General features: G+C 59.3%; 50 protein-coding genes (2 of these 50 running past the window's edge). 35 read left to right on the plus strand and 15 right to left on the minus strand.

Features of this window, described 5'->3' with window-relative positions; translation table 11 throughout:
- The 5 genes from FIU93_RS09680 to FIU93_RS09700 all read left to right on the plus strand — a co-directional run.
- Nucleotides 1-162, plus strand: partial view of an MFS transporter gene (locus FIU93_RS09680; protein WP_152505470.1) — the 3' portion only. The gene continues 999 nt to the left of window position 1, outside the view; the window shows 162 of its 1,161 coding nt (coding positions 1,000-1,161); its start codon lies off the left edge, out of view; the stop codon is at nt 160-162.
- Between the two features lie 49 nt (nt 163-211).
- Complete coding sequence (locus FIU93_RS09685) at nt 212-1,000, plus strand: ABC transporter ATP-binding protein (protein ID WP_062486936.1); 789 nt, start codon at nt 212-214, stop codon at nt 998-1,000.
- Nucleotides 1,001-1,227: 227 nt separating this feature from the next.
- The gene (locus FIU93_RS09690) at nt 1,228-1,770 is read left to right on the plus strand and encodes a MarR family transcriptional regulator (RefSeq protein ID WP_031270568.1); all 543 of its coding nucleotides are present in this window, start codon (nt 1,228-1,230) and stop codon (nt 1,768-1,770) included.
- A 149-nt stretch (nt 1,771-1,919) separates the two neighbouring features.
- Nucleotides 1,920-2,159: a hypothetical protein gene (locus FIU93_RS09695; RefSeq protein WP_152505471.1), complete on the plus strand. Its 240-nt coding sequence runs from the start codon at nt 1,920-1,922 to the stop codon at nt 2,157-2,159.
- A gap of 256 nt (nt 2,160-2,415) precedes the next feature.
- Nucleotides 2,416-3,396 (plus strand): hypothetical protein, encoded by a 981-nt coding sequence (locus FIU93_RS09700; RefSeq protein WP_152505472.1) that lies wholly within the window; start codon nt 2,416-2,418, stop codon nt 3,394-3,396.
- Between the two features lie 25 nt (nt 3,397-3,421).
- Here FIU93_RS09700 and FIU93_RS09705 read toward each other — a convergent pair whose 3' ends face one another.
- The gene (locus FIU93_RS09705) at nt 3,422-4,300 is read right to left on the minus strand and encodes a LysR family transcriptional regulator (protein WP_209010326.1); all 879 of its coding nucleotides are present in this window, start codon (nt 4,298-4,300) and stop codon (nt 3,422-3,424) included.
- Nucleotides 4,301-4,417: 117 nt separating this feature from the next.
- Here FIU93_RS09705 and FIU93_RS09710 point away from each other — a divergent pair, with 117 nt between their 5' ends.
- The 7 genes from FIU93_RS09710 to FIU93_RS09740 all read left to right on the plus strand — a co-directional run bounded on the left by FIU93_RS09710 (nt 4,418) and on the right by FIU93_RS09740 (nt 14,184).
- A complete protein-coding gene (locus tag FIU93_RS09710; RefSeq protein WP_152505474.1) occupies nt 4,418-4,807 on the plus strand; it encodes a glyoxalase in 390 nt (129 codons plus the stop codon).
- Between the two features lies 1 nt (nt 4,808).
- The gene (locus FIU93_RS09715; protein WP_152505475.1) at nt 4,809-5,480 is read left to right on the plus strand and encodes an SDR family oxidoreductase; all 672 of its coding nucleotides are present in this window, start codon (nt 4,809-4,811) and stop codon (nt 5,478-5,480) included.
- A gap of 20 nt (nt 5,481-5,500) precedes the next feature.
- Nucleotides 5,501-6,592: an alkene reductase gene (locus FIU93_RS09720; RefSeq protein ID WP_055661147.1), complete on the plus strand. Its 1,092-nt coding sequence runs from the start codon at nt 5,501-5,503 to the stop codon at nt 6,590-6,592.
- Nucleotides 6,589-6,927, plus strand: a complete 339-nt coding sequence (locus tag FIU93_RS09725) for a hypothetical protein (protein WP_023003669.1) — start codon at nt 6,589-6,591, stop codon at nt 6,925-6,927. Before FIU93_RS09720 ends, FIU93_RS09725 begins: the two co-directional genes overlap by 4 nt.
- 298 nt (nt 6,928-7,225) lie before the next feature.
- On the plus strand, nt 7,226-8,959 hold the full coding sequence (locus FIU93_RS09730; protein ID WP_152505476.1) for a serine protease: 1,734 nt from the start codon (nt 7,226-7,228) through the stop codon (nt 8,957-8,959).
- Nucleotides 8,956-12,054: an AAA family ATPase gene (locus FIU93_RS09735; RefSeq protein ID WP_152505477.1), complete on the plus strand. Its 3,099-nt coding sequence runs from the start codon at nt 8,956-8,958 to the stop codon at nt 12,052-12,054. The genes FIU93_RS09730 and FIU93_RS09735 overlap by 4 nt, the downstream gene beginning before the upstream one ends.
- Nucleotides 12,055-12,210: 156 nt before the next feature.
- Nucleotides 12,211-14,184, plus strand: coding sequence for a DNA/RNA non-specific endonuclease (locus FIU93_RS09740; RefSeq protein WP_152505478.1), 1,974 nt, complete (start codon nt 12,211-12,213; stop codon nt 14,182-14,184).
- Nucleotides 14,185-14,325: 141 nt separating this feature from the next.
- Here the strand turns inward: FIU93_RS09740 and FIU93_RS09745 are convergent, their stop codons facing one another.
- Nucleotides 14,326-14,781, minus strand: coding sequence for a methylated-DNA--[protein]-cysteine S-methyltransferase (locus FIU93_RS09745; RefSeq protein WP_023003661.1), 456 nt, complete (start codon nt 14,779-14,781; stop codon nt 14,326-14,328).
- Between the two features lie 132 nt (nt 14,782-14,913).
- On the opposite strand from FIU93_RS09745, the gene FIU93_RS09750 reads away from it, so the two are divergent.
- From FIU93_RS09750 to FIU93_RS09765, 4 genes are all read left to right on the plus strand, one after another.
- Complete coding sequence (locus FIU93_RS09750; protein ID WP_152505479.1) at nt 14,914-15,819, plus strand: DMT family transporter; 906 nt, start codon at nt 14,914-14,916, stop codon at nt 15,817-15,819.
- 130 nt (nt 15,820-15,949) lie between these two features.
- Nucleotides 15,950-16,594 (plus strand): L,D-transpeptidase family protein, encoded by a 645-nt coding sequence (locus FIU93_RS09755; protein WP_062486959.1) that lies wholly within the window; start codon nt 15,950-15,952, stop codon nt 16,592-16,594.
- 105 nt (nt 16,595-16,699) lie between these two features.
- Entirely contained in the window at nt 16,700-17,236 is a 537-nt protein-coding gene (locus FIU93_RS09760) for an OmpA family protein (protein ID WP_023003655.1), read from the plus strand.
- A gap of 115 nt (nt 17,237-17,351) precedes the next feature.
- Nucleotides 17,352-18,443 (plus strand): LacI family DNA-binding transcriptional regulator, encoded by a 1,092-nt coding sequence (locus FIU93_RS09765; RefSeq protein WP_055661151.1) that lies wholly within the window; start codon nt 17,352-17,354, stop codon nt 18,441-18,443.
- 225 nt (nt 18,444-18,668) lie between these two features.
- Here FIU93_RS09765 and FIU93_RS09770 read toward each other — a convergent pair whose 3' ends face one another.
- The 4 genes from FIU93_RS09770 to FIU93_RS09785 form a co-directional block, all read right to left on the minus strand.
- Nucleotides 18,669-20,297, minus strand: coding sequence for a BCCT family transporter (locus tag FIU93_RS09770; RefSeq protein ID WP_152505480.1), 1,629 nt, complete (start codon nt 20,295-20,297; stop codon nt 18,669-18,671).
- A gap of 29 nt (nt 20,298-20,326) precedes the next feature.
- The gene (locus FIU93_RS09775) at nt 20,327-20,767 is read right to left on the minus strand and encodes a universal stress protein (protein WP_208984754.1); all 441 of its coding nucleotides are present in this window, start codon (nt 20,765-20,767) and stop codon (nt 20,327-20,329) included.
- Nucleotides 20,768-21,041: 274 nt separating this feature from the next.
- Nucleotides 21,042-23,213, minus strand: a complete 2,172-nt coding sequence (locus tag FIU93_RS09780; protein WP_152505481.1) for a diguanylate cyclase — start codon at nt 23,211-23,213, stop codon at nt 21,042-21,044.
- 151 nt (nt 23,214-23,364) lie between these two features.
- Entirely contained in the window at nt 23,365-24,546 is a 1,182-nt protein-coding gene (locus FIU93_RS09785; RefSeq protein WP_152505482.1) for a pyridoxal phosphate-dependent aminotransferase, read from the minus strand.
- 230 nt (nt 24,547-24,776) lie between these two features.
- Here FIU93_RS09785 and FIU93_RS09790 point away from each other — a divergent pair, with 230 nt between their 5' ends.
- The 5 genes from FIU93_RS09790 (at nt 24,777) to FIU93_RS09810 (ending at nt 29,126) form a co-directional block, all read left to right on the plus strand.
- The gene (locus FIU93_RS09790) at nt 24,777-25,865 is read left to right on the plus strand and encodes a GTP-binding protein (protein ID WP_152505483.1); all 1,089 of its coding nucleotides are present in this window, start codon (nt 24,777-24,779) and stop codon (nt 25,863-25,865) included.
- Nucleotides 25,866-25,877: 12 nt separating this feature from the next.
- On the plus strand, nt 25,878-26,855 hold the full coding sequence (locus FIU93_RS09795) for a WD40 repeat domain-containing protein (protein WP_152505484.1): 978 nt from the start codon (nt 25,878-25,880) through the stop codon (nt 26,853-26,855).
- Between the two features lie 36 nt (nt 26,856-26,891).
- Entirely contained in the window at nt 26,892-27,392 is a 501-nt protein-coding gene (locus FIU93_RS09800; protein ID WP_152505485.1) for a DUF2937 family protein, read from the plus strand.
- Between the two features lie 98 nt (nt 27,393-27,490).
- On the plus strand, nt 27,491-28,390 hold the full coding sequence (locus tag FIU93_RS09805; RefSeq protein ID WP_023003634.1) for a LysR family transcriptional regulator: 900 nt from the start codon (nt 27,491-27,493) through the stop codon (nt 28,388-28,390).
- 196 nt (nt 28,391-28,586) lie between these two features.
- Nucleotides 28,587-29,126, plus strand: a complete 540-nt coding sequence (locus tag FIU93_RS09810) for a TetR/AcrR family transcriptional regulator (protein WP_152505486.1) — start codon at nt 28,587-28,589, stop codon at nt 29,124-29,126.
- Between the two features lie 133 nt (nt 29,127-29,259).
- Here FIU93_RS09810 and FIU93_RS09815 read toward each other — a convergent pair whose 3' ends face one another.
- Entirely contained in the window at nt 29,260-30,333 is a 1,074-nt protein-coding gene (locus tag FIU93_RS09815) for a Glu/Leu/Phe/Val dehydrogenase dimerization domain-containing protein (protein WP_152505487.1), read from the minus strand.
- Between the two features lie 240 nt (nt 30,334-30,573).
- Here FIU93_RS09815 and FIU93_RS09820 point away from each other — a divergent pair, with 240 nt between their 5' ends.
- Entirely contained in the window at nt 30,574-32,511 is a 1,938-nt protein-coding gene (locus tag FIU93_RS09820; RefSeq protein WP_235814961.1) for a DUF1007 family protein, read from the plus strand.
- On the opposite strand, the gene FIU93_RS09825 is transcribed toward FIU93_RS09820, so the two are convergent.
- The 3 genes from FIU93_RS09825 to FIU93_RS09835 form a co-directional block, all read right to left on the minus strand.
- Nucleotides 32,512-33,270 (minus strand): gamma-glutamyl-gamma-aminobutyrate hydrolase family protein, encoded by a 759-nt coding sequence (locus tag FIU93_RS09825; RefSeq protein ID WP_023003626.1) that lies wholly within the window; start codon nt 33,268-33,270, stop codon nt 32,512-32,514.
- A gap of 82 nt (nt 33,271-33,352) precedes the next feature.
- On the minus strand, nt 33,353-34,021 hold the full coding sequence (locus FIU93_RS09830; RefSeq protein WP_055661261.1) for a response regulator transcription factor: 669 nt from the start codon (nt 34,019-34,021) through the stop codon (nt 33,353-33,355).
- A 7-nt stretch (nt 34,022-34,028) separates the two neighbouring features.
- Nucleotides 34,029-35,390, minus strand: coding sequence for a cache domain-containing protein (locus tag FIU93_RS09835; protein WP_023003622.1), 1,362 nt, complete (start codon nt 35,388-35,390; stop codon nt 34,029-34,031).
- 189 nt (nt 35,391-35,579) lie between these two features.
- Between FIU93_RS09835 and FIU93_RS09840 the strand changes: the two genes are divergently transcribed.
- From FIU93_RS09840 to FIU93_RS09850, 3 genes are all read left to right on the plus strand, one after another.
- Complete coding sequence (locus FIU93_RS09840; protein ID WP_023003619.1) at nt 35,580-36,680, plus strand: TRAP transporter substrate-binding protein; 1,101 nt, start codon at nt 35,580-35,582, stop codon at nt 36,678-36,680.
- Nucleotides 36,681-36,755: 75 nt separating this feature from the next.
- Nucleotides 36,756-37,790, plus strand: coding sequence for a TRAP transporter small permease subunit (locus FIU93_RS09845; RefSeq protein ID WP_023003617.1), 1,035 nt, complete (start codon nt 36,756-36,758; stop codon nt 37,788-37,790).
- 21 nt (nt 37,791-37,811) lie between these two features.
- A complete protein-coding gene (locus FIU93_RS09850; protein ID WP_152505488.1) occupies nt 37,812-40,478 on the plus strand; it encodes a TRAP transporter large permease subunit in 2,667 nt (888 codons plus the stop codon).
- Between the two features lie 80 nt (nt 40,479-40,558).
- Here the strand turns inward: FIU93_RS09850 and FIU93_RS09855 are convergent, their stop codons facing one another.
- From FIU93_RS09855 to FIU93_RS09865, 3 genes are all read right to left on the minus strand, one after another.
- Nucleotides 40,559-41,248 (minus strand): hypothetical protein, encoded by a 690-nt coding sequence (locus FIU93_RS09855; RefSeq protein ID WP_152505489.1) that lies wholly within the window; start codon nt 41,246-41,248, stop codon nt 40,559-40,561.
- The gene (locus FIU93_RS09860) at nt 41,245-41,967 is read right to left on the minus strand and encodes a response regulator transcription factor (RefSeq protein WP_023003610.1); all 723 of its coding nucleotides are present in this window, start codon (nt 41,965-41,967) and stop codon (nt 41,245-41,247) included. The genes FIU93_RS09855 and FIU93_RS09860 overlap by 4 nt, the downstream gene beginning before the upstream one ends.
- Nucleotides 41,968-42,119: 152 nt before the next feature.
- Nucleotides 42,120-44,090, minus strand: a complete 1,971-nt coding sequence (locus FIU93_RS09865; protein WP_152505490.1) for a PAS-domain containing protein — start codon at nt 44,088-44,090, stop codon at nt 42,120-42,122.
- A 168-nt stretch (nt 44,091-44,258) separates the two neighbouring features.
- Here FIU93_RS09865 and FIU93_RS09870 point away from each other — a divergent pair, with 168 nt between their 5' ends.
- Nucleotides 44,259-46,172 carry a S8 family peptidase gene (locus FIU93_RS09870; protein WP_209010327.1) on the plus strand — a complete coding sequence of 638 codons (1,914 nt, stop codon included), beginning with the start codon at nt 44,259-44,261 and terminating at the stop codon, nt 46,170-46,172.
- 33 nt (nt 46,173-46,205) lie between these two features.
- Here FIU93_RS09870 and FIU93_RS09875 read toward each other — a convergent pair whose 3' ends face one another.
- Both FIU93_RS09875 and FIU93_RS09880 read right to left on the minus strand, forming a co-directional pair.
- The gene (locus FIU93_RS09875; protein WP_152505492.1) at nt 46,206-46,466 is read right to left on the minus strand and encodes a hypothetical protein; all 261 of its coding nucleotides are present in this window, start codon (nt 46,464-46,466) and stop codon (nt 46,206-46,208) included.
- Between the two features lie 56 nt (nt 46,467-46,522).
- On the minus strand, nt 46,523-46,945 hold the full coding sequence (locus tag FIU93_RS09880; protein WP_023003602.1) for a MucR family transcriptional regulator: 423 nt from the start codon (nt 46,943-46,945) through the stop codon (nt 46,523-46,525).
- A gap of 728 nt (nt 46,946-47,673) precedes the next feature.
- Between FIU93_RS09880 and FIU93_RS09885 the strand changes: the two genes are divergently transcribed.
- The 9 genes from FIU93_RS09885 to FIU93_RS09925 all read left to right on the plus strand — a co-directional run.
- Nucleotides 47,674-48,804: a porin gene (locus tag FIU93_RS09885; protein WP_023003600.1), complete on the plus strand. Its 1,131-nt coding sequence runs from the start codon at nt 47,674-47,676 to the stop codon at nt 48,802-48,804.
- A 238-nt stretch (nt 48,805-49,042) separates the two neighbouring features.
- The gene (locus FIU93_RS09890; RefSeq protein ID WP_023003596.1) at nt 49,043-50,071 is read left to right on the plus strand and encodes a LacI family DNA-binding transcriptional regulator; all 1,029 of its coding nucleotides are present in this window, start codon (nt 49,043-49,045) and stop codon (nt 50,069-50,071) included.
- Nucleotides 50,072-50,293: 222 nt separating this feature from the next.
- Complete coding sequence (locus tag FIU93_RS09895; RefSeq protein WP_055661165.1) at nt 50,294-52,279, plus strand: AMP-binding protein; 1,986 nt, start codon at nt 50,294-50,296, stop codon at nt 52,277-52,279.
- Nucleotides 52,276-53,103: an ABC transporter ATP-binding protein gene (locus tag FIU93_RS09900; RefSeq protein ID WP_023003592.1), complete on the plus strand. Its 828-nt coding sequence runs from the start codon at nt 52,276-52,278 to the stop codon at nt 53,101-53,103. Before FIU93_RS09895 ends, FIU93_RS09900 begins: the two co-directional genes overlap by 4 nt.
- Before the next feature lie 12 nt (nt 53,104-53,115).
- A complete protein-coding gene (locus FIU93_RS09905; protein WP_023003590.1) occupies nt 53,116-54,069 on the plus strand; it encodes a branched-chain amino acid ABC transporter permease in 954 nt (317 codons plus the stop codon).
- A 13-nt stretch (nt 54,070-54,082) separates the two neighbouring features.
- Complete coding sequence (locus tag FIU93_RS09910) at nt 54,083-55,159, plus strand: branched-chain amino acid ABC transporter permease (protein ID WP_023003588.1); 1,077 nt, start codon at nt 54,083-54,085, stop codon at nt 55,157-55,159.
- Nucleotides 55,160-55,263: 104 nt separating this feature from the next.
- On the plus strand, nt 55,264-56,595 hold the full coding sequence (locus FIU93_RS09915; protein ID WP_031270547.1) for an ABC transporter substrate-binding protein: 1,332 nt from the start codon (nt 55,264-55,266) through the stop codon (nt 56,593-56,595).
- Between the two features lie 60 nt (nt 56,596-56,655).
- On the plus strand, nt 56,656-57,510 hold the full coding sequence (locus FIU93_RS09920; protein WP_023003584.1) for an ABC transporter ATP-binding protein: 855 nt from the start codon (nt 56,656-56,658) through the stop codon (nt 57,508-57,510).
- 40 nt (nt 57,511-57,550) lie between these two features.
- A protein-coding gene (locus FIU93_RS09925; RefSeq protein WP_152505493.1) for an AMP-binding protein crosses the window boundary here: on the plus strand, nt 57,551-57,671 show its 5' portion. The gene runs 1,118 nt beyond the window's last position; only the first 121 of its 1,239 coding nucleotides appear in the window; it begins with the start codon at nt 57,551-57,553; its stop codon lies beyond the right edge, outside the window.

Genomic DNA, 57,671 nt, shown 5'->3' on the forward strand with positions numbered 1-57,671 from the left:
CTTGCGGCCGTTGCGACACTTGGCTATGGAGCTTTTCTGTTCGGTCCGCCGCTGCTGGGCTTTGTTGGCGATTATCTCTCGCTGAGAGCGTCGTTCATCACCGTTGCGGTGCTGACGGTTGCCATTCCGCTGCTTGCGGGGGCGCTCAAGGTCAAGGACTGACGGATACTGTGGAGACGGTTCACCTAACGGGAACGCTGGAAGCGATCACATGACGTCACACAAAAAGGCCCCCGTCGTCGTATCCCTGAACGGTATCGGCAAGGTTTTCGAAAACGGCACGACCGCGCTCGACGATTTCTCCCTGGATGTGCGTGAAGGTGAATTCGTGTCCCTGCTTGGGCCATCCGGGTGCGGCAAGTCGAGTGCGCTCAGGATCATCGCCGGATTGTCAGATCCCAGCACGGGCACCGTTTCCTGGCCGGCGGAGCGAAGCGGGCAGGAGGAACATGAGCTCGGGTTCGTGTTCCAGGAGCCGACCCTGATGCCGTGGGCAACGGTTTTTGCCAATGTCTGGTTGCCACTGCGGTTAAAGGGCGTATCTCGCCAGGCTGCCCGGGACAGGGTGATGGAAGCACTTGCGACCGTCGGACTGGCCGACTTTGCCGAAGACTTTCCCCGTCAGTTATCCGGCGGCATGAAGATGCGGGTCTCGATTGCCCGGGCGCTTGTCACCCGGCCAAAAGTTCTTCTGATGGATGAACCCTTTGCCGCGCTTGATGAAATCACCCGGTTCAAGCTTAACAACGACCTGCTGCACCTGCAGAAGACCTTCGGCTGGACCGTGCTTTTCGTGACGCATTCGGTATTCGAATCCGTCTATCTCTCCAGTCGCATCGTGGTGATGGCCGCCCGGCCAGGCCGGGTGATACGCGAGATGGAAATCGACGCGCCTTACCCGCGAGAAGACAGTTTCCGGACTTCCGCCGAATACAGTCAATATTGCCGCGAGGTTTCCGATGCGCTGCATGGCGCACTGGAGCCGGCTGACGCGCTTTGAAAAGGCGTCGGATGTCCATGGTAATGGTCTGTATCACGGTTTGACAGAGGCACGTCAGCGGTCGGTACCTCAAAAGTTAGCTGGATAACAGGCGCCAAGTCTGCGCAGTCTCAGTAAAATCGACTTTTCCCGGGCGAGTGTCATTTGACGGTTAAATACTCCCGCTAGGGTTCCGCCGCATCATTGATGAACGTGATTCGAGTTGATTGGAAGACGGGGTTGCTGCGATGGCTTTTAATTACAAGAAAAGCATAACGTTTCGGCTGGTTCAGGCGGCGAAGGCGCAGCGGGCCCGGTCCGGGGCGCATCTAATGCGAATCGGGCTGCACCCCGGCCAGGAACTGGTGCTGAAGGTTCTGGCAGATACGGACGGGCGCACAATGAGCCAGCTGGCTCTCGCGCTTGGTGTGCAGCCGCCCACCGTCACCAAGATGGTGACCCGGCTTTCCAGTCAGGGATATGTTCGCCGCCAGGTTTCCGACACGGACGGCCGTCTTGCCCGCGTTTATCTGACCGATGTCGGCCGTGAACTGGTGCTGTCGGTGGACAAGGCCTGGAAGCGTCTGGAACGGGAAGCCATGTCCGGTCTGGAGGACAAGGACCGCAAGAAACTGCGGAAGCTGCTGCGGCAGGTCGAGAAGAACCTGTCGATTTCCGTCGACGACGACCCGGAACACGAGGCCGATTTCGACACAGACGGCGATGAAGTCGCGGAAGCCGAAGCCAAGGAAAAAGACAAGGCCAAGGCGAAGGAACTTTCAGTGGCCTGATCCGCGTCTGGCTCCCGAAATTCCCGCCAGCCGCCAGGTGGCACCATGTGCAGGGCGGCCGGGAAAGATTACAAATCCGTCATTTGAAAAGGGGCGTTGTGCTTCTTACCTCCGTCGCAGCCAGACTGGCACATACGGAGGATGCACACATGCAACTGAGGTATCGGACGATAAACGAGGACCGCGGTGCCCGCCGGGCAGCAGAGCTGCGAGACCGGTTCCGGCACGTGTCGGATGCTTCCATCAACCACCCGCAATTCGGTTTGAGACAGGGTGCGCAAGCCCGCACCTGGAGCGAGGTCAGATCCCGTCAGTCTCAATTTCAGGAGCTCATGGCCTGGAGTGTGCTGGCGGTGGTGATGGTCTTCATCGGATTGATGATACTCTAGACATCGCTGCCATCCTGGCTGAAACCGGCCGGTGACGCTTCGGACAAAGCGGCACCGGCACGAGATGAACACGCGGCGAACGGCTGGACCGTTCGTCGCTTTTTTGTGTCTACCGGCCATGGCCCATCTGGGGGATGCAGGGCTCTGCTCTCCGGCGCTAGAGCATTCGCGTTTCACAAACGGTTGATCCGGCTTATGAAGATTGTCGAGGACGTCGCAAGCAACCGCTGTCGTCAACAGCAACTGGGGGAATGCCATGAGTGCCACGATGACTGGCGGGAGAAAGAATTGGTTCGGGCAATCCACAGCCGTCAGGCGCGGCAAAGCTGCCCGGCCCTCTGCGACGCTGGATCACGGCAAAACCCTACGGCCTTTCCTGGCATTCATTGTTCTCCTTGCCGGAACAAGTTCAGCGGCAACCGCGCAGACGCCTGATCCCGAACCGAAATTGCCGGCGGGTCTTGAAGCCGAGATTGAGTCTTGCAAGGCGGATCCAGCGAACCGGATCGGCGGCGCCGCGATTGGCGAGTGCCTGGAGGACCGGGCAGCGGAACGGCGGGCGGAACTGGACCGCAGACGCGAAAAACTCGCTGAACGGCTCTGCAATCCCGCGCATACGAAACAGCTGTTTGAAGGTGGAAAAACCTGGGAGGCGCTGCGCCAGAGCGAATGCGGATTGCTTGGTAAGCTCCCGGGAAATACCGCGTCCTATATCAACATGGCGTCCTGCGAGATGACGCTGGCATTTCAGCAAAGCGAGGCGCTGGCTTTACTGGAGGATTTTGCCAATCCGTGGTGCCCTTCCTACGAACTGGTCGAAGACGCAAGCCGGAAGGGCGAGCCGGTGCCGGGCGAAGCAGTCGAGATTGTAGGCAGCTCCCTGTCGTGGACATTCGAGCCCACGCCAGACGCCCGGATCGTCGTGTCGGACAGTGTGTCCGGAGAGGTCGTTCCACTTGATATCTCTGGCTGCTCGTTTTGTTCGGGTGATGCGGACAATTGCGAGCAGGACGGTATCTACACCATGCGCGAAGACCCGGAACGTCCGCTTTTTGTCGCGGTTTGCCACAAGGGCGCACATTCCCAGCGTCTGACCCTGTTCGACCCGGTTGTCCGGGGCGCTGAACCCGTCGTCGAGAGTACGGGCGAATATTTCATCGAATGGCAGATTCAAAAGGGACGGCTGGAGTACCGGCCGGACGGGGCAGGGGACGCAGTCTGGCCCGAATACGACTGACCAATCGCTGTCGGCTGGACTGCCTTCATTTGAATGCAGGTTCCAGTTCCTCCAGCAAGGCCTTGATCCGCCGCACCCCCGACCGGCCTTTTGGATAAACAGCCTGTAGCCCGGCGGGGGGCAGCTCGAATTCCCGCAGCAATGGCACGAGTTTGCCCGCTGCCAGGTCTTCAGCAACATCCCACTGGGACTTGCGGGCAATCCCGAACCCGGCGAGACACCAGTCGCGCACCAGTCCGCCGTCATTTGCCGTGCGCCGTCCACTGACCGGACAGCGCACTATCTTGCCGTCGATCAGGAACTGCCAGGCATTGTCGGGCTCGGAGCCAAAACGCATCAGCAGGCAATCGTGCCGGGTAAGGTCCTGGGGATGGTGCGGACGGCCATGGCGTTCCACGTAAGACGGAGCCGCACAGACAATCCGGGCGCTGGCCGCAAGCTTGCGGACGATAAGTGTTGAATCCTTCAACTCACCATACCGGATCGCAAGGTCGTACCCCTGCGAGGCAACGTCCACGAAACCGTCGCTCAGGTGAAGATCGATCGTCACGTCCGGATGAGCTTCCAGAAACCGATCCAGCACTGCCCGAAGGCGTGTTCTGCCGAGGTCAAGCGGTGCTGACAGGCGAATGGGTCCGGCCAGTCTTTCCGCGCCTAACCGGATACGGGCATCCAGCTCTTCGGCCTCGGCGAGCAGGCGACGGGCGCCGTCCAGCAGCAAGCGCCCTTCCTCGGTCAGACTGAGGGCGCGCGTGCTCCGTGTCAGTAACCTGACGCCATAGTGAGCCTCAAGTGCTGCCAGCCGCTCGGACGTCGTAGCGGGGGAATAGCCCATCTCCCTGCCCGCGGAGGCAATGCCTCCCGTTTCTGCAATGCGCACGAACAGTGCGAGATTGTCCATCATTATTCGAAAATTCCGAATTTTGGTTTCGGAATTGTCTCAATTATCTGGCTCTGTCGCAAGCATTAGGTTCGTGGGCAACAACGGCAGTCAGATGATTGCTGCCGGAAAGGAAACGGGATGCTGCTCGATCATATCACCATTAGAACCCACGATCTGGTGACGACACGTGCCTTCTTCCTTCGGGTCTTCGACGGTCTGGAGGAGCGTCCGCGTCCTCGCCGCATCCGCCAAATTCCGGGGCACTGGCTCTACTACGGCAATGAACCTCTCATTCATCTGATCGGAATTCCTCCACACGCAGAAGAGGATCGGCAGGCCGACGGCTGGGACCACATCGGTTTCCGCCTCGAAGGTTACGAGGCCTTCCGGGCAAAGCTGGAACGGCTTGGCATTGCCTATTCCCCCATGGAGCTGCCGGAACTGGGCGAGCGTCGTCTGTTCTTTCGCACGCCCACCGGTCAGCTGATTGAAACCGTCTTCCGGGAAACCGACCAAAGGAGTGCGTGAGATGGCATTTACCCAGGAAACAAGAACCGTGGTCATTGGCGGTACATCCGGCATCGGAAGTGCCGTGGCCGACGTGCTGGAAAGCCGGCCGGGAGAGGTCTTGCGCGCAGGGCGCTCCAATGGACTGGACGTTGAAGACCCGAAAAAGGTTGCTGTCTATTTCGCCGCGATCGGTCCGGTTGACCATGTGGTTTTCACGGCCGGCAGCCAGGCGCCGGGTGGACTTGTGTCCGGTCTTGATCTCGAGGCAGCCAAAACCGCTTTCGACACGAAATTCTGGGGTGCGGTCGCGGTGGCGCAGGCTGCGGCCAAGCATGTTCGACCGGGCGGTACCGTAACATTCACCAGCGGTTTTTTGGCGCGGCGAACGGTTCCCGGAACCTTTGTGAAAACCGCAATGAATGCGGCGCTGGAGGCAGGTGCCAAGGTGCTGGCGAAGGAGCTTGCTCCCGTCCGGGTCAACGTCGTCAGCCCGGGCCTTACCGATACATCCGCTTACGCCGCAATGGATCCGGCCGCCCGGACAGCCATGCTGAACAAGGCTGCAGAGGCCCTTCCCGCCGGGCGTTTCGCAAAACCGGCGGATGTTGCAGCGGCTTATGTCCTCCTGATCGACAACCCTTCCATGACCGGTGCCGTGATCGATGTCGACGGCGGCGCTCTGATCAACTGACGTTTGTGAAAGGACTTTCCATGACCAGTCTGTTCGACCGATATGACCTCGGTTCCCTTGCCCTGCCGTCGCGCATCGTGATGGCTCCTATGACGCGCTCGCGCAGTACGCAGCCGGGCAATGTGCCCAATGACATGATGGCGGATTATTACGACCAACGGGCAAGCGCCGGGATGATTGTCAGCGAGGCCACGCAGATCTCATCGCAGGGCCAAGGTTACAGTTTCACACCCGGCATCCATTCGGCGGAACAGGTCGATGGCTGGCGCAAGGTGACGGACGCCGTTCACCAAAAAGGCGGACGCATGGTGTTGCAGCTCTGGCATGTCGGCCGCATGAGCCATGCCCAGTTCCAGGGTGGAGGTCAGCCGGTTGCTCCCTCGGCCATCGCCCCGGGTGCGTCCATCTGGGCGGTTGATCCGGAGACCGGGCAGGGTGGCATGATCGAATGTCCCGTTCCGCGAGCACTCACGGCCGAGGAAATTTCTGCCATCATCGAGGACTACCGGACAGCTGCAGCCAACGCCAGGGCAGCCGGGTTTGACGGTGTCGAGATCCATGCCGCCAATGGGTATTTGATCGACGAATTCCTGAGATCGACCTCCAATCGGCGGACGGATGCTTATGGCGGCAGTCAGGAAAACCGCATCCGGTTTGCGCGGGAAGTGGCCGAAGCCGTTTCAAAAGTCATCGGGGCGGAGCGGACCGGCATTCGCTTTTCACCCTTCATCACCCAGCGTGGCATGGACGATCCGGCAGCACCTGAGACGATCCTGAAGCTCGCCGGGGAACTGGACAAAATCGGTCTTGCCTATGTTCATCTTGCCGAGGCCGATTGGGACGACGCGCCTGAAACGCCCGAAAGCTTCCGGGCTGCCTTGCGAGAGGTCTACTCCGGTACCGTCATTGTTGCCGGAGGCTATACCAAGGTGAAGGCAGACCGGATCCTTGCAGATGGATATGCGGACCTCGTTGCCTTCGGTCGTCCTTTCATCGCGAACCCGGACTTTCCGCGCCGCCTGGCGGACGGATTGCCGCTTGCCGATTTCGATGGGTCGACGCTCTTCGGTGGAGATGCCGCAGGTTACACAAGCTATCCGGTGGCAGCATGACCAACCCAATGAGCAAGGCAGAGATCGCAATGGCGACCGACAGGGTCGGGACGCATCTGGTGTCGGAAGAAAACGGCGTGAAAGTCTGGCATCTTCGACTGGCGCCGGGAGAGACGCTGCCCGCCCACCGGCACGAGCGGCCTTATTTCTGGAGCGTCCTGACCGATGGCAAGGCGACTTCTCGTCAGGCGGATGGCCGCATTCTGGACGTGACCTACAGGGCGGGTGATACCCGGCATATGTCAGATCTGTCGCCGGATACGGCCTTCGTGCACGATCTCACCAACACGGGCGAAGCGGAACTTGTTTTCGTGACCGTCGAATTCGTTCGGTAAACGGGTTTCGGCGTCAGGACGAGTGTAAGGAGGACGATACCTGTTGCTTTGCTGCGAGCGCAGGATCGTCCTTTTCAGCGTCTGCAGCCGCATCAGGCGGCGTATACTTGTGCGTTTATTTTCAGCTTGAATGACGCTATAATTGTGCCCTTGGGTTCCGAAGCCTGGGAGAACGTGCGGTTGGCCGTATTTTGACCGACAAGACGCATATTCTCATCCGATCGTCGGCGGTTGACTGACGTGTCGGCTCGAAGAGACAGGCTCGATTGATTTAACGATTCTCGATACGGTGTTGGTCATGCCGGTAACCAGTGCAGAGCTGAAGCAGCATCTGGAGCAGAACGAAGCGGCTGTCGACAGGGTGTTGCGCCGGGTTCAGGGGTTCACGGATTCCCTGATGACGCTGGATGCCTTGCGCAGCACGGCGGGCATCACCGGGCAGCCTCTTGAAGAACTGCTGGCTGATTATCTGAACGAGGAAAATCTTGGCTGGGAGTTCATGTTCCACCTCACCCAACCAATCGAGCCGATCAACGCCGCCAATTTCGACCTCGAGGATCTCGGTGATTTCGCGCACAAGATGCTGGGCTTCAAGCTGTATGTTTTCGACGAAATAGGGTTTTGCGGTATCGCGACACTCGTGTCTCACCGGCTCGCGTTGACCGCCTGGCATGTGACAGTCAAGGACAAGCGGAAGGAGCGCCGGTCCGGCCTCACGGTTCGCACGCAAGAAGGGAGCAAGTCGCTGCGCGTGCTTGGTGTGCGTTTCGAGATGCCTTGCCATGACGATCAATGGGATGTCGGTCTGCAGGACGGGGATATCCTGCGTGCCAACCCGGATGTCGCCTTGCTCGCCATCGAGCAACCGATGACAACGTATTACGAATTGCCGGCGAAACCTCCGGCGTGGATCACCGGGCGGAGAAAGCTTTGCCTGAGCCACAGACAGGACGACAACGGCAGGGGCGTCACCTTCGTTACCGGTCGTGCGACGATCGATGATCCGCCTCGTATCCAACTGGAATGGGAGGACGGTGTCACCAGACCCGGGTCGTCAGGCGGGTCGGTTTTCGACACGGATCTTGCATTCGCCGGCTTCCATCAGGGGCAGCTGAACGGCGTTTCCGAGATCGTTCCTTACGCCACCTTCGCCGGCATAGACGAATTTACACAGGCAATTGCGGAGGACCGGGCCCCGCCTTACATCTATTCGCTGACAGGGCGTGTCGATGGTCATCTGATTATCGGACGGCAGCGCTATTGTCATGCCATCCATGACGTGGTGCGGGGAGCCGCCCGTCACTTGCGCGGGATCTGGATCAAGCGGATGGAGATCGACCAGACGACGGGACTGGAATTTTCCTACGATCTCTTGTGTCAGGTTCTGGCGCAGAACGGTCAAACGGCGCAGGTGTTCAGGGTTGAACTGTTTCTGGGAATGGAAGACCTGCTGGAAACGCTGAACGAGAGATTGCACGGCGGAACGCCGCTGCTGGCACGGCCGGGGGCTGCGGACGACGAAACCAGTGAAGGGGCAAGCGACAAGGACCGCGCCAGACAACTGGTGGACCTCCTGGCCAAGACGACCGGCGCAACCGCGGACAAGCCGAGCTGGATTTATTTCGACAATCCGCGCGGAGGCTTGCGCAAGGCGGCACAACAGCAACTGGAACTGCTTCTGGCAATGATCCTGAGCGATACGCGCCTTCGATTTGTCATGGCCGGTGGAGAGACATACAGCGTTCCGGGGCCAAAGGCGGAAAATGCCAGTGCGCTGACCGGGCCGGGAGTGATGGTGGATTACATCGGCCAGTTCGACCGCGAGGATGTCCGTCATACGCTTGAGGCGATCAACCGATCGCTGGGGCTTGGCCTGCCGACGCATGTGGTCGATTTCGTTCTGATGCAGGCCCTTCACGGCGTGCAAGCCCAGGGAACGGTCTATCGCAGTGCGGAAGTGAAAACCGTTTCGGAAAATTTGCAAAGGTCTCTCGCACCGTTGCTTCCGGCCGAAGGAGCATCATCGCCATGAGCAAGGACGGTGACCAGCTCGCGGAAGGCCTGAAGGCGGCCATGCGGTTTGCCGCAACGCGCAAAACCTTCACGCCGCGTGATGCGGTGGAGGCGGCGTCCAAGGTCTTGCAGGACAAGCTGACGCCATTGACGATTGCCCGGCTGCTGACAGAGCTCAACAAGGTCGTCCTGGAAATTTCCTCCGAGCCGGTCTGGTCTCTTCGCAACGGGCCTCGCCATGGTGTGCTCAAGACCATCGAAACACCGGAGGAAGACACACCTGTTGCCAGAGCCCTGCGTGGTGACGAACCGTTCTCGCAGGAGACCATCGAACGACTGATTGCGGAGACTCCGGATCTGCCCGAGCAGGATCAGCTCAAACGGATCGAAGAGATATCCGATGACCTCGACAGGGCCGGACCGAGTGCGCCTGCCTATCCGTTGCTGGTGCGCCTGCGCGGTGTCATGAACCGCGTGGATGCCGCAAGGCGGGCCAATGCCATGCTGAGCCGGGAGTTTTTTGGCCGGGAGAAGGAACTGGCCCGCTTGCTCGACTGGTGCGCGCGGCCCCAGGAAAAAACACCTGTCAGCGCCTTGTTCATCACCGGTCTGCCGGGCATCGGCAAATCCTTTCTGATTGACCGGGCAATGGCGGAACACAGGTCTGTTCAAAAGGCGCCAATCGTTCTGCGCCTGGACTTCGACCGGCGCGGGCTGAACCTGGAAGATCCCGACAAGCTGGTGCATGAGCTCTCCCGCCAGCTGGGCGATATCCTGACGGACGAAGCCCCCAGACTGCGCGACCTGAGGCTCAAGTATTCCGGCAATGCGGAAACGACCGGCACGACGGTGAGCAGTACCCTTTTGCCGACCGAGCTGGTCGATGCCATGGGCGCTGCGGTGCGGTCGCATGGCGGGCAGGTGGTCCTGGTGCTGGATACGCTTGAAGTGTTGCGCGGTCATGGCGAAACCCGGCCCATTCTGCTGTTCGAGGTTCTGGACAATCTGGTGCGGGCCGGGCTGTCGCCGATCTCGATCATTGCGGCCGGACGGGGAGATGCGCTCGATTCCGTCCGTAAACGCATTGAGGGACCGCCTCTGGAGCTGGAAGGCCTGAGCGAGACGGAATCCCGCAATCTTCTGGACAAGTTGGGGGCTCCCCCGGACTTGCATGACAGGATCTTCGAACTTTCGCGTGGCAACCCGCTGATGCTGCGGCTTTCAGCCAAGGTAACGCAGGCGGAGGACTTCGATCCGGGTGAACTGGAATACGGCGAAGCAGGCAGCATCACGGAAGCCTATCTTTACCGGGCTATCCTTTCGCGCATTGACGACCCGCTGCTGGCGAAGCTGGCACATCCTGGTCTTGTCCTGCGCCGGATCAGCGCCGAGGCAATCCAGTTCGTTCTGGCGCCGGCGCTCGGGCTCGGTGAGGATATCGATGAAGCTGCGTCCAGGCGACTTTGGCAGGAACTCAGCAGCCACCATTGGCTGGTGGCCGTTGACGGTCAGGACTGGCTGAAACACCGCAGCGACCTGCGGCGGGAAATCCTGCCCATGCTCTACGTCGAAAAGCCGGAGCTGGCCGCAAGAATAGACCGGGCGGCGGCAAACTGGTTTGCCGGGTTCGACCGTGAGACCGCGCTCTATCATGCCTTCCAGGCGACGCGGGCCGGAGACCCGATGCCCGAATTCACCGCAGCCGATGTTGCGGGCCTCAGCGAAGATGAACTGGACGAGCTTCCACTTCCGGCGACGAATGCCATCCTGCAGGAGCGCGGCGAGCGCTCACGCCGGGCGCGCTATACCAGCAGCGAGCAGGGAACATCCGAACCGGTTCCGACTTCGAAAGCGGAGGAGGTCGAGCCGGAGCTGATCCGCGAACTCGAACTGACCCTTCGGCGGGGCGATGTGTTCGAGGCCGATCATATCTTCACCCTCAACAACGCCTTTCCGCGAAATCCGTCACCTTCCCGTCCCGAAGCTGCTGCCACGCTTGCCTATTTCTGGCTCTCCGGCCAGTGGGCGCGGGCCATGTCCCTTTGGCGGAAGCTGCCGAACTCCTTGCTCGAACGATTGAGCCGGGAAGACCCGGGCCTCTACGGGCTGGTCCTGCTGGAAATCGAGGCGGAAGCGGATTTCGACGGACTTGTCGCCCGGTTGCGGGGTGATGAAAAACTGGCGGCAACAGCCTGGCAGGCGCGTTCCGAGGGTTCCAGGATTGCCCTGAAGGGGGCGCTGGAATTCGCTCTCATGGCCAGCCAGGAAGGGCGGCCGGAGTATGTGGAGATCCTGGATCCGGTTGCCATGTCCGTCTTCAGGTTCGGCGAGAGGGTTTCGGAATACCCGGCAGATGCAATCCGGCAGGGTGCCAACCGCGCCGAGCGGTTTGCGATCATGACTGGACAGCAGCATCCCGACACGGATCAGCACACCATTGCCCGAATGAACCCTGCGATCGCGCCCTTGAGCGTTCTTGCACGCATTCAGCACAGTCCGCGCATGGCGCAATATCTGCGCGGGTTTTACGAGGGGTTGCATGAAACGCTGGAGATGCTGGGAACGCCTGATCTCTTCGACAGTTTCGAACGCTATTCCAGCGACATCGAGATCGAAGGACCGGAAATTCTGGGGGCACTGGGCCTTACTTGCGACTGGGTAGGGGCATTTGCAGTGTTCAATGCTGTTCCGGATGCGCCGACGGTTGCGCGGGCGGCCGAACGCTGGCGTCGCTTCAGTGGCGGTATCTGGTCCTACCCGGGTACGCCGCCGTCTTACTGGGGCAACGGCGAGAGCGATGTCTTGCTGATGGCGCGGGTCAACAGTCTGCTTTCGCGGAAGGATCCGCCGGCAACCGCCCGAGCGCTGTTGCGGCGATTGGCCTATGCGGCCGACTATCCCGACACGGAAGAAGGGGCCCGGCGTGCCCGGAGTGTTTTCGAGCGACGGCTGATGCGGCCTCTGGCAATGGCGATGACCGCGGGCTCTGCCCAGGACATTGCAGCTGCCCTTGCACCCAGGCTCATGGGGCCAGCCCTGGCAGCGGCGTTGGCCGTGATCGGGGCTGATGCTGCGAAAAGAAACGAACCGGTCGACGCGTCGACATTGTTCTAGTCGCGTGCGTTTGCAGGTTCGTCAAACACGAAAGAAAGGAGAGAACCGGGCACTGTTCAGGTTCCGTGTTTCCGGCAAGGCCGCAAGCCTCGTCGATGCCCGAACCTATGGGGAATACCGGACAATAATACAGACATTGATATTGGAGGAATTTCCATGAACACGCGAGCATTATTGGAAAGTCAGGGACGGCTCGAAGCATTGAAATCGGGCGGACGGCTTGAGGCTGCGAAACGCGCCATCGAGGCAGGACACCCCTTTGTTGAGCAACTTGGACTGGACATACCGGATACGCTTGATGCGCTGGATATGTCCCTCGGCCAGCTTGAAGCCGCCGGCACGCCGTTGACGCAACTGGAAGCCATCGTGCGACTGGTTACCCGGCCGCCGATGGTTGTTGAAAACGGCGCGGTCTCGCTGATCCCGCTGCCGGATGAGTTTGGTGCCGACATAGACATCAAGATCAAGCGGAACGAACACTGGATCGGCTCGGTCGGGCGGGTTGAATTCATCAACCACTCGATGACCTGGGGCGGAACCGCCTGGGTGGTTGGAGAAGAAGCCGATGGCCGGCATCTTCTTGTCGTGACCAACCGGCACGTGGCCAAGATTGTCGCACGCCGAAACGCCAGGGGAGAGGGCGTCTTCATGCGCTCGCCCTTCACGATGGTCCGTTACGGTGCGCGCGTGGATTTCAACGAAGAGGTTGGCGCGTTGCCGTCAGACGAGCGCCCGGCCGAGATCCTTCGCTTCACCTATCTTGCAGATGATGCCAGCGCCGACGTCGCGATCGGGCGGATCGAAAAACCTGCCGGCTTCGCCGTGGCGCCCTTGCCTCTGGTGGGTACAGACGCGGAAACGGACGAGATCGTTGCGGTGATCGGCTATCCGGCCTTCGACAGCCGAAACGACCGCACCGAAATGGAGAAGTATTTCAAGGGCCTCTACGATGTGAAGCGGTTTGCTCCGGGCAAGATGATGCCGGTTGCGCCGGGAACCGTGCTCAGCCACGACTGCACCACGCTCGGTGGAAACTCCGGCTCACCGATCCTGAGCCTTGATCGCAACAAGGTGGTGGGGTTGCACTTCGCCGGAGCCTATGGAATTGCCAACAGCGCTGTCAGGGCGAGCACGCTGCGGGACCTTCTGTCAGGCAATCGGCCCACACAGGTTCTGGTCGAGGCTAGCCTTGAACAGGAGGTGGCCGACGGTTTCCACGACCCGAACCATTTTATCGGCCGGAACGGCTACGATCCCAACTTCCTGTCGAAAAAGGTCGACTTTCCGAAGTTGCCGGACGGCATGTTCAATCTGGCCAGCCCGACGGATGCGCTCGCCGGCCGTCAGCATGAGCTGCGCTATACCCACTTCGGGCTTCTCTATGATGTCGATCGCAGAAGCCCCGTGGTCACTGTCGTCAACATCGACGGCGAAAAGGCAATCAAGATCAAACGCAAGAAACCGGACAAGTGGTTTTTCGATCGGCGCATTCCGGTGGAAGCGCAGCTCGGCAAGGGCGACTTCCCGGGAGATCTGGACCGGGGACACATGGTCCGGCGCGAGGACCCGAACTGGGGCGATGACCGCCCGGTGGCGCAACTGGCAAACGACGATACGTTTCACTACACGAACGCCTCGCCGCAGCATTCCTCCCTCAACCAGAACCGGTCCACCTGGCAAGGTCTGGAAAACCATATCCTCGACAGCACAAAGACCCATGCCTTCCGGGCAACGGTCTTCACAGGCCCCCTTTTCGACGACGACGAGGATCCGTTCCTCGATGGAGTCGGCATCAATCTGCCCCTGCAGTACTGGAAAGTGGTGGTGATGGATGCCTTGCAGGACGACGGCAGTCTTCGCCTGCACGCGACCGCCTATCTGTTAAGTCAGGGACAGGCCATTCAGAAATACCTGCAGGACCGCCGCGAGACGGAAGCTGTCGAAGGGTTCGCCTTTGGTGAGTACAAGACGTTCCAGGTGTCCGTTGCCTTTCTGGAAGAACTGTCGGGCTTCGATTTCGGACCGTTGAGGGATGCAGACCCGCTGGCGGCGCTTGCAGACGAGCTTGAGCTGCCCGACAGCCGACCGCAGTTTGTCGAGATCACGGGAGCAGATTCTCTGGTCCTGTGAGGAAATGTGAGCCTGCCGTGCGCGTGATATGACCAATCGGTCAGAGCATGCGTCTCGGCGGGTCCCTGCCGCCGCTCCGGTCTTTGCCTTTATCGACAGGGCCGGAGTGGCAGGTGTTTGACATTGACGACTTGAGTTGCGCTAGACCAGGAACGGGTAGCCACCCTCCAGTTTCAGAAGGGCGATCTTTGTTTCCGTACCGCCCGAGCCGGAATATCCGCCAAGGCCGTTCGCCGACAGGATCCGGTGGCAGGGGATGATGATCGGTATCGGGTTGGCTCCGCAGGCCTGGCCGATCGGCTGCCCATATGTGTCCAGCTCCCTGGCAAGGTCGCCATAGGTGCGGGTTCCGCCATAGGGGATTGCGAGCATCGCCTTGAACACCGCCTGGTGCAGCTCGCCGCCTTTCGGGGCGAGCGGCAGGTCGAAGGTTTTCAGATCACCCGCAAGATAGGCCTGTACCTGGCGTGCTGCTTCCTTGAGCAACGGTGTTTCTTCTTTGCCAGAGGGCCCGTTCCAGTGTAATTGGGTGATTGCGCCGTCAACTTCCGTAATGGAAAGGCGTCCCAGCCATGTTTCAATTTCTGCAACCGGCATAACCGCCCCCGCTTGTCTTTTAAGGTTAGGTAGTGGGTTGGTGCAATTATCTCAACCGGACCGTTCCTGCCGGGACATGTCCGCTACTCTCTTTTTCATCTACGGATGATCGTTTGAAAAGGGCCGCCGCCGATGGCGCATGACAGTCAGCACCGTTCGACCGGCAAAGCCGCCGCTGCCACGGCGCCGCTCGCCGGGATCGGTCTCATCGTGCTGGCTTGCCTCAGTTTTTCCGTTCTGGATGCAACGGCCAAATACATGTCGGCCAGCCTGCCGACGCTGCAGATCGTCTGGATGCGGTTCGTCAGTCATGTGATCCTCTCCCTGGTCCTGTTCCAGGTCTGGAAGAAACCTTCGCTCCTGAAGACGAACCGGCCGGTTCTGCAGATCGTGCGGTCGTTCTGTCTGCTCGGTACCACTATTTTCAACTTCCTGGCGGTTCGTTACCTGCAGCTGGCCGAAACAATGTCGATCATGTTCGCCGCGCCGTTCGTCATCACGGCCCTTGCCGGGCCGCTGCTTGGGGAATGGGCCGGATTACGCCGCTGGATTGCGATCATTGTCGGCTTCATCGGGGTTCTGGTGGTCACCCGGCCAGGACTTGGCGGTATGCACTGGGCGGCGATCTATTCGGTTGCGGCCATGTCCTTTTATGCGGTCTATGCGCTGCTGACACGCCAGCTCACGGCAACGGACAGCTCTGCCGGAATGCTGATCATTTCAGGTATTGTCGCAGCCATTGCCATGGCGCCGGCCGGTATCTCGGTCTGGGTCACGCCTCCGGACCTGTGGACATGGGTTCTGCTGTTCGCGACCGGCGCTTTTGGTGCGGGTGGGCATTTCCTGTTCATCATGGCGCACAGGATCGCGCCTGCACCGGTACTGGCGCCCTTCATCTATACGCAGATTGTCTGGATGATCGCGCTTGGCTTCCTGATCTTCGACGACGTGCCCACGTATACGACCATTCTCGGGGCAGCCATCGTTGTCGCATCCGGCCTCTACATCCTCTACCGGGAACGCGTGAAGGGGATCTGATCAAGGCTGCATCTGCCCGTACGCTGGCCTTAGGCGGTTGACGGGATTGGATAGTTCCCTTCTTAATACCCGCCGGGGTTAAAACAACCGCCGGTCAGGAAGGATCGCCAGCCTTTAAGGGAGGTGTGGGATGGAGCTGAACCGCCGCAGGTTCTTGACAGGGGCAGCAGCCACGGCAGGCTCATTGGCCTTGCCGCAGATGGCGCACGCCAATGCAGCTGCAAACGCTTATTTCAGTGGCTATCAGGAAGATAGCGGGTTTCAATACAGAAGAACCAACTTCAAGAAGATCGATCCCGTCTGGCATCGACAGATGGTGAAGTATTTCAGTGACGAGCCACCCGGCACTGTGGTGGTCGATACCAACAATCACTTCCTGTACTGGGTATGGGAAAACAACACCGCGCTTCGTTATGGAGTTGGCGTCGGGCGTGAAGGCTTCCAGTGGTTCGGCCGCGCCCGGATTGACCGCAAGGCCCTTTGGCCGCGGTGGGTGCCGCCACCGGAGATGCTGAAGCGGCAGCCGGATCTGCCAAGAATGGTCGAAGGCGGAGCTGCCAACAATCCACTAGGGCCACGGGCCTTGTATCTCTATCGGGATGGAAGCGACCTCGGGTACCGGCTGCACGGCACGCTGGAGCCCTGGAGCATCGGCCATGATGTGTCGAGTGGCTGCGTGCGCATGTTCCCGGAAGACATTGTCGACCTTTACCAGCGCTGCCCGAAGGGAACCGGCGTTCTGGTGCTGGAACATCTTGGAGAGAAAGCGGGCTGAGCCCGTTCATCCGGAGCAATTTGCAATCGACCGGCGGAGCTGCAGTCGAAGGGGCTGAGGGCTGCCGGGCGAGGGGGAAACTTAAAGAGGATTTGGGGGCTTTCCTTGGAAAATACATTTGGCCGGATCGGCCGGGGTGCAGTTTTTGCGCTCATGATCGGATTTGGAGTCGCCGGCTGCAACAGCGCGGGTGGATTGTCGTCACCCGATGTGACCAACGCACCGGCCGCCGGTTTCGGAAATATTTCGTCGGGTTCGGAAGAGGAATTCATCATCAATGTCGGTCGCCGGGTCTATTTCGACCAGGGCTCGGCTGTGGTCACCGATGAGGCTCGCATCACAATCGAAAATCAGGCCAAGTGGCTGAAATCGAACAAGAAGTGGCTGGTCAAGATCCAGGGCCACGCCGACGATCCGGGCAGCGAGGCTGCGCAGAAGACATTGTCGACCCAGCGGGCGAACGCGGTCATGGCCGAACTGGTCAAGTTGGGGGTCAACCCCAAGCGCATGTGGGTGAAGGGGTATGGCGTGGAGCGTCCGGTAACGGATTGCGACAAGGTAACCTGTCAGTCTCAGAACCGCAGGGTTGTCGTCAATCTACGTGAGGAATTCGACGATTCCGCTCCCGCTGGACGGCGCTGATCCTTGTGAGGGGCTTCGATCCCAAACTTCGGAAAAACAGAAAAACCTGTTTACCCAGAGGGGAGAGGGCTATAACGGTCTCTCCCAACGCCGCTGCGGTTATTGAGAAATAGGAATGTCTGAAGACAACGGTTCCCCTCCCTCCCAGCCGGAATTTCCGCAAAAGCCTGGTAAAAGGCTCACTCTCGGGCACATTGCCGACCAGCTCGGTATTTCCACGGCAACCGTGTCGCTGGCGCTTCGGGACAGTCCGCTTGTTGCCGAGGAAACCAGGGCGAAGGTCAAGCAGACCGCGGAGGAGATCGGATATATCTACAACCGGTCGGCGGCTTCTCTCAGAACCGCCCGCAGCCAGATTGTGGGCGTTGCCGTTCATGACATCCTGAACCCTTACTTCGCCGAAGTCTTTTCTGCGCTCGAGGACGTTCTGGAAGAGCAGGGGCAGATGATCTTCATCTGCAACCACCGCGACGACGTCAAACGCCAGCGTGCGTTCGTCAACACGCTGTTGCAGCACCGCGCGGACGGGTTGATCCTGTGTCCTTCGGTCGGAACCTCGGCCGAAGAGATCAACAGGCTGGTGGACCAGGGGATACCCGTGACGCTGGTGGCGCGCGAGGTTCCGGGAGTCTGGGCACCGTGCGTACGCGGTGACGATCTTGCCGGCACCTATCAGATCACCAAGCACTTGATCAAACAGGGACACAAGGACATCGCCATGGTTGGCGGTCGCCGTGGCAGCTCGACCGGCCGCTACCGCAATGCGGGCTGGCGCAAGGCGCTGGAAGAAGCGGGGATCGATCCCGCAAGCCAGCTTGACCTGCCGGAGCTGATGACTCAGGCCGATGGCCGGGCTGCAGTGCCGAAGATCCTGGAAGCCGAACATCGCCCCACAGCCATCGTCGGCTTCAACGATCTCGTCGCCCTTGGAATGATGACCACGTTCCGGCGAGCGGGGATCGAGCCGGGGCCGGACATGGCGATTACCGGTTACGACGATATCGACGGCGCCGATGCGCGTACGCCCGCGCTGACGACGGTGTCAGCCCAGCCGGACAAGATCGGACGGTTGGCTGCACTGACCCTGCTGCGCCAGATCGCGGGTGACCGCGTGCCCAATACGCCCATCGTGATCGAGCCCGATGTGCGGATCCGTGAAAGCTCGCCGCCTCCCGGCGTGCGCCTGGCCCCCAAGCTGGCCGACTAGACAAGTCGGCTGGCGATTGCCGCCTGCTTTTAAGAGGCCGTCGGATCATCCGGTCGACCCTCGCCTCGCGCGGGTCTGGAACAATCCAAAAAATTTCGAGGCGGCGGTTCCCTGATTCCGGCTCGCGCTTCGCCTGTCTGCGATGACTGCAACGTGGCTCGTCATGTTCGGATGCAAAAACGGGCGACCAGAGCCGCCCGTTCCAGGTGTTCCTGCTGTTTCAGGTCAGCGCGGTTCGTCCGCCAGTCCCTTGAAGATGGCGTAGCAGGCCAGCAACAGCACGATCGTGAAGGGGAACCCGGTCGAGACTGCCATTGCCTGCAGGGCTCCCAGACCTCCGCCAAGCAGAAGCGCGATGGCGACCAGACCTTCGAAGGTGCACCAGAACACGCGCTGCGGCACCGGCGCATCGACCTTGCCGCCTGCCGTGATCGTGTCGATCACCAGAGAGCCGGAGTCCGAGGAGGTGACGAAGAACACGATGACCAGAATGATGGCGATGAACGAGGTGATCGATGCCATCGGCAGATCGGCGAGCATGCCGAACAGCGACAGTTCAGGGCTGTAGCTCGCGATCACATATTCATGCACCTGGCTGTCGCTGCTGGCCAGGACCTGTTCGATGGCGGTGCCGCCGAACGCTGTCATCCAGATTACGGAGACGATGGTCGGAATGATCAGGACGCAGACGATGAACTCCCGAACAGTGCGGCCACGGCTGACGCGTGCAATGAACATGCCGACAAACGGCGACCAGGAAATCCACCAGGCCCAGTAGAACGATGTCCAACCCTGGCGGAAGCTGTCGTCCTCGCGGCCGAACGGCATCGACAGCGGTACGATTTCCCTGCCGTAGGCAATAATGTTGGAGAAGAAGTCGGAGACCAGCGTTGCGGTCGGACCAGCGGCAATCACGAAGACCAGCAGCAGAGCCGCAATCAGCATGTTGATTTCCGACAGAACCTTCACGCCGCCGTCGAGACCACGCAGAACCGAGACCAGCGCAACGCCGGTGATGCCGATGATCAACACGACCTGTGCCGTGGTGCTGACAGGAATGCCGAAGACGAAATCGAGACCCGCATTTGCCTGCTGGGCGCCAAAGCCAAGTGAGGTCGCGAGACCGAACAGGGTCGCGAACACGGCCAGGATATCGATGACATGGCCCGGCCAGCCCCAGGTGCGCTCACCGAAGATCGGATAGAATACCGAGCGCATGGTCAGCGGCAGACCCTTGTTGAAGGAGAAGATCGCAAGAGCGAGTGCGACCACGGCGTAGATCGCCCAGGGGTGCAGGCCCCAGTGGAAGATGGTTGCGGCCATGCCCATGGCCTTCGCGGCCGCGACATTTTCCGGAATGATATTGCCGTCGGCGTCGAAGGGCTTTGGCACACCGATCGGCTCGGAAAAGGCCATGTGATAGACCGGTTCCAGAACGCCGAAGAACATCAGGCCAATGCCCATGCCGGCGGCGAACAGCATGGCGAACCAGCCAAAGTAGGTATAGTCGGGCTCGGCGTCCTTGCCGCCGATGCGGACGTTGCCGAGGGGTGTGACGATCAGCGCCAGGCAGACGAGGACGAAGACGTTGCCGGAGATGATGAAGAACCAGTCGAGGTTCGATGTCAGCCACTTGCGCAGATGATCGAACATCGGGCCGACTTCGGTCTGAAAGGCAAGGGTCAGAAAGACGAAGGCAACGATGGTCAGGCCAGAGACCAGGAAAACCGGATTGTGGATGTCGAGGCTGAAAGGGCCGACAGAAGTTTCGATGTTGTCCTGGCCAATCTCGTATTCGGTGTCGATGAGATTGGCGGCGCCTTCCGGATCCGGAATGCCTTGATTGTCGCTCATGGGAGCGCTCCTTTTGTTCGGGAAACGGGTTATCTCACGAGGAAGACGGAAACATCTGCATGGCTCGCGACGCGTCCACCGTTCGACGGCCAGAAGTGATCCGGCACGTGCGGGATGTGCGTTGCCATGACCACGAGATCCGCACCGGTATCGTGAACAGCCTTCAGAATCGCGTTTTCCAGGTCGACAGCCGGATCGTGAGAGAAAACGGCATGACCGGTAGCGGTGATCCCGTGTTTCTGCCCTTCTGCGGCAGCGTAGGCAGCCAGCTTTTCCCGAAACTCGTCCGGAGTGTGGGCAAGGGCGCTTGGGGTGTTTGAAGTTACCGCCGCAAATACCACGGGAATACTATTGGTTTTTGCTATATAAGCACCCGTTGCGATGGCTTTTTCAAGTTTATCCGCATGACTGAGGTCAATCGGAACTAGTATTTTTGTGAACAAATGTCCCTCCAAGATCTGTTCAGGCAAGAATATACAAGATTCAAGCCGTAGAGGTCCTTGCGCGGAGGGTCCGCTTCAGTATTGCATTCTAGTGTAATGTCGTCTTGTCCCGCTCCGCTACGATTACACTACTGTTGCATATACGGAGGGCGGCGTCAAAAGAACGGCAAGAATACGTCCCGATGCGACATATTGGCGCGTTGGGTTTGAATTAGCGCGAAGTTTTGCGCGGGAAACCGGGAAAACGCTACGGCATCGCGTGTCGAACGTGGCCGCGAGCAGGCCAGACGGTCTGGGCCGGTCAGAGGGCCGGAGCGTGTTCCGGATACGAACTCTTGTGGGCAACGCATTTGTTGCGTCCCGTCGCCTTTGCCTCATAAAGCGCCGTGTCGGCCTTTTGCATGAGGGTCGAAAATTCCAGATCTTCGCGGGCGACGGTGGCAAGGCCCATGCTGCAGGTGACCGTCTGTTTGACGATGTCGAGCTGGCATTCCTCGATAATCTTCACCCGCAGGCGTTCACACACCAGCATGGCATCTTCGATTTCTGCGTTGTGCAGGATCATGCAGAACTCTTCGCCGCCGACCCGGCCGAAGATGTCGACGGCACGCAGGGCGCTGCTGACGGTATCGGAAAATTTTTTCAAAACTTCGTCGCCGGTGGCATGGCCGTACAGATCGTTGATCTGCTTGAACTTGTCGATGTCCATCATCACAGCCGTGAAGGGGCGCTTGGTGCGACGGAAGCGTTGCACTTCTGTATTGGCCCGTTCCAGGAAAGCGCGGCGGTTCAGGATCTGGGTCAGGTCGTCGATGCTGGCGACCCGCTCCAGGTTGATCTTGGCGTTCATCAGGGCCTGGTGATCGCGCTGGCGGGCGATCTCATGTCCGACCCAGTCCGCGAACTGACGCACGATCTGAAGATCCGACGGGGAGAATGCCCTTTTGCGCACGTCCGGGGCGGTGAAGTTGATTGTCCCATGAACTTCACCATCCACGAGAATCGGGGCGCCGATATACGTCTCCAACTTGAAGATCTCGTGGCAGGGATGCCTGGCGAACTCCGAGCTTGCGGCGTTTGCGGTCGCGATCGGCTCTTCGGACTTCAGCGTCAACAGACAATAGGTGTCCTGCAACGGGAACGTAGTGCCCGGAACGAGTTCTCCTTCCGGGCTCTGGGCGTGTGTGATCGTGTAGTGGTCGTCAATCACGTGACTGATAATGCCGAAGGGAACCTCAAAATGTTCGGTCCCCAGACGGAGGATTTCGGCAATCTTGTCTTCGTGGCCGAGCTCGCGGGTCGAGGTGATGGCATAAAGCTCGGCCAGCGTACGTTCCGTTTTCTTCCGGTCGGTTATATCGGAAATCAGAACCACGATAGCTTCAACGGCACCATCATCGCCGAAGCGCGGGTTACAGCTCATCAGGCATTCGCGCAAAATGCCGTCGGGAAAATGGAAGCTGACTTCCGATGAAACCTTCTCACCGCTCATCGCTTCCTCGAAGATCGTGCGAACGGCTTCGCGTTCCTTCCAGGGCAAGCGGTCACGAAGCCGGGTGCCGATGAGAGTTTCCGGTTTTTCGTTGAACCAGTCACACGCGGTCTTGTTGATGAAGACGCATCTGCCCTCCAGATCGACCTCGGTGACGCTGGCCACAATGTTGTCGGCCATAAGCGAAAGGTTCTTGTAGGCGTTTTCCGCCTTGGCCTGAGCGTGTTTGAGTTCCGTGATGTCGAATCGGATGCCGGCGATGCCGCCGGCGCGGGTGCGGGTTTCCGAAATGCGCAGCCAGCGGCCGTCACTGAGGTTTTGCTCCAGGATCGAGCCATCGCCGGCCTGATGCCGATCGAGGCGCTCCGCCAACCATTCGTCGTCCGTCTTGCCGCCCGTCTCGTATTGCTTGCGGTTCAGGCCGAACCGCAGGATGTCCTCGAAACGATTGCCGGGGAACATGGCCGGTGCCGAATGGGCATAGATCTCGCGATAATTGTCGTTGCAGATAACCAGCCGGTCATCCTTGTCGTAGAGTGCGAAGCCTTCCGAAATCGCGTCCAGCGCATCTTCAAGCGTCAAGGCGATGTCACTCAGTTTGCTTTCCAGCGCCTTTCGTTCCGCCAGATCCCGCGCGATAAACAGGATGCCGGTCAATGTGTGATCTGTATCGAACAGCGGTGCGCTGACAACCTCGACGGATACGGTCGACCCGTCTTCGAGCGCCAGATCTATTGAATAGGCCTTGCGGTTCCGGTGATCCGTTGGCGATTGGTAGAGTTCCGCCATCTGGGCAAACTGGTTCGGATTGGCGAAGAACCGTTTCGTTGTCGTGCCGACGACCTTTTCGCGATCCACCTTCAGCAGGTTGGACATAGCCTGGTTTATGAAAACGATGGTGCGTTCGGGGTTGGTCACGAGGACACATTCGTTCAAATCGCCGAACGTCTGTTCAAGATCCAAAGTGATGTTCTTGGTCATTTCCGTCCCCATTGTCCGACCTTTGTGCGGGTCGCGGTGTCATTCAAGACAATAAAAGTTTAATAAAAGGGATACGTAACGGAAGACTCCTTGAAGAAAATACGCATGTTAACCTTGGAAAGGTCTGACGATCAGTATTTGTGCCAAGTGTTCAGTTCTTGCGGTTTTCGTTCAGGAATTTTTCTATCCGTCCCAGGGCATCGCGTATGTTGTTCGTGGAATTCGCGTAAGACAATCTGATATAGCCTTCGCCCAATACACCGAAGTCGGGGCCGCCGATGGTCGCAACGCCGGTCTCTTCCAAAAGGGCGGATGCAAGTGCCTTGGCCTTCCAGCCGGTCTGCTTGATATTCGGAAAGGCATAAAAGGCACCAAGCGGAACGCGGCAGGAAATACCCTCAATGGCGTTCAGGCCGTCAACGGTCACCTTGCGCCGGCCATCGAATTCCTGAACCATGTCCGCCACTGCGGTTTGCGGTTCGGTAAGCGCTGCAAGAGCGCCGAACTGGGCGGGGGCGTTGACACAGGACCACGCGTTGACCGCGAGCTTGCGCGCCTTGTCGATCAGGCCTTCGGGCCAGAGGGAGAAACCCATCCGCCAGCCGGTCATGGCATAGGTCTTCGACCAGCCGTCGAGCAGGATGAGCCTGTCGCGCAGCGACGGGAACCCCAGCAGGGAGACGTGTTCCATGCCGTCATAGGTCATCTGCGAATAGATTTCGTCGGACATGACGGCTACATCAGGAAAGCGTTCCAGCTCGGCGACGAGCTTTTCTATTTCAGCACGCGGGGTGACGCCGCCGGTGGGGTTGGCCGGCGAATTGAGGATCAGCAGACGGGTCTTGTCGGTGATCAGCGACAGCGTCTCTTCGGCAGAAAAGGCAAAGTCGTTTTCCTCGCGGATCGGAACCGGCACGGGCCGGGCGCCCGTGAACTCGATCATCGAGCGGTAGATCGGGAAGCCCGGATCGGGATAGAGAATTTCACTTCCCGGTTCGCCGAACATCAAGATGGCCATGAACATGGTGACCTTGCCACCGGGAACAATCAGAACGTTGCCCGGGTCAGTCTCCACTCCGTGACGTTTCAGAAGGTCGGCGGAGACTGCTTCGCGCAACGGGGCAATGCCGGTTGCGGGCGTGTAACCGTGCTGACCGTCGCGCAGGGCCTTGATGGCCGCTTCAACGATGTGATCCGGCGTTTTGAAGTCCGGCTGACCGATGCCCAGGTTGATGATATCGCGGCCTTGTGCGGCAAGTTCCGTTGCCCGTGCCAGCACGGCGAATGCGTTTTCCTCGCCAATCCGGTCAAATCCGCCAATCGTGTGCAGCATTTTGGTCTCCATGCCTTTGCGCGCTTCCTCGAGCCGACGTTAATGCGGTGGACAAGGATTTGAAAAGGCTGAAGAACGGTCAAAGCGTTCGGGCGAGTGTCCACAGGTATGCCGGGAAAAGGGAAATTTCCGTACCGCCCTCCCAATACGGCGGTGAAATGCTTATATTCGCGCCCAAGCGGCCCGCCGATCGGCGGGCGACCCTTTATCTTCTGCCAGGAAAGCGCGCAATGACTGCGACCCAGGACAGCCAGGCACAGATCCCCGTTACCGTGTTGACGGGGTATCTGGGTGCCGGCAAGACCACACTTCTCAACCGGATCCTGACCGAAAACCACGGTCAGCGTTATGCGGTCATCGTCAACGAGTTCGGCGAAGTCGGTATCGATAACGATCTGCTCGTGGAATCCGACGAAGAAATCTTCGAAATGAACAACGGCTGCATCTGCTGCACCGTGCGCGGTGACCTGATCCGCACTGTGCAGAACCTGATGAAGCGCAAGAATGCCTTTGACGCGATCATCGTCGAAACCACCGGTGTTGCCGATCCGGCTCCGGTCGCACAGACCTTCTTCATGGACGACGATGTGCGTGCCGCCGCGAAACTCGATGCGGTTGTGGCCGTTGTCGATGCCCGCCACGTGCTGCAGCGTCTGGAAGACACCGAAGAGGCCGAAGACCAGATCGCCTTTGCCGACGTCATCCTGATCAACAAGACCGATCTCGTCTCGGGCGAAGAGCTTGCCACCGTCGAGGCGCGTATCCGTTCGATCAATCCGTATGCCGTGCTCCACCGGAGCGAGCGTTGCGGTATCGAGATCGCCAAGGTGCTGGATCGGGGTGCGTTCGATCTCGACAGGATCCTGTCGCTCGATCCGCATTTCCTCGAGCATGGTCATCACGCCGACGAATGCGGTCCGGACTGCGATCATGACCACAATCATCACGGCCACGACCATCATCATGACCATGGACACGATCATGGACATGGACATCACCATCATCACCACGATGAGGATCCCCATTCGGTCAAGAGCATTTCCCTGAAGGCAGGCGACCTTGATCCCAACATGTTCTTTCCCTGGATCAACCAGGTCACGCAGGTTCAAGGCCCAAACATTCTGCGCCTGAAGGGCATCATTGCCTTCAAGGGGGATCCGCAGCGCTATGTCATCCAGGGGGTGCACATGATCGTTGAAGGCGATCATCAGCGCGACTGGAAAGAGGATGAGCCGCGAGAAAGCCGCCTGGTCTTCATCGGACGCGATCTCAACTGGGATGTCCTGAGAGACAGTTTCCAGGCCTGCGCCGCGCAATAAGGAAGAAGAGACTTGCCGACAGTTGCTCCCGTGGAGGTGGACGGCTTCGTCGTCCGCGCCGGCTATCTGAAAGACACGACCTTTTTTGCGTCCGGAGAAGGCGACATCGTCCTGTCCGGACAGGGTGAAACGAAACTGAAGCCGCACAAGGCCGGGCTTCTGGCTGCCGAGCCGACAATCGACGGCAAGGGGCTGATCACATCGGGTGACGACGGCTGCATCTTCCTGAGTGCGGCGGACGGATCGAGCGAATGCGTTGCCGAACGGCCGCGCAAGTGGATCGACCTGATCGCTGCCGGACCGTCCGGTGCGCTTGCCTTTGCCAGCGGCCGCACCGCCTGGGTGCGGTTCGCGGACGGGCGCGAAAAGGAATTCGCGCATGAACGGGCCGTCGGCGGTCTTGCCTTCGCGCCCAAGGGCATGCGGCTGGCAGTCGGGCGCTACGACGGAGCGACGCTTTGGTGGGCCGGCACGGACGGCGCACCGGTCGAGCTCAGCTGGAATGGCGCGCATCTGGGCGTGAGCTTTTCGCCCGACGGCAAGTATGTTGTTACCGCCATGCAGGAAAACGCATTGCACGGCTGGCGCCTGTCGGACAGCCAGGACATGCGCATGACCGGCTACCCGGCCAAGGTCAAATCGTTCAGCTGGTCGGTCAAGGGGCGATATCTGGCGACCTCCGGTGCCAATGCCGCGATCCTCTGGCCGTTCTTCGGCAAAACCGGGCCGATGGGGCAGACACCGCTGCAGTTGGGCACAAGGGGTGACAACCTGGTCAGCGCCGTTGCCTGCCACCCGAAGGAGGATGTCGTTGCTGTCGGCTATCAGGACGGCATGATCCTGATGTGCCGGTTCGAGGACAATGCCGAGGTACTGCTGCGGCGCCCGGGCCTAGGGCCGGTGTCTACAATGGCCTGGGATGCCGATGGAGTTCGGCTGGTCTTCGGAACGGAAACCGCGGAAGCCGGGATCATCAGTCTGCAGGACTGACAGGCCGTAACCTGGAAAGGGAGATCCTGACACGCGATGGCACGTATCATGATGCTGATTGTCATGTTGCTGAGTGGAACCGCGACGTCCCAGTTGCCGGAGTTCACACAGCAATATCGCCAGCGACTTGGTGGGGCCATCGACGCTCTGGAGGAAATTCTGGCCGATTTCAATCGTGACGCCGAGCGTTACGGGCTGACGTCGGCAGAAGCCATAGCACGTCAGAAATCCTCCGAAGATCCCTTTATCAGAGCGCGGGGCGACAGCATGCTGAACGCCGAAATCCGCTTGAGCAGGCTGAAACTGCAGCGGGAAGAGCTTGAAACGGCCGGGCCGCTGGATCGCATGATCATCTTTGCGCGCGGCTTCGACCCAACCCTGGCGCAGGCAACGGCCGAAGACTACGAGCCAGCCGTTCCGGTAACGCCGGCCGGCTTTGCCAGTGCAGGTGTCGGTGCGCTTGGCGGGCTGCTTGTCATGCGCCTGCTGATCGGCGCAGCGCGCCTTGGACGCCGCAACAGACCTGCCCGGCACTAAACGCCCCGCCGGGCCGGCCTTTGGCGAAGCCTTTGACCGGCCGCCGGAAAATACGCTAAGCAGGGTTTCTGGAATGGCCCCAACGGGAAGGATGCCGGATGGACGCAATCACGCGGATGCGCTGCTTCATTCAAGTTGTCGATTCAAACGGATTTTCCGCAGCGGCCCGTGAAATGGGGCGTTCCAAGGCGCTGGTCTCGAAATATGTCGGCGAGCTGGAAGACGAACTGGGCGTGCGTCTGTTGAACAGGACCACCCGTCAGGTGTCGCTCACCGAAGTCGGTGAAGCCTATTACAAGGAAGCTGCCGAAATCCTGCAGCGGATCGATGATCTGCAAGCCTCGGTTCAGTCCTCGCACCAGGAAGTCCGTGGGCGTTTGCGTGTTTCGGCTCCCCGTTCGATGGGCGACGACCTGCTGAACCAGGCCATGATGCATTTTCTGGTGAAGTATCCGGAAATCAATCTGGACCTCAGGCTGGAAGACCGCTTCGTCGATCTCGTGGAAGAAGGTTTCGATCTTGCGGTCCGGGTCACCCAACTGGAAGATTCCAGCCTGATCGCCCGCAAGATTGCTCCCTTTCGCACCGTGGTGTGCGCCACGCCTGAGGCGATCGAGACCTATGGGGCGCCGAATGTGCCCGCTGATCTTTCCACACGGCCTTGCATCATCGATACGAACTACCGCTTCAAGCAGAACTGGGCCTTCTACACGAATGGAGAGCGTTCGTCGGTGGCAGTGAAAGGCCCGCTGGAAGTCAACAGCGCTGCCGCGGCGCGCGAAGCGGCGTTATGTAACCTCGGTTTCCTTCGTACGCCGCTGTTTTTTGTGTCCAAAGATATCCGCGACGGCAAACTGGTTACGCTACTGGAGGCCTATGAGGAGCCGATGCGCGGTATTCATGCAGTTTATCCGCACCGCCGGCACTTGAGTGCCAAGGTGCGCGCCTTTGTTGATTTTCTGGTCGAATGGTATTCGTCAGGTCAAAACGACTGCTGATTTTTTTTAGCTGGTTCAGCTATTTCCCATTCCTTTGAGAATACGTTTTCGGATTTTATTCTCCGTTTCGTTTTTCTTGGTTAAATGAATGTAATCTGTAAATTTCTATCTATGGTTATTTAAGGGAAATTACTTACAATAAGTTTCGGTGAAGGTTTTCCTTGAAAAGCCGATGTATAAATCCCAAGGTTTACTCATGGAAAACGCGCAGGAACATATTGCCGCTCGCCTGGAAGAGGTTTTCTGGAGCCGGGGTTTCGCCGAACCGAGCGTTCCCGAACTCAGGGCCGGCGCGGGTGTCAGCATGCGCACGCTTTACCGTCATTTTCCCTCGCGCGAGGCGATGGTGCTGGGCGCCCTTGAATACCGGCATCGACGCTATCTCTTCTATGTTCGCGAAGGTGTGACGTCGCCCGGGCTTGAGGCCGCCGTTCAGCTTTTTGACAAGCTGGGTGGTTGGATGCGCATGACGGCGGGCAAGGAGTGTCTGTTCCGCCAGGCGCTTGCGGCCAATCCCGGCAGCACCGAAATAGCGGCGATGGTCAAGCGCCACAAAGGCGAGCTTCTGCGTTTCTTCGGCGAATTGAGCGGGCAGGAAAGCTTCGCCTCGCGTCTTTACCTCCTGCATGAAGGTGTCACCGCCTGTTATGCGGAAATGGGGGAAAGAGCCGTTGAGGACGCGAAGAACCTCGTGAGGCAGATGTTCAAGGCAGCCAATGAAAGCCAGCTTTCCTGACCTGAGCATTAAATCAGGTGCACTGTTGCAGTGCTTTCTTCTGCCGACCGTATGCAGGCCCGACAACCGGAAACAGGCAAAGCAAAAAACGGCGGCTCAAGGCCGCCGTTTCCGTTTGACGTGAAAGCTTTAATCAGGCCGACTTCGCTTTTGCCAGACGCTCTTCCGCCATTGTGTCGGCCACGCGTTCCGGGGTGCTGCCTTCGCGGGCGGCCCGCTCGAAAATCGTTGCCAGCGTTTCGCCGATGGCGATCGTCTTTTCACGCACCAGCTTGTCGCCGCTGTCCGCTGTTGCCAGGGCAATGGAGATCACGCCACCGGCATTGATCGCGTAGTCGGGAGCGTAGAGGATGCCGCGTTTCTTCAGGGCCTCGCCGTCCGCCGGCGTCTGCAGCTGGTTGTTGGCAGCCCCTGCAACGATCTTCGCCTGGATTTGCGGAACGGTGCGAGCATTGAGGCCTGCCCCGAGAGCGCAGGGAACGAAGATATCCGCCTCCACCATATGAGCTTCGGCCGGATCAACCGCTGTGGCTCCGAACGCATCGATGGCACGCAGCACAGCCGGTGCATGAATGTCGGAAACGATGAGCCTTGCACCGGCTTCGTGAAGCTGGCGGGCAACGTCATGTCCCACGTGGCCCAGTCCCTGCACGGAGACAGTCTTTCCGGAAAGGTCGCTGCTGCCATAGACAAATTTTGCGGACGCCTTGATACCTTCGAAGACACCGAGAGCCGTATAGGGCGACGGGTCTCCGAGGCCGGTTGCCTTGGTGCCGCGCACATGGGCGGTCTGGCGGGCAACGGCTTCCATGTCGTCTGGCGACACGCCGACGTCTTCTGCGGTGATGTAGGTGCCGGACAGGCGCTCCACATGGCGGCCGAACGCTTCCATCAGGGCTTCGGACTTGTCCTTGCGTGGGTCGGCAATGATGACGGCTTTGCCGCCGCCGAGATCAAGGCCTGCCAGAGAGTTCTTGTAGGTCATGCCACGGGACAGGCGCAGGGCATCCGTCAGCGCATCCGCCGGGTTCTCGTAGGGCCAGACGCGGCAGCCGCCAAGTGCCGGGCCGAGCGTGGTGTCGTGGACGGCAATGATTGCCTTCAGGCCGGTGGCCTTGTCCTGGACGAAAACGATGTCTTCGTGATCGCCCATCTCCGGATGATCGAAAACGGCACTGTGGTGGACTGATTTATGCAAGGCGTTCATGGCTGGCTCGGTGCAGTGGTTATTGTTGTGAATATTTTAGGCTGCATCCCGGGAATATTGTCTTTTTTCTCCTAATTTTAGTCGTCGGATGAGTTGAAACATTCCGTATTTGATTACCAAGTGCGAAAATTGTTCCTTGAGCGTTTTGCGCCGCGAAATTGTCGCGGTCATCTTCCTGCCGTCTTCTCTGGTCAAACAACGCACTGCGTGTCATGTAAACATATTACATCTGATCAGTGGGTGATCCCGTTGCGCTTGCTTTCCACCTTTCGAGCCAAGGTTCTTCCTGCGGCCTCTCGCCGTTTCCTGTTGGGTCTGGGTCTTCTGTTGGCTGCTCTTGCCGGAGCCAGTGCGCACCCGCATGTCTTTGTCGAGGCACGAAGCAAGCTGGTTTTCGACGATGCTGGACAGGCGATTGCGCTTCAGCACGTGTTTCGTTTCGATGATGCGTTTTCCGCTTTCGCCATCCAGGGCTTCGACAAGGATGGCGACGGTCACTATTCCCGTGAAGAGCTGAGTGAACTGGCGAAGGTCAACGTGGAGAGTATGGCCGATTACGGCTATTTCACGTTCGGTGACAATAGCCGGGTCGAATTCGATTTCGATGACCCGACGGATTACTGGCTGGAAGTGGTCAAGGTTCCCCTCAAGGACTACTGGGTGATGAAGCCCGAGGACTTCGAGGCCATGGAGGAAGATGTCCGCATGAATGGCGGCTCCATGCCGGAGGATGTGAACCTGCTGGAACTGCATTTCACGTTGCCGTTCAAACAGCCTAGCGATACCAAGAGCCTGATCACGCTCGACGTTTACGACCCGACCTATTACGTCGATTTCCGCTTTGGTGCGGGGGACGATGCGCTGGGAACGGAAAACGCACCGGGCACTTGCCGTGTGAGCCGCAAGGAACCGCCGCCGCTGGATGATGCCGAAGCCTATGCGCTTGCACAGATCGGCGCAGACCAGCGTGACCTGCCGCCTGAGCTTCAGTCCGCTGCCGCCTCGCAGGTCAATCAGATGCTGGTTGCCTGTGGTGATGCAATGGCCGCCGCGAGTTCATCGTCCGGAACTTCGGAAGCCGCAACGCCCGAAACCACGTCTGCTTCCACGTCCACGTCCACGGACACTGCTGCCAGCTCGCCCGTCGATGCTGCGGCCGCAATTACGGCTGCACTCGATACGGCGAAGGCTTCAGAAGAAGCGGTTGCCGCGCCGAAGACGGGTTTCCTCGATACGGTTTTCGGGACAATTGCAGTCAAGCAGAAGGAATTCTACCAGGCGCTGGTCGCCAGTCTCAGGGCCTTCCGCAACAATCCGCATGCGGCCTGGCTGCTGATGGGGCTTTCCTTCGCGTATGGCATCTTCCATGCCGCAGGGCCTGGGCATGGCAAGGCCATCATCACGTCCTATGTGGTTGCCAACAACGAGACCCTTCGCAAGGGTATTTATCTCTCCTTTGCCTCGGCGTTCGCACAGGCGGTGACCGCGATCCTGCTGGTTGGCGGTCTGGCCGTCGTTTTCAATCTCACCAGCATCGCGATACAGGATACGGCGCGGTGGTTCGAGATCGGATCCTATGTGCTGATCACCGGTCTGGGCGGCTGGCTGTTGTGGCAGAAAGCCCTTCGTCCGCTGGCCATGAATGTGGCGTCCCGTCTGTCAGGCTCGCAACTCGCGCTCGCGGGTGCTTCGGCGGCCGGTCATCACGGTCATGGCCACAGTCACGATGGCCACCATCATCATGGTCACGATCATCACCACCATGACCATCATCATCACGAGATCGGTGCAGATGGCGTGTGCACCACATGCGGTCATGCCCATGCCCCGACGCCGGACATGCTTCAGGGCAAGATCACCCTTGCCCGGGCCGTGTCGATCATTTTTGCAGTTGGTCTTCGGCCCTGTACCGGTGCGCTGGTGGTGCTGGTCTTTGCTCTTTCGCAAGGCATGATCGCAGCCGGCATCGCTTCCACCCTGGCGATGGCGGTTGGCACCGGCATAACCGTCTCGCTGCTTGCAGGCATGGCAGTCGGGGCCAAGGAACTTGCCGTGCGGCTTTTTGGCGAAGGCAGTCCGATGGCGGTGAAGGTTCACCGGACGATCGAAATCGTCGGGGCAGCCATCGTCTTCCTGCTGGGTCTCACGTTGCTGATCGCAACGCTCGGCTGGGGTTGATTACAAACCCAGGCGTTTGACGCGATAGGCCCGGACGGCATCACCGAAAGCGGCAAACAGCTTCTTCGACGGGCCGTCCGTCGACACCCAGTATTCGGGGTGCCACTGTGTCGCGAGGACGTAGCCGGCACTATCCTTGACGGAGGCCGCTTCGATGGTCCCGTCTTCGGCTTCCGCTTCCGTGATCATGCCATTGCCCAGCCTGCCGACAGCCTGGCGGTGGAGCGAATTGACTTCGAAAGGCTCGCTGCCGACAACGGTGGCCAGACAGCTGCCTTCGGCGACTTCCACCGGATGGGCAATCCGGAAACGTTCGTCCTGCCGTTCTGATGTCGGCGCGCGGTGATCGGCGCGCCCTTCAAGGGACTGGATCTCAGTCAGCAGCGTACCGCCAAGGGCAACATTCAATTCCTGCATGCCGCGGCAGATGGCAAAGACGGGAATGCCGCGTTCGACGGCGCGCTTGAGCAGCGGCAGTGTCGTGGAATCGCGGGACGGGTCGTATGGACCGTTCTCTTCCGTCGGCACTTCGCCATAAAGTTCCGGATTGACGTTGGACCGGGAGCCGGTCGCCAAAACGCCGTCGACCTGGTCCAGAGCCGCATCCAGATCCAGATCCGCCCCCAGGGACGGCAGGATCATCGGGATGGCATCGGAGCCTTTCAGCACGGCCTGCAGATAGGTTGAGGTCGCGGCGTGCCAGTTGTAGCCCTCGATGGTTTTCACATCGGCGGTTACCAGGACAAGTGGTTTGGTCATTTCATGCCTGTCAGATGGGAGACCCATGTCTCCGGAAGTGTTTGGCCAGGGTGTGGACCCAAACAGATTTAGCCGAGCCGGATCAGTCCAGCAATCCCAGATCCTGCGCGACCTTATAGAGCTGAGCGGCATTCTTGTTGCCGACCTTTTCCCGCAGGTTCAGGCGGTGGGATTCGACAGTGCGTACGCTGATGCCCAGTTCCTTGGCGACTTCCTTGTTGGGCTGGCCTTTGGCAATGGCCGTCAGCACCTGGCGCTCCCGATCGGTCAGCCCGTATGGGTCTTCCACCGGTGCGGATGTGCCGGCACCAACCAGCGTCGGGCCGACCGCGGAGGAGAAATAGTACCCGCCATTGGCAACACTGGTGATCGCAGTAATCATCTCGGCTGCGGAGATATCCTTCAGGATGTAGCCGCGGGCACCTGCCTGGACGACGCCGCGCACATACTCCGGGTTGTCGTAGACCGACAGGATCAGTACAGCGATTTCAGGCAGCGTCTTGCGCATCTGGGTCGCCGCTTCCAGCCCGTTCATGACCGGCATGGAGACATCCATCAGGAGAACGTCGGGGCGCAGGTCTCGGGCGAGTGTCAGAGCATCGCGGCCGTTTGTCGCTTCACCGACCACTTCCAGGTCGGCCACCTTTTGCAGCCGGGCCCGGATACCGTCGCGAACCAGCTCATGGTCGTCTGCCAGAAGAACGCGGATGGGTCTGGTGAACGACCGGGGTGAAGGTGAATGCACTGTCATCTTTGTATCATGCCGCTTTTGCCGCCGCATTGTCGAGCGGCATCTGGACTTTAATACGGGTTCCGCCGGAAGCACGTCTGCTCAGGGTTAACCGGCCACCATAGGTTTCGATCCGCTCACGCATGTTGCGGAAGCCGAGGCCGCCGGATTTCGGCAGCGGGCGGGGGAGGCCGACACCGTTGTCTTCCACCGAGAGCACAAGCTGCTGCATGCCGACCTTGAGGGAAATTGCGACTTCGCTGGCGTGGGAATGGCGCGCTACATTGGTCATGCATTCCTGAACCACACGGTAGAGGGCGGTCTTGGCACCTTCCGACAAGCGGGCGTGGCATTGCTCCGCCTGTACGTTGACGGTGATGCCCGACTGGTTCTGGAACTCCTTGCCAAGACTGCCGAGCGCCGCCGCAAGGCCCATGTCATCGAGGACACTGGGTCTGAGATCTCGCGATATCCGCCGGACCTCGGCAATGGTTCCGTCCAGTGTCTTGAGGCATTTGGCTGCCTGCACCTGAAGATCCGGATCCCGGTTGGCCTCGCTATGGATCATTTCAACGCCATAGCGCACGGACACAAGAAGTTGGGAGATACTGTCATGCAGTTCGGTGGAAACGCGTTTGCGCTCCTGTTCCTGCACCTGGAAGATCCTGTTGGTCAGTTCCTTCAGCTTGGTGTCCGCAAAGCGCTGTTCGGAGAAACGCACACCGGCGATGAGGAAACCCGCAATGACGATGGCCGCAAGCGTGATCATGAAGGTGACGAACAGTGTCTGGCGGATGGAGCGGGCAAAGTCGGTGCGGATCGCGGTGACCTCGCGGGCGATGTCATCGGTGTAAAGGCCGGTGCCAAGCATCCAGCCCCACTTGTCGAGCAGGATCGCGTAGCCGAGCTTTTCCTCGACCGTGCCTGTCGAGGGCTTGTGCCAGACATACTGGTGGAAGCCGCCGCCGTTCTGGGCCGCCTCGATCAGGTTGCGGATGACGTAGTCGCCGTTGTCATCCTGGAGCTGCCACCAGTTTCCCCCCACCAGGTGCGGCAGCTTGGGATGGACCAGGTTGGTACCGTCGAGCGTGTAAACGAAGAAATAGCCGTCGTAGTCGAAGGTCAGATGCTGCAGGATCATCTTGACCTTTTGCTGCGCTGCTTCGCGACCTCCCGGTTCTTCCTTGTAGATCTGCTCGATCGAGGTGAGAGCAAGACTGACGTAGTTCCGGATTTCCTGACGCTTGGAGGACAGGATGCGCTGTTCCACTGCCTGGGTCTGCGTGTTGATCAGTTCCCGAGACTGATAGTACGTGGCCGCACCGATGAGTACGGAGACGGCGATCAATGGCAGGATCGTGATGAGCAGCAATTTGGTCTTGAAGGTCACGAATTTTGCTCTCTTGTTGCGCGAACATGCGGCAAACGATTATCTCTCTTGCGTGGTTCTCGGTAGTATTACTGAGAAGCTGCGCAGAACCACGAATAGCGCTTCAGACACTCGGTCAACTAGACATACCTCGAGATCGGTGCAAGTGTGTACCCGGTCCGAAATCGGGTCCGATTAGGGAGGAAACTAATGGATCGTCGTTCGTTTATCAAAAAGGCTGGTATTGGTGCCGGCGGTGTTGCCGCTGGATCCTTGCTGGCTGCTCCGGCAATTGCGCAGGGCACCAAGGAAATGGTCATCGTGTCCACATGGCCGCGCGACTTTCCGGGTCTCGGTATTCCGGCACAGCGCCTCGCAGCCCGTATTGCAGAGCTGACCGCAGGCCGCCTCAACGTTCAGTATTTCGCCGCTGGCGAACGCGTTGGTGCCTTTGACTCCTTCGACGAAGTCGCTTCCGGTAACGCGCAGGCCTATATCGGCGCCGATTACTACTGGAAAGGCAAGCATCCGGGCTGGGCAGCATTCACTGCCGTGCCGTTCGGTCTGACCCAGGCTGAAATGGACGCCTGGATCAAGTACGGCGGCGGCCAGGAACTGTGGGATGAGCTGGCTGGTGAATTCGGCCTGAAGAACTTCGCCATGGGCAACACCGGTGTCCAGATGGGCGGCTGGTTCAACAAGGAAATCGAAACCGCTGACGACCTGAAGGGTCTGAAGATGCGTATTCCGGGTCAGGGCGGCGACGTCATGGCGAAACTCGGCGCGTCTCCGGTTTCCCTGCCGGGTGGCCAGATCTACGAAAACCTTGTTTCCGGCGCGATCGATGCGACCGAGTGGGTTGGTCCGTTCAACGACTACTTCATGAAGTTCTACGAAGCTGCCAAGTACTACTACTACCCGGGCATGCATGAGCCGGGCGCCATGCTTGCTCTGGGCATGAACAAGGCATTCTGGGATGGCCTCGACAAGGTCGATCAGCAGATCATCGTTGCAGCGTGTGCGGAAGAAAACTCCAACACGATGGCTGAAACCAACGCCAACAACGGTAAGTACCTGACCCGCCTGATCAACGAGCACGGCGTTGAGCTGCGTGAATTCTCCGACGAGATCTACGACAGCTTCGGTGAAGCCGCTCAGGAAGTTCTGGAAGAAGCGATGGATCATTCCCCGCTGTCCAAGAAGATCTTCGAGAGCGTCATCAACGCACGTCAGGAAATCGGCAGCTACATGGCGATCGCCGACATTGCCTACAGCAACAAGCGTAACCGCTACCTCGGCATTCCGAAGTAATCGGTTGAGCAAATAAAAGGGGCGGGAGAAATCCCGTCCCTTCTTCTTAGACAAAGATAAAAAGGCACAGCCACGATGACGGCCTTGGACAATGTTCAAGACGGCTCGCCTGTTATGAATTCCGGTGGTAAAGCCTCGCCGGAGAGCGCCCGCTTCTTCCGCCTGTGCGGCTGGATCGTATTGGCGATCATGACGGCGTTTCTGCTCAATAACTACCTGACCTATTGGCAAGACCTTCCAGGCATTGCGCCCATTTTCGGTGGCGCGGCCAATGGATCCATGCCAATTCTCTGGTCCTGGTTGCAATTGGCGCTCTATGCGGCGTTTGTCCTGTTGGCCTTCGGCTATGTGCGGACGAACGGAAACACGCTGCGTGAAGACAGCGTCCGGATCACCAACATCAACGCCTATCTCATCAGGGCCTGCTTCTTCGCGGTGCTGATCGTCGGGCTGGTCGACAGCGCGATCTCGTTCCTGCGCATCGAGGGCTTTCTGCCCGATGTCGTCGGACAGGCGCTTGCCGACGATCTCGGCAAATCGCAGTTCCGGGGCCCTTATGTGCACATGCCGCTGATCGCGCTTTCATTCGTGATCGCAGCCTTCACCCGCACGCTGGGTTTCACCTGGCTTGCGCTTCTGGTGGTTGCCGCCGAACTGATGATCGTGATCGGCCGTTTCGTCTTCTCCTACGAGCAGGCCTTCCTCGCCGATCTCGTTCGGTTCTGGTACGCGGCGCTGTTCCTGTTCGCCAGTGCCTACACGCTGCTTGAAGAAGGGCATGTTCGGGTCGACATCTTCTATGCGGGTCTGTCCTCGAGAGCAAAGGGCATCGTCAACGCGGTCGGTTCCGTTGTGCTCGGCATCAGCCTTTGTACCGTCATCCTGGTCATCGGCATGGGCGGCAAGCAGAACATCATCAACAGCCCGATCCTGACCTATGAGACCACGCAGGCCGGTTTCGGTCTTTACGTGAAATATCTCATGGCGGGTTTCCTGGGCGTGTTCGCCGTTTCCATGATGATCCAGTTCGTGGCCTATTTCCTGGACGCGGTTGCCGATATTCGCGGCGAACCGGGTGGCCGGGATCATGACAGCCACACTGTTCAATAGAGCCTGACGAGACCGCTTGATATGGAACTTTTCTTCCTTCTTCTCCTGGTCGTCCTGATGGCGATTGCGCTTGGGTCGGGTTTCCCCGTCGCCTTCGCGCTCCCCGGATCGGCCATCCTGACCATCGGCATCGCTGCCGGATCGGGTTATCTGTTTGCCGGCGACCCCGGCGCGTATTTCTCTCACGGTGGCCCAAGCCAGTGGCTCAGCGCGGGGGTGACGAACTTCCGTGGCATCTACTGGGAGGCCGAGCGAGATACGCTCATAGCCATTCCGCTGTTCGTCTTCATGGGCATCATGCTTCAACGATCCAAGATCGCTGAAGACCTGCTGGTGACGATGGCACGGCTGTTCGGCCCGGTGCCGGGTGGTCTCGGTATCTCCGTGGTGTTCGTGGGGGCTCTTCTGGCAGCCACCACGGGCATCGTCGGCGCAACCGTTGTCGCCATGGGCCTGATCTCGCTGCCGGCCATGCTGCGCAACAAGTATTCGGTGCCGCTGGCAACGGGAACGATTGCCGCTTCCGGGACACTGGGACAGATCATTCCGCCGTCGATCGTTCTGATCATCCTGGCCGACCAGCTTGCCAGTGCGGTCGATCAGGCCGGTTCGCTGCGCCAGACACTTTACAAGGCGAGCACCGGCGAGCTGTCGATGCCGTCGGACTACTCTGTCGTGTCGACCAGTGCCGGCGAAATGTTCCTGGGTGCCTTCCTGCCGGGTCTTGTCCTGGTTGGCCTCTACATGCTGTTCATTCTGGGTTTCGCGCTGTTGAATCCGAAGTCGGCACCGGCAGTCCATGAAGAAGGCACCTTCACGCGTGCGTTCGCAGGCAAGGTGGTCCTGACCCTGGTGCCGCCGCTGGCCCTGATCTTCCTGGTGCTTGGTTCGATCATCGCCGGTGTCGCTACCGTGAACCAGGCTGGCGCCATCGGTGCCGTCGGTGCGATGGTCATGGCCGGTTATCGCCTTCGTGACGGTAAGCGCGGAGCCTACAGCCCGGCGATCCTGGCCATTCTGGCCTTGCTGGGGCTGGCCGTGGTTGTCAGTTTCTTCGGCTCGGTCAACATCAAGCTGATCCAGACCAGCGACGATGTTCTCGCCCTGGTGCTGGCTATCATCGCCGTTTCGCTGCTGCTGATCGCGGTCCTTTGGTCCGGTTGGCGTACGCTGAAGTTCGAAGACACCATGCGCGGAGTGATGGTGGAAACCGCCAAGACCACCGCGCTTGTGTTCATCATTCTTCTCGGCGCTGCCATGCTGACTTCTGCCTTCCGTGCCTTCGGCGGGGAAGAGCTGGTCAAGAACTTCCTGCAAGGCCTGCCGGGCGGGTTCTGGGCTCAGTTCCTGATCGTGATGCTCGTGATCTTCATCCTCGGCTTCTTCCTCGATTTCATCGAGATCGCCGTCGTGGTGGTGCCGATCGTTGCACCGATCCTGCTTGCCGATCCTGAAGCAAACGTCACCGCCGTGTGGCTTGGCGTGATGATCGGTCTCAACATCCAGACCTCGTTCCTGACACCGCCCTTCGGCTTCGCGCTGTTCTATCTGCGCGGCGTCGCACCGGCCGTGGTCAAGACGCTGGACATGTACAAGGGCGTGGTTGCTTTCATCTGCCTGCAGTTGCTGGCACTCGGCATCGTCGGGCTCTATCCGCAGCTTGTGAACTATCTGCCGAACCGCTCGTCGCTGCTGTCCGAGACAGCTCCTCCGCCAAAGAATCCGCGTCTGCAGTACTGCATGGAGACCCTCATCTACGAGGACTTCCAGCAGAACGGCGACAAGATCCTGTCGGCAATCCAGTCGGTCGAATCCATCGACATGAGCTATCTGCCGGAAGATCTGCGCGATGATGTCATGGACGGTCTGGAAAAGGCGAAGGAAGCCATGCCGCAGATGGAGGCGATCCATCAGGCTGAAGCTGAAGTAGCAGCAGCGGCAGGGGCCTACAAGCCGGTGCACACACAGGTTCGTGCCATCGAACGCGATGCCCGCCGTCTTGATGACCGGATCGCCGACCTTCAGGTCATCGTTGACCGGTCGGGAGAAACCGGCATCTACACGGCTGCACAAGGTGAGCGTGCTCAGGCTCGCATCGACGAGCTGAAAGCCCGGCATGAAGCCCTGATGGCTCAGGTCCCGTCCGATTGGCAGGATACCTACACAACCTTCGCCAAGATCCAGAAGGCAGAGGATGTAGCCCGGATGACCTATCGTCGGACTGTCGATCAGGCTTACGAGCCGATCGCGGAGCTAAAGGCGATCCTCAACGGTGCTGATCTTGTTGCAAGCTTCAAACCGGAACTCGAAGCCCTGAAGGCCGAAGTGCCGACGCTTGAGCCGGAAGCGGCCGAAGAAGCGATTTCGGCCATGCGTTCACGGGTTGGAGATGCGGAAGGCACGAGCGATATCCGTGATGGCCTGAACGAAGCCCGCAAGATCATGCGCAGCCGTCAGCCGAACGCGGAAGAAGCTGTTGCTGAAATCGACAAGTCGATTGCCGCTCTGGATGCGGATCTTGCCTGGCGCCGCAAAGGGGCCGAGGAAATCCTGCCGCAGCTGGAAACCTTCGATGACACCGTGGCAGCCAATATTGGTGTGAGAGCCCAGAACCGTTTGCCGACGGATATGGCTCTGGACGTTGCCGGATGTCTGTCCGGGCATCGGGATATTTCCCTGAGCTTCTGATCTTCAGAAGCCTTTCAAGATGCAAAAAGGGCTGTCCCGGTGGGCAGCCCTTTTTAATTGTCTGATTGGCCTTGCGGAAGTCAGGCGAAGCGCTGCCAGGCGGACGTGAAAATACCGGCGGCTTCGGGCGCTTCAATAATTCGGCCATGACACATGACGATCCGTTTCACGGGCCAGCTGCCAACGGCTTCCCGAAAGGGGGCGATGCCGGATTTGTCGCGGATCGCGTAGCGGTGATAGAAGGCCACTCCCGGCACGCCGTAGCAACCGATTGCCCTGAAGAACAGTTTTTCTGTGAAATTGTGTTCCGGTTGATAGTTATAGAGCAGGTCAGCCGTTACCAGTGTGCCCGAACGCCGGTGAAAGAGAACCGTTTCGTTCAAGTCGTGCCCGTTCAGTGTTGCATGCTCGATTTCTCCATCAGCCACGATTGTTTTGTCAGTGACAATTTCCGAGTTCGCGATCTTGCCGATCTTCCGTTCAAGCCCTTTGGGAACAAGTACACGGGCATTTGGAAAATGGTCCTGTGCGGCGTGCAAATACATGTGATGGAAAAGGTTCGGCGCAAAGAGCACCGCGATCTCGCCCAGGCTGCGGAGGGCGTTCCTGACATCCTCGTCCAGTGCCACCGGAGAGTGGAGCACCAGTCCGGCGGCGGTTTCCAGAACGGTCATGCGAAGGCTGCCCTTGCAGCCGAGCCTGGTAAAGGTGGTATCGAGCGTCCAGAGCCCTTCGTCGAGTTTTCGGAGTTCCAGTGCGGAGTTGCTCATGACCACTTCACATCACAGGCCAGCATGTAGCCGGAACCGTAGATGGTGCGAATGTGGGCGGGCTCGTTCTTGCGGTTGAGCTTCTTGCGGATGCGCGAAATGCGCACGTCGATGGACCTGTCGAGGCTCTCGTCACGGCCGCCATGTTCAAGCAGGTAGTCTCGCGACAGCACGCGCTTGGGAGCTCTCAGCAGAGCTTCCAGCAACGTGGCCTCTCCAGTGGACAGAAAAGTTTCCTCGCCTTCCGGAGAGGTCAGGCAATGGGAAGCGGGTTGGTAGGTCCAGCCTTCGAACCGGGCGCAGTCGACGCTGGCCTTCACCGGTGCCTGGTCGGACGATCGACGCAGAATGGAGCGGATGCGCGCAACCACTTCGCGCGGGTCAAACGGTTTGACCACGTAATCATCCGCGCCAAGTTCCAGCCCCATGACACGATCGGTGGAATGTCCGCGCGCCGACAAAACGATGATCGGCACTGATGACCGGCGCCTGATCTCGTTGATGAGCGCCATGCCTTCCATATCAGGCAGGCCGAGATCGACGATGCAGGCATCCGGTGTTTCCAGGCCGAGTGCGATCAGCATCTGTGAGGCCGTGGAAAAGACCTTGCCTTCCATCTCGAACTGGAGAAGGGCATCCAGCAGCAAGTTGCCGATTTCCGGTTCGTCGTCGACGATGAAAACCGTGCGTTTGGTTGCCTGGAGGGAGCGTGTCTGCAAGGCGCGTTCCTGTGTCCTAGATCAAGGGTTACTGATTTCGATCCGTCTGTGGGATCGTTTGAGCGGAAAAGCCTGGCAACTGAAACCGGCAAGTTGGATATGGGCGCGGGACCAGAACTGATGGGTCAATCGCAATTCTCTTTGCATAACCTTCAGGCCGGATCTGGTGTGGGGCTGAGAATCTTTCGCAGGGTGTCTGCAAGTTGAGCATCTGCGAAGGGTTTCGCCAAGACCGGAAATTCACAGGCGCATTCCTGTCCTGCAAGGTCGGACCAGTCGGCGTAACCGGACATCAGTGCAATGCCCAGATCTTGACGCTTCTGCTGGATCTCGCGCGCGAGGGCCAGACCATTGATCTGACCCGGCATGATGATGTCACTCAGCACTCCCCGCAATTCGGGTAGGTCCAGCGCCAGGCTTCGGGCGTCTTCCGCGTTTTCGGCTCTCAGCACCGCGTATCCGAGGTTCTGCAACTGGTCCGTCACCGTATTGGCAACATCCGGGTCATCCTCCACCAGAAGCAGAAGTTCACCCTGACCCGGTTTCAAGGGGAGCGTTTCGCCCTCGTCCGTGTCCCGGCCAGTAGTTGGCGTGATACGTTGATAGGGCAGATAAAGGGTCAGATAGGTTCCGACGCCCAGGGCGCTGGAGATGTGGATCGCGCCGCCTGACTGGCGAATGAAACCATAGACCATGGACAGGCCGAGCCCGCTGCCCGTGCCGAAGTTCTTGGTGGTGAAAAAGGGTTCGAAGACACGCAGTTGCGTGTCCGGATCCATGCCGCCGCCAGTGTCGCCTACGGTAATACGCGCAAACCTGCCGGATGGAATGCCCAGGTCTTCGGCTTCGCGGGTGTCCAACTCGCATGCATCCAAAGTGATGGTCAGCGTGCCGCCTTCCGGCATCGCATCGCGTGCGTTGAAGGCCAGGTTGATCAGCGCTGTTTCCATCTGCGTCGGGTCGATGCAGGCGCCGATTTCCTTGTCCTGAGCGGTAATCGTCACGTCGACCGAAGGCGGCAGGGAACCTTCCAGCAATCGGCCGGCACTGGCGATGACCTTGGCAAGCGACACATTCTGGGGATCGATCGCCTTGCCACGGCTGAAGGCAAGCAGGCGCTGGATCAGATCCGAGCCGCGCTTGGTGGCTTCGAGCATTGGTGACAGCTTGCTGTCGAGGGTTTCCCGGTCGAGCGGCGTTTCCATACGCCCGAGAGACAGAAGATTGCCCATCAGGATCGCAAGCAGGTTGTTGAAGTCGTGGGCGAGCCCGCCGGTGAGCTTGCCGACGGCATCCATGCGCTGGGACTGCACAAGCGCTGCTTCTGCCTGCTTCTGGTCCGTGGCATCGAGCGAAAGCACAAAAATGCCCAGGGTCCTGCCGTCCTTGGTCATGTCCGGAATGAGGGTCGAGCGCATGTAGGCGGTGCTGCCGTCCGAACGATTGCGCTGATATTCGTAGCTGACGGCATTGCCTTCAAAGGAGCGGTTGATATGAGGCTCCAGCTCCTTGAACAGCTCCTCGCCAACCACTTCCGGTGCCGGCCGTCCCGCGATCGAGGCAACCGAGTGGCCGAACCAGTCGGCGTAGCGGCGGTTGGCGAAGCGGAAGACGGGGCCGGGAGACAGATAGGCAATCAGGGCCGGGATGTTGTCCGTCACCAGACGGAGCCAGTCTTCCGACTGCTGCAGTGCCCGCGTGCGCTCTTCCACCGTTCGTTCCAGCTTTTCCTGCCGGCGACGATCCTCGGTGACGTCCGAATAGGTTGTGACGAACCCGCCCTTCGGCAGGGGGGTGCCTGAAACGGCGATCACCTGGCCATTTGGACGGATGCGTTCGAAATAATGCGGTTCGAACAGCTTGGCCCGTTCCAGCCGGCGCTGGATCTTGCCTTCGATATCGCCGGGGCCATATTCGCCGCGCTCGGCGTTGACACGCAGGAACGCTTCCAGATGCGTGCCACGACGAGCCAGTTCCTGAGGAAAATCAAGCATTTCCCAAAGGCCTCGATTCCACGCGACAAGTCTGAGATCGGCGTCGAAGGCCGAAAAGCCCTGATTGATGTGGTCAAGCGCGGCCTGCATCAGATCGAGCTGCGTCTTGAGCTGTTGTGTCTCCTCCATGGGGGGAGAGTAAGCCCGAAAAGCAGGTTTGACCATTCATCCGAGAAGAGAATGGCAGTCCTTGCCGACAAGACCCGGCGGGGGGCACGTGCAGGCCGAAAAACTTCGCCTTTCATGATATGCTGGCCAAGTATTTTTGACTTTGTTTTTCCTGCGATGGAGGGATCCATGCAATTAAAGAAACTTGATCCGAGGCTGCGCCGGTATGCGGCCGAGGCAGAACTGAAATCATTTGACGACGAAACCGCCCTCGACACCTTTCCGTCCGCTCCCGCGTCCCTGGAGAGCACTTCTGCCGGGTCGCCGCCGCTTGGGGAGGTCCGGCGCGTTCTGGTCGAACTGCAGGCGGATCAACCGCCTGCGGCCTTTGCTGACTTTCATTGGGTACATGTGGCCGGGAAAATCTATTCCGTCTCGCTTCCGATGAACAGGCTGGTGGAGCTGCATGCGCATCCGTCGGTGGAAACTGTCGAAGCCGGACGGCGCTGGTTTCCGATGCTCGAAACTTCCCTTGCCGAAACCAGGGCGAATACGGTCCATCAGGGCAGTACCGGCGTCCCGGGCCGAACAGGGGCCGGTGTTCTGGTGGGCATCATCGATTACGGAATGGATTTCACGCTCGACGATTTCCGCAAGGCGGACGGCACCACAAGGCTGGCGTTTCTCTGGGACCAGCGCCTCGACGCCCGTCCGGGCGAGAGCGCGCCGGATGATTTCGCCTATGGCGTGGAGTATGGGGCCGACCAGATTGACCAGGCGCTGAATGCGTCTGATCCGTTCAGTGTTGTCCGGCACAGGCCGGATGCGGCTTCGCACGGCACACATGTTGCGGGAATCGCGGCAGGCAACGGCAGATCGCACGATTCCGACTTCGCAGAAGGAGCGCATCTTGGAGCAGCGCCCGACGCCACGCTGATTTTTGTTCAGCCGGATACGCGCGACGGGTCCGGCACATTTACCGATTCCAGCCACGTGGTCGATGCAGTTGCCTACATCATGAACAAGGCGGATGCGCTCGACATGCCCTGTGTCATCAACATGAGCCTCGGGCAAAATGGCGGTAGCCATGATGGGGAGAGCCTTGTCGAAAGGGCGATCGACCGTCTGCTGGAGCCTCTTGGGCGGGCGTTCGTGAGCGCGGCGGGAAATGAACATGTCTGGCATGGGCACGCCGCCGGGAACATCAAGACGGGCGAGAGCCGGGAACTGCGCTGGAAAACGGGTGGTGGCATGCCTTTGCCCGATGGCACCATCACCCAGACCGGAACGGACAGGACGTCGAGCGAGCTGGAGATCTGGTATTCGAGTGTCGACAGGTTTGCGGTGACACTGACAGCACCGGATGGAACACAGTACGGACCGGTGACCCCTGGTAAATCCCTGCTTCAGGACGAGGTCTTTATCGATTCGGAGCGCTTTTCGAGCTTGAACGGACAAGCGCGGATCTACATGCAACTGGAAGCGCCATTCGGGCTCGGGATGCTGAGGTCCGGTGTCTGGACCTTGAAACTGGAGGCACTGGAAGGAGAAAACGGCCGGTTCGACGCCTGGATCGAGCGTGATCTGCGTGACCGGGACAACAATTATGCCGATCAGTCTTTCTTCCAGGGGGGCGATTTCGACCCTGTCCGCACGCTCGGTACTCCGGCAACAACACGCAGGGCAATTGCGGTTGCCAATTACAGCCACTATTCACTTTCGCCGGCGGCTTCCTCCAGCCGCGGGCCCACACGCGACAATCGGAACAAGCCAGAGGTTGCTGCGCCTGGAACAAATATTGTTGCGTCCTGCGCGCAAGGCGGGCGGAACAACGGCAACGGCGGGGTCCACCCGATGCGTGTGCTGAAATCCGGCACCAGCATGGCTGCCCCCCATGTTGCCGGTATCGTTGCCTTGCTGTTTCAGGAAGCGCGCTCCTTGTCGGCGCCCCAGATCGCAAACATCCTGATGGCGACGTCGGACAATCCGGACGGCATACCGGGGTTCGATGTTGCCTGGGGCTTTGGCCGGGTGAACGCGGCGCGTGCCCTGCGGCTGCTGCGCGATCCCGATCAGCCGGGGCGCACCGATGCGGTGATTTGAGCTTTTTGATGTGAAAAACAGGATGCGGCGTCGTTAGCGCCGCATCGCACCGCCGACCTGGATATAGGTGACAGCGGTATCCTCAGCGAGCGAGTTGAGGTTTTCTGCGGTGACGAGCAACGTCATCAGGTGGCTTTGAGGGCTCCAGGACAATAATTCAGGAGTGCCCGCGCTGGTGGTGCGCATAGCCAGGTCGTCCGGGGTCTTGCCCGGTGCAAGTTCGACCATCGCCTTCATTTGCGCCGAGGGATCGTTTCTCATGATCGCCTTGCGCGCCTGCGGGCTGAGTTTCATCTGCCTGAAGTCCATACCTGGAATATAGCACTGCGCTGTCGGTCTTCAAAACCGGGTTAGCGTTTCCGATGCCCCAGTTTTGCGGCCTTGGCCATCTCGGCCCGTTTTTGCGCGTAGTTGGGTGCAACCATCGGGTAATCAGCGCTAAGGCCCCATTTGCGCCGATACTCGGCGGGGGTCAGGTTGAACTTCGTCTTCAGGTGGCGTGTCAGAAACTTGAATTTCTTGCCGTCCTCGAGACAGACGATGAACTCCGGAGTGACCGAGTGCTTTATAGGCACAGCCGGCACGAGGGGAGCCCTGAATACGGTCGGGGTGTTGTTGGTCGCGGTTTCCAGGGCAACGTGGACATCCAGAATCAACTCGATCAGATCCTGCTGCGGGACCGGGTTGTTCGTCACGTAGTTGGAAACAATTCCCGCGGTGAGCGCCATCAGGTTCGGCGAATCGAAGCTCTCGCCTTCTTCTGGTTCAGCCATGGGAGTTCCTTTTCCGAAATTGGGGACTGGAGAGGGCCGTGGGCGGGGCGGTGCCGGGCGTGCAGGCAAACCGTGCCAAATAGATTTGTTTTACGACTTCGCTTTTCAAGTAGCGATCACGTTTTTATCAAATAAAAAAATGTATGAGGAAATTTCGCCGATTTGGGAAACCGGAGAGTTTTCCATTGGCGCAATCTCAACTGTAGTTCTCAAGAAATACTGGACTAAAAATTCTGGTTGTTCCAAAAACCGCTGAAATCTGCAGGAAAAATAGACAAAATCGAAAATGCGATTTCTTCTCTATAGAAAAACTTGCTTTTCAAATCTGTAAACTGAACAGTGTAGTCATGAAGTTCGCATCTGCAGCAAAAGCAAATGTAAGAAAAACAGCATAAATAAACACAAAGTATTTAAAGTAGTGCAAGGGCGGGGGATATGGGGATGCGGTTTCGGGAGTTCAAGGGCAAAAATGAAAAAGTGAAAAATTGTAAAAAATGATGGATTATCAATGTGTTGCAAAAATATGACTCCAAATGCCAATGTGCGCCAGAGAAAAATTCTGGCTTGAATTCCGGCGTCGGAACTGGCTTTTTGATGCGGAGACGGCCAACGGGGTGCAAGTAAACGCTTGTTGTTGGTAGTCTAAAGGTTAGTTTGAAGGGGTCGCGTTAAAGTATTCGAATCCGTTCCTTCAGCCTTCCGACTGAATTTGAAACTGGAGTAATGTAATGAAACTCAAGAGTTTGATGCTCGGCGCGGCCGCAGCTGCTGCTGCAACCACTGCCCAGGCGGCTGACCTTCCGGTCGCTCCGGAGCCGGTCGACTATGTTCGCGTTTGTGATGCATACGGCGCGCGCTTCTACTACATCCCGGGCACCGAAACCTGCCTCCGCGTTGGCGGCCGTGTTCGTACCCAGGTTGTCGTCAACAACGTTCTGGAAGACGGTGCCTTCAGTGACCGTGACTCCGACGGCTACTCCTGGCTGTCTCGCGGCTACCTGTACCTGGACGCTCGCACGGCTACCGAATTCGGTACCCTGCGCACCTACGTGTCCATCTACTCCACCGTGACCAACGGCGAAAACAGCACCACGCTGGAAAACGCCTACATCCAGTGGGGCGGTCTGACAGCTGGTCGTCTGACCTCGAACTTCGACATCTTCACCGGTCAGGCCTTTGTCGGTGTCGTGGATCGTGACTGGTCCGACGTAACGTCCAACCAGATTGCCTACACCGCTGCTTTCGGCAACGGCTTCTCCGCGACCATCGCTCTGGAAGACCGTTCCGATCGTGAATATGGTGATTACGGCGGGACCCGTGCTCCGGACTTCGTTGCCGCTCTCGGCGTTTCCCAGGGCTGGGGTTCTGCACAGCTGTCCGGTGCTCTGCACCAGGTTTACCCGGATGCAGCTGCCAACCGCACCAACAATGGTGGTGAAGACTCCCTGGGTTGGGCAGTCGGTGGTGGTGCTGCCATCAACCTGCCGATGCTCAACTCCGGTTCGAACATCTTCTTCCAGGGCTTCTACGCTGATGGCGCACTGTCCTACATCACCACGTATGACGGCGTAGCCGACTACAACGGCGACGACACCTCCACCGGTTACTCGCTGTCTGCTGGTGCCTACATCCAGGCAACTTCCACGATCGGCCTCGCGCTTGACGGTTCCTATGCCGACATCGACGCCGCAACTGGCCTGAACGACGTAACCCGTTACGCAATCGACGGTTCGGTTCAGTGGGAGCCGGTCTCCGGCTTCGTCATGGGTGCAGACGTTGGTTATGCAAACACCGACATCGACACCCAGGGTGACCAGGACGAACTCCTCTTCGGTGTTCGTATGCAGCGCACCTTCTAATCTTACGGTTAGACTCTGACTGACTAAAAATGACCTCCAGTCAGTCAATCGGCCCGGCAGACTCCAAACTGCCGGGCCTCCCCCGTTTTAGGGCACCCGCAGTCGCCAAGGGGAAAAGCGCCGTGTCTGCTGTGCTGTGGTTTCCGCGGCAACACCGAGCCGGTGCGGCTGAAAATTCTTTGCCTCTCCAATTGAAAAGACGTGCGACGCCAGAATGTTCTCGGCTAACATTCGCGGAATGCCAAAGTCTGAATACAAAAAGAAAAATCCGACGGTTCAGGACGTCGCCCGCGCCGCCAATGTGTCGACGGCAACTGTCAGCCGCGTGTTGACGACACCTGACAGGGTCTCCGCGGAAACCCGGCGCCGTGTGTCGGAAGCGGTCGAAAAGACCGGCTACGTCCTCAATCATGCCGCGCGCAATCTTCGCCGCCGGGACACGGGAACAATCGTTGCGCTCGTTCCGGACATCGGCAATTCCCACTTTTCGAACATTCTCCAGGGCATTGAAACGGTCTGCGCGGAAAGACAGCTGAAAGTGCTGATTGCCGACACGCGCAAGCCGTCCATGTCGCATTCGAGCCTGAGTGACTATTTCAGCAAGAACAATTGCGACGGGATCGTTATCCTGGACGGGCATTTCTCGATTTCCCGAATCAGATCTTCCAATCCCAAATCCCCGCCCATCGTGCTGGCCGGCGAATGGAGCGACGATCCGGCGGTGCCAATTGCCGTTGTCGACAATCTGATGGGGGCGGATCTGGCAGTGTCGCACCTCCTCGAACTGAAACACTCGAATATCGGCCACGTAACGGGCCTCCTGTCGCACAAGCCGGGAAGGGACCGGCTCGACGGATTCCGAGCCACGTTGGGCGGTGCGGGTCTCGATCCGGCCAGTGCCTGGATCTTCGAGGGGGACTACACGCTGGAAGCCGGCGTCAGGGCCGCAAAGGCATGGCTGGACCTGCCGAACCGGCCGACCGCCGTCTTCTGTGCCAGCGACCGGTCCGCCTTCGGCTTCATTTCATTCCTGAGCGAAGCCGGCATCCGTGTGCCGCAAGATGTTTCGGTTGTCGGGTTTGACGACATCGACATTGCCGGCCATTTCGTGCCGCCACTGACAACAATCCACCAGCCTCGCCGGGCAGTTGGCGAGCAGGCAGCGAAACTGTTGCTCAACCTGCTGGGTGGTGCAAAGCCGGACAACGGCAGCGTTCAACTGGAGCCCTGGCTGGTGGTTCGCAAGAGTGCAGTCGAGCTGGTCTAGGCATCAGTCATTCGCACATGCAGCGCAAATGAAACAATTCGACACGATTGAAACATATTGCTGAAAATCCGCCGTCCTAGCCTGATTTTCAACGGGTTGGGACAGCGTCCTTCTTCGCCTTTAACAATTTACCGGTTGAAGGTTCGGTCGGCACGGCGTTTCATAGCCCCACAGGAAACGACCCTGGAAAACCGGGGCGCCTTCTAAAGGGAAGAAACATCTATGGTAGGGTCGGCCAGCGCTACATCGCGCGGGGAGGACACCTTTCCGAAGATTCTCATGCGTAACGCGCAAGTCTTCGGAGACCGGACGGCGTTCCGGGAAAAGGATTTCGGGATCTGGCAAAGCTGGACCTGGTCCGAGGTGTGTGAAGAAATCCGCGCATTCTCCATCGGATTGAAATCTCTGGGCCTGAAGGCTGGAGACAAGATCGCCATCGTCGGTGCGAACCGTCCAAGGCTCTATTGGGCGATGGTTGCCGCCCAGGCACTCGGGGCCGTTCCGGTGCCTGTCTATTCGGACAGTGTTGCCGAGGAAATGGCCTTCGTGCTCGGCCATGCCGAAGTCACCTTCGCGGTGGTCGAGGATCAGGAGCAGGTCGACAAGCTCCTGTCGATGGCGGACGAGGTAAAGTCGCTCACCGAGATCATCTATGATGAAGTGCGTGGCCTGCGCGACTACGATCATACCCACCTGCACGGCTATTCCTCGGTACAGGAAAAGGGACGCGAGCTGCTAGCGGCAACGCCGTCCCTGGCAGCCGAGTGGGAAGCCGGATTTCGCGACGCCAAGGGCTCAGACATTGCGGTGATGCTGTACACTTCCGGCACCACCGGGAGACCGAAGGGCGTGATGCTGTCCTTCGACAATCTGGTCATTTCGGCACGCAACGGCAACAAGTTCGATCATCTGGACGAGACCGAAGAAGTGCTCGCCTACCTGCCGATGGCCTGGATCGGCGACCACGTGTTCTCCCTGGCGCAGGCCTTCACGGCGGCCTATTGCGTCAACTGTCCGGAAAGCATGGACACGATCGACGTGGACCGGCTTGAAATCGCGCCGACCTATTTCTTCGCACCGCCGCGTGTTTTCGAGAACATGCTGACCCGCATCATGGTGCGCATGGAAGATGCGGGTAAAACCAAGCGTGCTATCTTCGACTATTTCATGGAAGTCGCCCGCAAGGTGGGCGAGAAGATCCTGAATGGCGAAACGGTCGGCCTGAAGGACCGCATGCTTTACGCCCTCGGCGAGTTCTGCGTCTACGGACCTCTCAAGAACCGCATGGGTCTCACCCGAATGAAAGTCGGCTACACGGCCGGTGAAGCCATCGGGCCAGAGATCTTCCGCTTCTTCCGCTCGCTCGGCCTCAACCTCAAGCAGCTCTACGGCCAGACCGAGGCCAGCGTCTACATAACGCTGCAGCCGGATGGCGAGATCTACGGCGATACGGTCGGCAAACCTGCTCCCGATGTTGAGCTCAAGATCGCCGACAGCGGTGAAGTGATGTATCGCTCGCCGGGTGTCTTCGTCGGCTATTTCAAGAATGACGAGGCTACTGCCAGCACCAAGACGCCGGATGGCTGGGTGCATACAGGTGATGCCGGCATCATTGCCGAGAACGGCCACCTGAAGATCATCGACCGCGCCAAGGATGTGGGCAAGCTCAACGACGGGGCACTGTTCGCGCCGAAATACATCGAGAACAAGCTGAAGTTCTTCCCGAACATCAAGGAGGCGGTCGCCTTCGGTCATGAGAAGGACATGGTGGGGGTTTTCATCAACATCGATCTGACGGCGGTCGGCTCCTGGGCGGAACGCAACAACGTCAACTATGCCTCCTACCAGGAACTTGCCGCGCATCCGGATGTCTACGGCATGATCGAAAGCCATGTCGATCAGGTGAACCGGGATCTTGCCCGTGAACCGATGATGGCGGGTGCGCAGATCAAGCGGTTCCTGATCCTGCACAAGGAGCTGGACGCGGATGACGGCGAGCTCACTCGCACGCAGAAGGTTCGCCGGAGCTTCATCGCCGAGCGCTATGGTCCACTGATCGACGCGCTTTACGACGGATCCACCTCCAAGCATGTGCGGACGGAAGTAACCTTTGAAGACGGCCGCAAGGGCGCAATCGAAGCCACCGTCGAGATCCGCGACATGTCCACCCATGACGCCGGAGCGGGCGTACAGGAGGCCGCCGAATGAACGCGATCGTTTCCGACAAGACACTGTCGCCGAATGGTGCGCAGGAACCGGCAGAGCGCGAGGTGCTGCTGCGGGTCGATAACGTGTCGCTGTCCTTCGGCGGCGTGAAGGCGATCACCGACATTTCGTTCGACATCCAGAAGGGCGAGATCCGCGCGATCATCGGTCCAAACGGGGCCGGCAAGACGTCGATGCTCAACGTCATCAATGGATTTTATCATCCGCAGGAAGGCACGATCACCTGGCAGGGCCAGGTGCGCCGCAAGATGAAGCCTTACGAGGCTGCCAGCCAGGGGATTGCCCGGACCTTCCAGAACGTGGCGCTGTTCAAGGGCATGACAACGCTGGACAACATCATGTCCGGCAGAACCTTGAAGATGCACAAGAACTTCTTCTGGCAACTTCTGTGGCGCGGCCCCGCGGAGCGCGAGGAAATCGAACATCGGCGCAAGGTCGAGGACATCATCGATTTCCTTGAAATTCAGGCAATCCGCAAGACACCTGTCGGGCGCTTGCCCTACGGGCTGCAAAAGCGGGTCGAGCTTGGCCGCGCGCTGGCGATGGAGCCGGACCTGTTGCTGCTCGATGAGCCGATGGCCGGTATGAACCTTGAAGAAAAAGAAGACATGAGCCGGTTCATCATCGACGTGAACCAGGAATTCGGCACGACGATCGCCCTGATCGAACATGACATGGGCGTCGTCATGGATCTCTCCGACCGGGTGGTCGTGCTCGACTACGGCAAGAAGATCGCCGACGGGCCACCGGAGGAAGTGCAGGCCAGCCAGGCCGTTATCGACGCTTATCTCGGTGTGAGCCACTAGGAGGGACGAACCATGCTCTACGACATTTTTATCGATCCCTTCGTACAGATGTACCAGATGCCGGATTTCTTCCTGCAGGTCCTGTGGGAAGGTTTCGTCGCCGGAATTCTGTATGCGCTGATCGCGCTGGGTTTCGTGCTGATCTTCAAGGCCTCCGGCGTTTTCAACTTCGCCCAGGGCATCATGGTGGTGTTCGCCGGCCTGACGCTGGTGGGCCTCAACGAAAACGGTGTGCCTGCCTATCTGGCACTGATCCTGACCATCGGCGTGATGGGGGTTCTGGCATACGGAGTGGAACGGGTGGTCATGAGACCCCTGGTCAACCAGCCGGAAATCATCCTTCTGATGGCGACCATCGGCCTGACGTATTTCCTCGTCGGTTTCGGTGAATTCGTCTTCGGCGGCGAGCCCAAGCAGATGATTACCGAGCAACTGGGGCTTCCAACCGGCTCGACCGCGTTCGAATTCGGTGACCGGGGTCTTGTGATCCTGCAGCATATCGATATTGCCGCAGCCGTGATCGCGGTGGTGATGGTGACGGCGCTCGGCATCTTCTTCAACAAGACGCGGATCGGCCGGGCCTTGCGGGCCGTTGCTGACGACCACCAGGCCGCCCTTTCCGTCGGTATCTCTCTCAACCAGATCTGGGCGATCGTCTGGTTCGCAGCAGGCCTCGTGGCCCTGGCGACCGGCATCATGTGGGGGGCGCGGTCCGACGTGTCCTTCGCGCTGGAAATCGTAGCGTTCAAGGCGTTGCCGGTGCTGATCCTCGGCGGCTTCACGTCGATCCCGGGTGCCATTGTCGGCGGCCTGATCATCGGCTTCGGCGAGAAGATCGGCGAACTGTACTGGGGTGGTCTAGTCGGGGGCGGGATTGAATCCTGGCTCGCCTATATCATCGCCCTGATCTTCCTTCTGTTCCGGCCACAAGGCCTCTTCGGCGAACGTATCATCGAGCGGATCTAGGGATATCTGACCCATGTTTTATCGCGAAGCTGGCCAATTCAAGACGAGCTACAAGGCGGATCAGGCGCTGTTCCCGATCCTCCAGGACCGCGTCGGCCTGGCCGTCATTCTGATCACGGCGTTTGCAGTCATTCCGGCCCTTGCCAACGACTTCTTCCTGACCTCCATCATGATCCCGTTCCTGGTATTTTCGCTGGCGGCGATCGGGCTGAACATCCTGACCGGGTTCTGCGGACAGTTGTCCCTGGGGACCGGTGCGTTCATGGGCGTCGGTGCCTATGCCGCCTACAAGCTGACGTCGATCTTTCCCGATGCCAATGTCATCGTGATGGTTCTGGTGTCCGGCGTGTTCTCGGCTGCCATCGGCGCGGTCTTCGGACTGCCGAGCCTGCGCATCAAGGGGCTTTACCTTGCGGTGACGACGCTCGCCGCGCAGTTCTTCCTGGAATGGTGCTTCATCCGTATTCCGTGGCTCTACAACTACAACGCCTCCGGCGCGATCGAAGTGCCGCGCCGCGAAGTTTTCGGCATCATCGCCACGGGGGCGGAAGCAACGCCGCTGGCACGCTACTTCATCGTTCTCGGTATCACGGTGCTGATCGCCTTCCTGATGGCGAACGTCCTGCGCGGCCGGATCGGCAGATCCTGGATGATGATCCGCGACATGGACATTGCGGCTGAACTCATAGGCGTTCGCCCGCTGCAGACCAAGCTGATGGCCTTTGCCGTGTCGTCCTACATCTGCGGCGTGGCCGGTGCGATGATGGTGTTCTTCTGGCTGAATGCCGCCGAGCCGTCGTCCTACTCCATCCGGTTGTCCTTCCAGGTGCTGTTCATGGTGATCCTGGGCGGCCTGGGCAGCCTCGGCGGAGCCTTCATGGGAGCCGCCTTCATCTGGATCCTGCCTGTTGTTCTGAAATTCGTACCCGGCCTCCTCGGCATCGACCTTGCCGCGGAGACCGTGGAGCACGCGACCTTCATGATCGTTGGCGCTCTCATCATTTTCTTCCTGATCGTCGAACCGCATGGCTTTGCGCGGCTCTGGCAGATCGCGAAGCAGAAGCTCAGGGTCTGGCCGTTCCCTTACTAGGGGCTGCCAGCCTTTTCGCCCGCCATCCGGACATGGACCGATCCGGTGAGGAATGGCGCAACCGGTCCGGCGGTATTCATTTCGATGCCGCGTGGGAGGAGAATATGAAAAGCATTAAGCAATTTGCGCTGGGAACCGCTGTTGCGCTCGGGGTCGGTCTCTCCGGCGCCATGACGACTGCGGTCCAGGCACAAGATACCAACTATGTGCCGCTCCTGACTTACCGGACCGGGCCTTACGCAGGCTCCGGCATCCATATCGCCAACGGCATGCATGACTACCTGCAGATGCTGAACGAGCGCGATGGCGGCATCGGTGGCGTCAAGCTGGCGCTGGAAGAGTGTGAAACCGGTTACAACGCCCAGAAAGGCGTCGAGTGCTACGAAGCCACCAAGGGCAAGGGCGCGCTGGTCTACAACCCGTATTCCACCGGTATCACGCTTCAGCTGATCCCCAAGGCCGGTGTCGACAAGATCCCGGTTCTTTCGATGGGCTACGGCCTGTCGGCTGCCGCTGTCGGTTCCACGTTCCCGTGGATCTTCAACGTGCCGGACACCTATTGGGACGGCGCTTCCGTGGTCATCAAGTACATCGGTGAGCAGGAAGGCGGTCTTGAGAACCTCAAGGGCAAGAAGATCGGTTACATCTTCCTTGACGCCGGTTACGGCCGCGAGCCCCTGCCGCTTTTGGAGCAGCTGGCCGAAAAATACGGCTTCGAACTGCTGCAGTACCCGGTTCCGGGTGCGGAAATGCAGAACCAGTCTTCACAGTGGCTCAACGTACGCCGCGACCGTCCGGACTACATGATCATGTGGGGCTGGGGTGCGATGAACCCGACCGCCGTCAAGGAAGCCGTCAAGATCCGCTTTCCGATGGACAAGTTCATCGGTGTGTGGTGGTCCGCGGGTGACGACGATGCTGCCGCCGGTGGTGAAGGTGCCAAGGGCTACAAGGCACTGAACTTCTCCGGTGTCGGCGCCGACTTCCCGGCTCTCGATGACATCAAGAAACACGTCATCGATACAGGCAAGTCCTCCACCGATGCGGAGACGATCGGCAGCACGCTCTATAACCGTGGCGTCCTGAACTCGGTCATCATCGCGGAAGGCATCCGCAGCGCCCAGCAACTGACCGGCAAGACGGTCATCACGGGCGAAGACATGCGTCTTGGTCTCGAGGCTCTCAACCTGGACGAGGCTCGTCTGGCTGAGCTCGGTCTGAAGGGCTTTGCCCATCCGATGAAAGTGACCTGCGATGACCATGCCGGCAGCCATCCGGTGTTCATCCAGGAGTGGGACGGCAAGAAGTGGCGTCAGGCTTCTGACTGGATCGAGCCGATGACCGATGTGGTCCGTCCGCTGCTGGAAGCAGCCGCTGCGGAATACGCAGAAAAGAATGCGCCGTGGCCGGCGCGCACCGAACCCTGCCCGAACTGATAGGCAGTCCGCTCCGCCGCGCCGCATAACGTGCGGCGGAGCAACCAGGGAGAAGAGGGAATGGCATTGCTGGATGTAGAACAGCCTGGTTCGCAGGGCGCTCGGGATGCTGCCGGGACAATCCTGTCGGTCAACAATATCGAGGTCATTTATGACCACGTGATCCTGGTGCTGAAGGGCGTGTCGCTGACGATTCCCAAAGGCGGGATCGTGGCGCTGCTCGGCGCGAATGGAGCGGGCAAGACGACCACGCTGAAAGCGATTTCGAACCTGCTTGGTGCCGAACGTGGCGAAGTGACAAAGGGCAAGATCCTTTTCGATGGCGAAGAAGTCCAGGCGCTGTCGCCAAACGATCTGGTTCGCCGGGGATGCATCCAGGTGATGGAGGGCCGGCATTGTTTCGGTCACCTGTCCATCGAGGAAAACCTGCTCACGGGCGCCTACACCCGCAAGGACGGGTACAGCGCCGTGAAGGCGGACCTGGAGATGGTCTACAATTATTTTCCGCGTCTGCGCGAGCGGCGTGGCAGTCAGGCGGGTTACACCTCCGGCGGCGAACAGCAGATGTGCGCTATCGGCCGTGCCCTGATGAGCCGACCGAAGATGATCCTGCTGGATGAACCGAGCATGGGGCTGGCGCCTCAGCTTGTGGAGGAAATCTTCGAGATCGTCCGCCAGCTCAACCAAAAGGAAGGCGTGTCCTTCCTGCTTGCCGAACAGAACACCAACGTGGCGCTGAAATACGCGACCTACGGCTACATTCTGGAATCCGGCCGCATTGTGCTCGACGGCGACGCAAAGGCGTTGCGCGAGAACGAGGACGTCAAGGAATTCTATCTGGGCGTTGGCGGCGAGGGCCGTCGGTCGTTCCGGAATGTCAAACATTATAAGCGAAGGAAGCGCTGGCTGGCCTGACGGGGTTTCAGACACAGGGCCGAAACAGGCGGAGACGACCATGAGCGACATTCAGTTTGACGCGCGCGAGCGGCAAGACGCCGCTCAGCGCGAACGGGATCTTTTTGCCCGATTGCCGGATCTTCTGGTCCATGCGACAGGCAAATCCTCCGGGTGGGCCG

Source organism: Labrenzia sp. THAF35 (assembly GCF_009363595.1).
GTDB classification, from domain to species: domain Bacteria; phylum Pseudomonadota; class Alphaproteobacteria; order Rhizobiales; family Stappiaceae; genus Roseibium; species Roseibium algicola.

Coding starts and splice junctions, on each gene's coding strand:
- FIU93_RS09685 (WP_062486936.1), top strand. CDS start 212: ATGACGTCACACAAAAAGGCCCCCGTCGTCGTATCCCTGAACGGTATC.
- FIU93_RS09690 (WP_031270568.1), top strand. CDS start 1,228: ATGGCTTTTAATTACAAGAAAAGCATAACGTTTCGGCTGGTTCAGGCG.
- FIU93_RS09695 (WP_152505471.1), top strand. CDS start 1,920: ATGCAACTGAGGTATCGGACGATAAACGAGGACCGCGGTGCCCGCCGG.
- FIU93_RS09700 (WP_152505472.1), top strand. CDS start 2,416: ATGAGTGCCACGATGACTGGCGGGAGAAAGAATTGGTTCGGGCAATCC.
- FIU93_RS09705 (WP_209010326.1), bottom strand. CDS start 4,300: ATGATGGACAATCTCGCACTGTTCGTGCGCATTGCAGAAACGGGAGGC.
- FIU93_RS09710 (WP_152505474.1), top strand. CDS start 4,418: ATGCTGCTCGATCATATCACCATTAGAACCCACGATCTGGTGACGACA.
- FIU93_RS09715 (WP_152505475.1), top strand. CDS start 4,809: ATGGCATTTACCCAGGAAACAAGAACCGTGGTCATTGGCGGTACATCC.
- FIU93_RS09720 (WP_055661147.1), top strand. CDS start 5,501: ATGACCAGTCTGTTCGACCGATATGACCTCGGTTCCCTTGCCCTGCCG.
- FIU93_RS09725 (WP_023003669.1), top strand. CDS start 6,589: ATGACCAACCCAATGAGCAAGGCAGAGATCGCAATGGCGACCGACAGG.
- FIU93_RS09730 (WP_152505476.1), top strand. CDS start 7,226: ATGCCGGTAACCAGTGCAGAGCTGAAGCAGCATCTGGAGCAGAACGAA.
- FIU93_RS09735 (WP_152505477.1), top strand. CDS start 8,956: ATGAGCAAGGACGGTGACCAGCTCGCGGAAGGCCTGAAGGCGGCCATG.
- FIU93_RS09740 (WP_152505478.1), top strand. CDS start 12,211: ATGAACACGCGAGCATTATTGGAAAGTCAGGGACGGCTCGAAGCATTG.
- FIU93_RS09745 (WP_023003661.1), bottom strand. CDS start 14,781: ATGCCGGTTGCAGAAATTGAAACATGGCTGGGACGCCTTTCCATTACG.
- FIU93_RS09750 (WP_152505479.1), top strand. CDS start 14,914: ATGGCGCATGACAGTCAGCACCGTTCGACCGGCAAAGCCGCCGCTGCC.
- FIU93_RS09755 (WP_062486959.1), top strand. CDS start 15,950: ATGGAGCTGAACCGCCGCAGGTTCTTGACAGGGGCAGCAGCCACGGCA.
- FIU93_RS09765 (WP_055661151.1), top strand. CDS start 17,352: ATGTCTGAAGACAACGGTTCCCCTCCCTCCCAGCCGGAATTTCCGCAA.
- FIU93_RS09770 (WP_152505480.1), bottom strand. CDS start 20,297: ATGAGCGACAATCAAGGCATTCCGGATCCGGAAGGCGCCGCCAATCTC.
- FIU93_RS09780 (WP_152505481.1), bottom strand. CDS start 23,213: ATGACCAAGAACATCACTTTGGATCTTGAACAGACGTTCGGCGATTTG.
- FIU93_RS09785 (WP_152505482.1), bottom strand. CDS start 24,546: ATGCTGCACACGATTGGCGGATTTGACCGGATTGGCGAGGAAAACGCA.
- FIU93_RS09790 (WP_152505483.1), top strand. CDS start 24,777: ATGACTGCGACCCAGGACAGCCAGGCACAGATCCCCGTTACCGTGTTG.
- FIU93_RS09800 (WP_152505485.1), top strand. CDS start 26,892: ATGGCACGTATCATGATGCTGATTGTCATGTTGCTGAGTGGAACCGCG.
- FIU93_RS09805 (WP_023003634.1), top strand. CDS start 27,491: ATGGACGCAATCACGCGGATGCGCTGCTTCATTCAAGTTGTCGATTCA.
- FIU93_RS09810 (WP_152505486.1), top strand. CDS start 28,587: ATGGAAAACGCGCAGGAACATATTGCCGCTCGCCTGGAAGAGGTTTTC.
- FIU93_RS09815 (WP_152505487.1), bottom strand. CDS start 30,333: ATGAACGCCTTGCATAAATCAGTCCACCACAGTGCCGTTTTCGATCAT.
- FIU93_RS09825 (WP_023003626.1), bottom strand. CDS start 33,270: ATGACCAAACCACTTGTCCTGGTAACCGCCGATGTGAAAACCATCGAG.
- FIU93_RS09830 (WP_055661261.1), bottom strand. CDS start 34,021: ATGACAGTGCATTCACCTTCACCCCGGTCGTTCACCAGACCCATCCGC.
- FIU93_RS09840 (WP_023003619.1), top strand. CDS start 35,580: ATGGATCGTCGTTCGTTTATCAAAAAGGCTGGTATTGGTGCCGGCGGT.
- FIU93_RS09845 (WP_023003617.1), top strand. CDS start 36,756: ATGACGGCCTTGGACAATGTTCAAGACGGCTCGCCTGTTATGAATTCC.
- FIU93_RS09850 (WP_152505488.1), top strand. CDS start 37,812: ATGGAACTTTTCTTCCTTCTTCTCCTGGTCGTCCTGATGGCGATTGCG.
- FIU93_RS09855 (WP_152505489.1), bottom strand. CDS start 41,248: ATGAGCAACTCCGCACTGGAACTCCGAAAACTCGACGAAGGGCTCTGG.
- FIU93_RS09865 (WP_152505490.1), bottom strand. CDS start 44,090: ATGGAGGAGACACAACAGCTCAAGACGCAGCTCGATCTGATGCAGGCC.
- FIU93_RS09870 (WP_209010327.1), top strand. CDS start 44,259: ATGCAATTAAAGAAACTTGATCCGAGGCTGCGCCGGTATGCGGCCGAG.
- FIU93_RS09875 (WP_152505492.1), bottom strand. CDS start 46,466: ATGAAACTCAGCCCGCAGGCGCGCAAGGCGATCATGAGAAACGATCCC.
- FIU93_RS09880 (WP_023003602.1), bottom strand. CDS start 46,945: ATGGCTGAACCAGAAGAAGGCGAGAGCTTCGATTCGCCGAACCTGATG.
- FIU93_RS09885 (WP_023003600.1), top strand. CDS start 47,674: ATGAAACTCAAGAGTTTGATGCTCGGCGCGGCCGCAGCTGCTGCTGCA.
- FIU93_RS09890 (WP_023003596.1), top strand. CDS start 49,043: ATGCCAAAGTCTGAATACAAAAAGAAAAATCCGACGGTTCAGGACGTC.
- FIU93_RS09895 (WP_055661165.1), top strand. CDS start 50,294: ATGGTAGGGTCGGCCAGCGCTACATCGCGCGGGGAGGACACCTTTCCG.
- FIU93_RS09900 (WP_023003592.1), top strand. CDS start 52,276: ATGAACGCGATCGTTTCCGACAAGACACTGTCGCCGAATGGTGCGCAG.
- FIU93_RS09905 (WP_023003590.1), top strand. CDS start 53,116: ATGCTCTACGACATTTTTATCGATCCCTTCGTACAGATGTACCAGATG.
- FIU93_RS09910 (WP_023003588.1), top strand. CDS start 54,083: ATGTTTTATCGCGAAGCTGGCCAATTCAAGACGAGCTACAAGGCGGAT.
- FIU93_RS09915 (WP_031270547.1), top strand. CDS start 55,264: ATGAAAAGCATTAAGCAATTTGCGCTGGGAACCGCTGTTGCGCTCGGG.
- FIU93_RS09920 (WP_023003584.1), top strand. CDS start 56,656: ATGGCATTGCTGGATGTAGAACAGCCTGGTTCGCAGGGCGCTCGGGAT.